We start from the raw sequence: 50,786 nt of genomic DNA, 5'->3' as shown, positions 1-50,786 counted from the left end.
CGACCATCGCGAAGATGGTCCGTGGGCTGTAGGTTGTTCAACCTGTCACCCGACGGTCACTGTGACGGTCGGACAGGTCGCCCGCCGGGTCGGGCAGCACGTGCGGCGTCCGCGTCGACGGCGACGGGTGGATGTCTGCGGTGGTGATTGCCCCGAAGCAGGTGGGTCACGACGTCGCTCCACCCTCAGCCCTCGCCTCGCAAGCGGTGTCACGTCTGCTGGTTTAGGGTCCCTGGGATGGTCATGAGCGCGCAGGACGTTGTGGGCGTGATCGAGTCAGACCCAGGAGCAATGAGAGTCCTTCGGGTTACGGCCGACCTTGGATTACCGGACTGGTGGATCGGTGCCGGCTTCGTACGCAACCGCGTCTGGGACGCGATCAGCGGCCTCCCGGTCTCGCCGGAGCGCGACGTGGATGTCGCCTACTTCGACCCGGAGAAGCTGGACCCACGCGAGGATGCACGCGCCGAAACCCGAGCCATAGTGGCCCTGCCTGGGGTGCCGTGGGAGATTCGTAATCAAGCACGGATGCATCTGCGCAATGGCGATGAGCCCTACACGTGCGCCCTGGACGCGATATCGCGCTGGCCCGAGACGGCGACGTGCGTCGCGGTGACTCTGCGGGGCGACTCTGTTCGCTTGGTGTCCTGCCACGGTCTGGCTGACCTTGTGGGAATGGTTGTCCGTCCCTCTCCAGCCTTTGACAACGCAGCGGGCCGCGCGAAGGTACAGCGCCGCGTGGAGGTCAAGGGATGGCTCCACCGATGGGCCGGACTGCGGCTGGAGACCTAGCGCGCACGCCAAGCGAAGGAAGGGTAGCCCCGACAGGGACGTCCTCTTCGCGGCACGGGCGGACATCCGACTCCACAACCTCCGTAGCGAGCGGCTCGCGTCAGATGTGCGCACGGACCTCTGCGACCGCATCGGCAAGGGCTTCCACTCCGTTTGTGATGGCGCGTTCAGTGAGGGTGGCGTAGCCGAAGATCAGCCCGCCGGGTCCGGCGGGGCTCAGTCGGTACCGGGAGACGCCTTGCACGACCAGTCCGTGCCGGGCTGCGGCAGCCACGACCGCGGCCTCGTCGAGGTCGTGCGGGAGCCAGGTCACGACGTGTTGGCCCGCCGCGACACCGACCGGCTCCAGGTCGGGCAGCCGTGTGCGCAGCGCGGCCAGGAGCGCGTCGCGGCGGCGGCGGTAGACCGGGCGCATTCGCCGCAGGTGCCGGTCGAATTCGCCGCGGGTAAGGAAGTCGGCGAAGGTCAGTTGGTCGATGACGGGAGAGCCGCGGTCGGCCAGAACCTTGGCCGCCGCGATTTCGTCGACCAGGTGTGACGGCGCCAGCAGCCAGCCGAGGCGCAGCCCTGGCGCCAGGGTCTTGCTCGCTGTGCCGCAGTACACGACGGTGTCGGGCGCCAGCCCCTGCATGGCGCCGACGGGCGAGCGGTCGTAACGGTACTCCGCGTCGTAGTCGTCCTCGATCACCACGGCGCGGCGACGCTGCGCCCAGCCGATCACCCGGGCTCGAGCGGTAGCCGACAGGACCCCGCCGGTGGGCCACTGGTGTGAGGCTGTCAGCACGACGGCATCCGCGTCGGTCTGTTCGAGTTCCTCGACGAGAAGGCCGTCCGGCCCGACGGGGACGCCGATCACCTCCAGGCCGGCGGCGGCCGCGACGAGGCGGGCGTCGTCGTCCGCGGATGGGTCCTCGACGGCCAGCCGGCGGGCGCCGCGCGCCGCGAGCACCTGGATCAGCAGCGCGACGCCCTGGCCGTAGCCACTGCAGATCACGACGTTCTCCGGGCGGGCCAACGTGCCGCGGACCCGGTTGAGGTAGTCGGTCAGGGCTGCGTGCAGTTCGGGTACACCACGCCCGTCGAGGTAGGCGAAGCGCTCGTTCGGCGTGGTGGTGAGGACCGTGCGCACCGAACGCAGCCAGGCGGCCCGGGGGAACGACGACACGTCGGTGCGGCCGTACCCGAAGTCGATCCGGGCCGCCGACCGGTCCCCGGCGCGGCGATCCGCTGGCGGCGGAACCGGCTCGACCGCAACCTGGGTGTAGCCGCCAGCCCGACTGGTGAGGTAGCCCTCGGCGACGAGTTGCTGGTAGGCCTCGACCACGACGCCACGCGACACTCCCAGATCGGCCGCGATGGTGCGGGTGGGTGGCAGGGACGCCCCGAGACGCAACCGGCCGGCCCGGATGCTGCCCCGGATCGAGGCGGCGATCTGCCGGTGCAGCGGTTCGGCCGCAGACCGGTCGACATCGATGAGCAGGTCCTGCGGCGTGCTGGAATTGGTCCTGATTCGGCCCATGCAATCGGACCTTACCGGGTGTACCGATTTCCGTCAGGCTCAGACGTATGACCACAGTGACCAGCGCTCGCTTCGACGGCCGCCTCCTCACCCCGGGCGACCCGGGTTACGACGCGGCCCGCACCATCTGGAACGCCATGATTGACCGCCGCCCACGGATGATCGTGCGGGCCGCGAGCGTCACCGACGTGGTGACCGCGGTGCGCCTGGCCCGCGAACTCGACCTGGAGATCGGGGTGCGCTGCGGCGGGCACAACGTGGCCGGCCTCGCCGTCCCCGCGGACGGCCTGATGATCGACCTGACACCGTTGAACGGCGTTCGGGTCGACCCGATCCGGCGGCACGCCCGGGTCCAGGGCGGCGCGCTGCTCGGCGCACTCGACCGGGCGTCGCAGCCATACGGCCTCGCCACGACCGCAGGTAACGTCTCGCACACCGGGGTCGGCGGCCTGACCCTTGGCGGTGGCATGGGCTGGCTCGCCCGCCAACACGGGTTGGCCTGCGACAACGTCGTCTCCTACACAATGGTCACCGCCGACGGGGACGTTGTGACCGCGAGCCGAACCGAGAACCCCGACCTCTACTGGGGCCTGCGCGGCGGGGGCGGCAACTTCGGCATCGTCACCGACTTCGACTTCCAACTGCATCACACCGGAACGCAGACCCTGGTCGCTGAGTTCGACTTCCGCGCCGAGGACGCCGTGCCGGTGCTCGAAGGCTGGCGGGACCTGAACGCCGTCGCACCGCGGCAGGCGACCTTCACCGCCGATGTCCACAGCACGGCCATCGGCCCGATCGCCACCGTCGGCTTCGTGTGGGTCGGCGACCCGGCACAGGGTCGCCGGTTGCTGCCGGCGATGCGCGCGCTCGGGCGCCCGGTCGCCGAGCGGGTCACCACGCCGTCGTACCTCGAACTCCAGCAGCGTGACGACACCACCGGCGGCCACGCCTACCGCCGGTACTCCAGTGCGCACTACCTGCGGCAGTTCCCCACCGCCGCGATCGAGGCGTTCCTGCTGCGCGGCGCGTCGGACCTGCACGCCGGCACCTACCTGCCGGGCGTCGGCCTGCAGGCGCACGGCGGCGCCATCGCCGACGTCGCGGACGCCGACGCGGCGTTCAGCCTCCGCGGCACCACGTTCGAGTTCGGCGCTGGCTCCCGCTGGACCGAGCCATCCGAGGACGATCCCCGGATGGCGGCGGCGCGCACTGCCGGAGCCGCGCTCGACCCGTACGCCGACGGCGTCTACGTCAACTCGCTCGCCGCCGACGAAGGGCAACGCGGGCTACGCCGTGCATACCCGGCCGTCAAGCTCGCCAGGTTGACCGCCCTCAAGACCGTCTGGGATCCGCAGAACATCTTTCACCTCAACCACAACATCCGGCCCAGCCACGCCTGAGCCGGCACCGAGACTGCCGACAGATCGAAAGGATGCTCATGACCTCCACCGGCCCCAACCTTCAGCTCAGCACCCACAGCCAGCAGCGCAGCCGACTGTTCCTGCCGGGCCTGGCCGCAGCGGCTGCCGCCGCCGTCGCCGTGACGGCCGTCGCGGGCACCGCCATGGCCGCCGGTGTCGATTTCGAGCTACCCGAAAGCGGCGCGTCGATTCCGCTGGTCGGCTTCACGCAGCTCACCTTCATCTTCGGCGTTGTGGGCATCCTTATCGCCCTGGCGATCCGCCGTTGGGCGTCCCAGCCGGCACGCACCTGGGTCCGCACCGCGGTGGCACTCACCGCGCTGTCGCTCGTACCACCGTTCCTGGTCGACGCCAATCTCGCCATCGAGTGCACGCTCGTGCTCGCACACCTGGTCGCCGCCGCAATCGTGATCCCTGTCATCGCCCGCCGGCTGGCTATCTGACGATCGTTCGTCACGGCTCGGCGGGCAAGGCTCGTACGATGATCAGCTAGGCTGCGACACCGTGGGACATGCCTTCGCCCGGCTGGCCGGCTACGGAATAGCGCTGACACCGCACTGGCCGTACATGTTCGAGCGACACCAGGCCGGCTCGGACGCCGTTCGGGTCACTCGCTGGACTCCCTCCGGTCCCGTACAGGTGGTAATCAATCCCCATCAACTCACCGACGGTGGAGACGTCGTGGACGTTGCAGTTGGGCCGAGCCATCCCTGCTGGTTCGTCGAGACGTCTGCCTTCCGTCTGCACTGGCCCACTCAGTTCACCGTTGAGTCACCGCAGGACCAAGGCGACGGCACACCGTTCTACCTGCACGGACCGGGCGAGGCGACCATCTTCCCTCAAGGCCCGGTAGCGAAGGAACGACTGGTAGATCCGCACGCCCTTGTGGCGGCTGGGCAGACGGTTCTGGATCGGCGCGTGGCCGACGACGGCTCCAGATTGATCGAGTTGGGCTATCAGCACAACGAAGAGCCGTGGTGGCAGGGGCACTGGACGATCCCGTACGACTCGGACCGGGTCTTGGTCCTGACGGCTCAAGCGCTCTTGGCGCACTCGACACAGACTCGCGAAGCTGCGGAGGTTATCGCAGCCACTTTCGAACGCTGTCAGTAGAGGCCATGGGCATCCGCTCTTCGGCAAGATCGCGCGTCTGCCGCGTCACGTGACGCCCGGTCAGCAGATCCGCTCACCTCACCGACTGGGCTCGCCTCCGGCGTCCATCTCCTGCGTCGCGTTCTGCCGCAGCAGCGCGCCGGCAAGCACCTCAGCATCCGATGAGTGCGTTACCCGAAGACCACGCGCATGATTATGGACCGAGCCAGCGCATGGGTGAGGCGGCGACGCCGAGAGCATGTCCGCCGTCTTCGCGAGGCAGGGCCGCACCAATCCGCGCCGGTGACCTCCCGTTCGGCCGGCCAGGAGAGCCGAAGCTCGACGGCTGCGGCGCGGCCAACCGTCATGGACTCACCTACTAACCGCGTCACATCTGACGGCGCCGCAAGCACCATCGGACAGCACCTGACGGGGGGCCCGCACCAAGAACCCGCCGTGACAAACGCCGGTCGCGGGCGAAGCCGGGGCGGCGTAGGAGTCAATCGCCTCAGCTCGCTGCCGAGAGCGCGCGTTACCGGCGGCAGATGCCATACCTCAATCTCGCGCCGCATCGTGGCTACATCCTGGGTTCAATCAGGCTCGCCCGTGCGATGGCTGATCAGTGGCTAGGCGTTACTGCTCTCAGTAGGGGCAGGGGGCCTTCCGGGGTGGGCTCGCGGCGAGGCGCATGCCGTCCGGAGCGGGTTTCGGTTTTCCACCCGATCGCCGCCAATTTTGCTGTCGGCCTCCAAGCCGGTTCTGCTCAGGAGGATCGGGCCGCCGCGTGCTGGCGCCGGTGAACACCACTATTGGCAGATCTGCATATTCGAGGCGGCGGTCCGGAGTGCCGCCACGCTTGCGGCCACCGCCGGATGGTCGCCCGCGCCCTTCCGGTACGCGATCCGGGTACGTCGCTTGATAGTGAGCGGTACGAGGCGGACCCCGATGGGCGGTTGCCCCACGGCGAGTTGAGGTACCAACCCGACTCCCCGGCCGGAAGCGACCAGGGCAAGCATGGTGGCGAAGTCATCGGCGTGATGACGCACGGTCGGGTGGAAACCGGCCAACTCGCAGGCGTGCAGGGCGAGCGAGTGGCACAGCGTCCCTTGGCTACCCACGATCCAGTCCGCGTCGCGCACCGACTGCATCGGGTCGCCCGCCGGATCGTGCTCCGTTCCGGCGGCGGGAACGGCGATGAACACCGTCTCGTCCATCAGCGGTGTCGAGTCCAGCGCCGGATCCGGTTCGACCGGCACGATGTCGTAGTCGTGTACGAGCGCCACGTCGAGACGGCGGTCGCGCATCGCGGCCGGCACGGCGACCGGGTCCAGTTCGGTGACCATCAGGTCGAGCGCGGGTTGGTCGCGGGCCAGCGCAACCAAGGCAGGCAGTAGCAGGGTACGCACAGCGCTGGGATACGCGCCGATGCGTACCGTGCCGGATAGTCCGCCCCGCGCGGCGGCAAGGGTGGCCTCGGCCGCCTCCAGAGCGGCAAGGACCACCTCCGTGTGCCGAACCAGCGCCTCCGCGGTGGGAGTGAGGGCGACCCGACGACCGACGCGTTCCAGGAGCGCGACACCGGCCTCCCGTTGCAGCACGGCGAGTTGCTGAGAGACCGCCGAGGGCGTGTAGGTGTACGCTTCGGCGACAGCGGCGATGGTGCCGAGCCGAGCCAGATCCCGGAGCAGCCGCAGACGGCGCACATCAAGCATCAGCTCAGCTTACGTGTTCGTTGAGCAATCGGAACTGGATCTTCACGATCTCAAGTAGCAGGCTGAAGGCATGACACCGACCGGCCTGTACGTACCGCTCATCACACCGTTCGACGAACAGGGCGGCATCGCCATTGACGCGCTGACCGCGCTCGCTCACGACATGTTGATAGCCGGCGCGGACGGCCTGGTCGCGCTGGGTACCACCGCGGAGCCGCACGCGCTCAGCAACGCTGAGCAGCTGACGGTGGTTGACGCCGTCGCCGCGGCCTGTCGGGAGCACCGGGCAGGTCTCTTGGTCGGCGCGCACAACACGGAAGACCTGGCGAGGGCCTCCGCCTCGTCCAGGTAGTGCGTGGTCAGCAGGATCGTGGTGCCAGCTCTGACCAGTGTCCGGATCAGCTCCCAGGACGCCCGCCGGGCGGCCGGGTCGAAGCCGGTGGTCGGCTCGTCGAGAAACACCAGGCGTGGGTCGCCGATGAGACCGACGGCGACATCGAGCCGGCGTCGTTGCCCGCCGGAGAGCCTCCGGACCCGGCTCCGGATCTGGTCGGTCAGCCCGACCATCCCGATCACCTCGGCCGGGTCCCGGGGTGCCGGGTAGTAGCGGGCAAAGTGCCGGACCGTCTCGCCCACGGTCAACTCGCCGAGGTCGGTGGCCTCCTGGAGCACAATGCCGATGCCGGACAGCCAGTCCCGAGCGGCCCGGCCGAACCGGCCGACCCGCGCCGGATCCACCCCGAGCACGGTCACCTCGCCGCCGTCCCGGCTCCGGTGTCCCTTCAGGATCTCCACGGTGCTGGTCTTGCCTGCGCCATTGGGACCGAGCAGGGCGACCACCTCGCCGTACGCGATGTCCAGGTCGATCCCGGCGAGCGCGGTGCGCCGGCCGTACCGCTTGTGCAGTCCGTGTACCCGGACCGCGGGGGATTCCGTCATGTCCCGATACTCCGACCGCCGACCCCGCTCGCGGGACGACCGGCCGGTCGAGGACGGGTGTCCACCGGTCGACGGACACCGCGCTCGCCAGCGTCACCGCCGCCGGGATGTTTGCAGCCGCTACGTCCTGGGCCGCTGGTGCCCGCCGGCGACGGCGCCCGGATCGGCGGCATCACCACCGAGGAGTGGCGCGCCCGGAGCCGGTGACAGCCCCCACGGGCGGTGGCCAGGCCCGGCCACCGCTTCGTTGGCGTGTTCGCCCGGAACGTCAGCCGCTCACCCGGACCGCCTCGATGATCGTCTCAGCGACCTCGCTCGGCTGGGACACCGCAATCGAGTGCGAGGCGCCAACGACCTCGCGCTGGCCCCGCGGGTCGGCCCGCTCGGCCATGAACCGATGCGCGGCGACCGGGATGTTCCTGTCGGCGTCCCCGAACACGAACCAGCTGGGCAGCAATCCCCAGGCGGGGTCGCCGGAGAGCCCGTCATCCAGGGCCCGTTCGGTGATCGGCCGCTGGGTCCGGGCCATCAGCGCGGCAAGGTCGGCCGGCACGTCCGCGGCGAACTGCGCGTGGTAGGCGTCCTGGCCGATCGCCACCTCGTTACCACCGCCCGACACCGGGTACTGCACCAGCGTGTCGGCGAGCGTACTGCCGGGGAACTTCCCGGACAGTGACAGCGCCGACTCGCCGGTGTCCGGGCAGAAGGCGTTGACGTACACGAGGGCCCGCACTGATGATTCGTCCGCTGCGGCCTGCGTGATCACCATGCCGCCGTACGAATGGCCGACGAGGATGACCGGGCCGCCGATCCCGCGTATCACGTCCCGCACGTACGCGGCGTCGCCTGCGACGCCCCGCAGCGGGTTGGCGGCGGCCACCATGTCGTACGCGGCGCCCAGCCGCTCGATCACACCGTTCCAGCTCGCCGACTCAGCGAACGCGCCGTGCACGAGGACGATGGTGGGCTGCGGATCGGGCATGACACATTCTCCCTTACTCTTTAACGCTGTTCACCCGCCGGCCGCGCCGGCACGCGTGAATACCCGTTACGCGAGGGTGAAACGTCCGATTCCACTGGCTCCCGGGCGTCGTGCCAGCCTTTGGATTGGCCAAGGCGATGCGGGCAACACCCTGACGCCCCGCATGCCATTCGGCGATGCCGAGCACACAAACCCGATGCACCGGCCGCCCGCCACGATCGCCGCCTCTCGGGTGTGGCGACCGATGGCCGGCCGATGAGGAGACGGTAGAGAACCGTGGCGTGGAGCTTCACTGCGGCGGCGACTGCCGCTGGTCCAACCAAGCAAGGCGACAGCTTTGACGGCTCAACGAAGTTAACGGGGGCTGCCAGTTACTCACAGACGTAGTTGGCCACGGCCGCCGATGAGGTGACTCGTTCGGGTGTTCTGTGAAACTGCCTCGAATCCGGTCGGCGAGGCGGCGGTGAAAGCAGGTCACAAGTCACGGCGGTTGGCCAACTCGCTGGCATCGTGAAGAACCTGGCATTGTGGCAAATGATCTTCATGACGACTTGGCAGTCTCCCTTGAGTGGCCCGTTCGTGCCGACGAGCAGCTCCGAAGCGAGTGTCACCGCGTGATCGCGGCTGTGGTCGAGCAGACCGGGGCAATCGGGTGGTTGGAGGTGCCGTCCCGCGGAAAGGCGGACGCATGGCTGGAAGGCGTCTTCCAGACCGCAGGTTCGGGACGCGGTGGCCTCGTCGTGGCCCGGGCCAAGGCACGCGTCGAGGCACTCGGGGTATGGCTTGCCGGCCCTCCCGGGCCCGTCGGTCACGTCGCCGAACTGACCAAGGTGCTGGCTCATCCCGGCGCACGTGGTCTCGGATTGGGCAAGAGGGTTGTCTCTGCCCTGGTGGGCGCCTGCACGACCGCCGGTATCGAGGTGATCACCCTGGGGGTACGCGGAAACAATCACGGTGCGATCTCGCTCTACGAGGCCTGCGGCTTCCGAACGTGGGGTGTCCTGCCGAACGCCGTCGCAGTAGATGATCTTCGTTTCGACGACGTGCGCATGTTTCTGCCACTGCCCCTACCCACGGGCGTACGCGTCCGCGGGTCAGTAGCGGGTGGGCCGGGAGGCTCCGCTCGACGCAGAGCGACATGAAAGAGAGTTGGCCACCCAGCCCTGGGAGCCCTTTCAGCGGCCAACCAAGTGTCGGCGTCACAGCCAGCTTGAACGTCCAGTGTGGACAGTGCCGTGAGGTTGCCCGTGGCTCCGGGTGATCCTGCTTGTTCTCGACGCAAGCTGGTCACAACAGAAGACCCACGGGCATGTTCAACGATACGACCCGGCTGCTGGGCCTCGCAGGCCTGGCCGTCACCGGGGTCGCCGACGGGCCGGACGGCCCGGTCGTGGACCTGGTCACCGCCGATGAGCAGGCACGGCGGTGTCCGGAGTGCGGAACCTTGGCGCGCAGGTCGAAGGGCTGGCGGGTGACCCGACCGCGTAACCTGCCTGTCGGCGGACGGGCACTACACGGGGACAACCCTGTTTCCGCTGGTCAGGGCTTCACCCTCGTCGGGACGGCCGGATTCGAACCGACGACCCCTTGATGACCCCCGGAACGTTGGGGTACCTGCTGACCCAGCTCACACGCACGTTGCACTCTTGACGGACGCTCGACAGCGAGCCCTGTGTTCGGCATCGCTCGTGCCGTTTGGTCCCCCACCTGGTCCCCGAATCCAACCAGCGTCACCGTGCGCGCTACCCCCGGCCGGCGGCGGAGAAGTACCAACTGACCTGCTCGCCGTGGCCCATGATGAGGTCATGACGACATGTGGGCGCTGCGGTTCGCCGGTCCCGCGTTGGCACCGGCGCGCTGGCGCCGCCGCCACCGACGCGGCTGCCGGGGGTACATCGGCGGTCGGCGTCGTCAGTCTCGGCGCCATGGCCGTCGGCGCACTGGCCCTGGGTTCCGTCGCCGTCGGTGCGATGGCAATCGGACGCCTGGTGGTCCGCCGCGCGGCCGTACGACACCTGCAGCTCCGTTCGGTACACGTCGGTCGGCTGGAGATCGACGCTCTCCTTGTAAAGGACGATGGGGGACACACGCCCCACAGCAATCTCGATGCTCACTGATCCACCCCGGTCTGAGCCGGCTCCTATGGACGCCAACCCGTGAATTCTCGACTCCAGGCCCCAACACAACCGCCCGACCAGCTCCCCCGCCACAAATGCGGGGGTTTCCCCACCGGTGCACCGCCTGGATGCTCGCGTGGGTACTCAGCCCGCACAGGTGTAACCGCGTCGGCGCACCGGCGGGTGTTCAGTGGTTCGACGTCATCTGAAAGCAGGCGACGTCGTACCGCGCAACGGGTTCGGGTTCATCGAGTTCTGCGGCTGTTCCCCCGCGTAGTAGGCACCCGCCGATGCCGCCGTCCGACCTGAACGGCAGACTCATGCGCATTGCCGGCCGCTGGTCGTGTGTCGGGGATCTCCGGGCCGGCCGGTTGTCCGCCCACCGTCCGGTGCGTCAGTCTCAGCGGATGGTCCTCCTGCTCAGCGCGTTCGGCATCGTGCTGCTCGGCGCCTTCGCCCAGGCGGTCAGCGGCTTCGGATACGCGCTGGTGACCGTGCCGTTGCTGACCGCCGCCGTCGACCCGCGCGCCGCCGTGGTGGTGTCGGCGCTGACCGGCGTCGGGCTGACCGTCACCGCGGCCATCCGCGAACACGCTTACGCCCGGTGGCGGGTCGCGGCGGCACTCACCGCCACCGCCCTGCTCGGCCTGCCGGCCGGCCTGCTGGTTCTCGCGCTCGCGCCGGAGCGGCTGCTGAGCGCACTGATCGCGGTCGTGGTGCTCGGCTGCGCCGCGCTGGTCTGGTCCAGGGCACGGATCCGGACCGGACGGATCGGTCTCGGGGCCATCGGCGTCCTCGTCGGGGTGCTGACCGCCGCCACCGGGACGAACGGGCCGCCGCTGGTCGCCGCGTTCCAGTCGCTCGGCTACGACCCGCGCACCTTCCGGGCCACCCTGGCGGCGACCTTCTCGGGCACCAGTCTGATAGGGCTGACGGGGTTCCTGCTGGCCGGTCAGATACACGCCGATGTGGTGCGGATCTCCCTCGTGGCGCTCCCCGCGGTGCCGCTGGGCTGGTGGCTGGGAAACCGACTGTTCCACCGCATCGACCCCGTGGTGTTCCGACGGATCGTGCTGGTCGGCCTGCTCGGCAGCGCCGGTGCCGCGCTCGCGAGCATGGCCCACTGAGCCGGTCGTCCACGGACCCCTTCGACGGGTCAGCGCAAGTCGCGTGCCGGGGCGACCGAGTCGGGCCAGCTCGCCATGACGTGTGGCGTTGGCCGGTGCGGCACCCCAGATATCAGCCTTCCGCCTGCAGACCGACGACAATTCCGGCCATGTCCTGCGACAGAAATGGGGTCACGTCCCGTGGGGCGACCCGCAGGGAACCGGGCCAACCGGTTCCTGGCCGGGGTGGCATACCTCGACGGCGTAGACCCGAGCGCGATCATGGCGCGCGGCTACTACGCGAAGACCACCGTGGCGGCGTACTCGATGCGGGGCAACGAACTGATCCTCGGCGACACCTTCGACTCCGGCCGGTTGCCCGACCCGACGCTCGGCGAGGAGCGCGGGGTGCACAGCCTGATGGCCTCGGACGTGGACGCCGATGGTCGCGACGAGATCGTCTACGGGGCCATGGTGCTGGAGAGCGATCTGAGCATCAAGACGGTGCCGCACACCTGGTTCCCCTACCCGGCGCTGCCGGTCAACGTGGACCTGACGCCGCAGATCAAGAACCCGGACGAGAACGCCCGCTTCGTGTACCTCGCGCACGGCGACGCAATGCACATCGCCCACCTCGATCCGACCCGGCCGGGCACCGAACCTCCTCGTCTACTGGGACGGCGACCTGACCCGCGAACTGCTCGACGGCAACCGGATCTCGACGGCGAACACCGAGTACGACACCAGGCCGTCCACCGTGAACAAGACCGATTTGCTGGTCGCCGCCGGCACCTCGTCCGTCAACGGCAGCAAGTCCACCCCGATCATTTCGGCGGATCTGCTCGGCGACTGGCGCGAGGATGTGGTCCTGCGGCTCGGCGATGACAAGTTGCGCCTGTTCACCACCACCATCCCGACGAGCCACAAGATTCGCACGCTCATGCACGACCCGCAATCAGGTGGCCTGCGAGAACGTGACCTACAACCTGCCCCCACACCCGAGCTTCTTCCGCGACCCGGCGTACCCCCTGCCAGCCCGGCGGACCGACATCGACGTGTCCCGGCGCGGCTGAACCCGGCAGCCCTCGGCGGGTGCCGCGTCTCGCGCGGCACCCGCTTCGCGGTGCCAGGGGCCGGGTATCAGCGCCGTCGATGATCCGGGTGGCGGGGTGGCCGCGCAACGAGGCCACCCCGCCCGAGTCACCGTAGGTTGGGCACCTCGGCGCGGGTCACCATTTAGGCGTGGTTGTAGACCTTGCGCAGGTGGACGGCGGAGTTGCTGATTGTGAGGTGATCCCCGTGCCATGTAGTCATAGGTGTAGCGCCACAGCCGGTTGTACTGGCTGCCGCCTTCCACGCTCCACCAGAACCAGGTACCGCCAGCCTCGTGGTAGGGCCGGAAGATCACTGTGCCTCCGAACAATCCGGCCCAGGACGCCAACGCCCTGGGCCGGAGCAGTGTCGCGGCTGTCGGTCTTTCCGATCAGGTGATGTTGATGTCGCTGCACCACATGTAGGTCTGGTCCAGGTGTGACGCCTTCCAGATCACGAACAGGACGTGGTTTCCGGTGCGTCCAGAGACCGAGACGTTGAACGAGATGTTCTGCGCTGGCGCGTAGCGCCCGGTCGTTGTGATCAGGTCGAGGTTGCCCCACCCGAGCCGCTGGGTGGTCGGGTTGAACCCCTGCTTGGTGACGTAGACCCGGAAGAAGTCAGCACCGTGGCTGGCCTGGTCGTACAGCTGGACCGTGAAGTTGCGGCTGACGGTGGTCGCCTTCCATGCTCCAGGCTGGTTCACTGTGTCGTTCCTGGAGAGGGCGTTGCTGCACAGCTGTCCGTCCGGGGTACGGGCTTCGTACTGGCCGGCGAGGCCGTCCCGCAGCTGGCTCATCCAGTTCCACATGGTGTCGGGGTTGGCCTGGAACGCCCGCCAGCACATGGGGTCTTGTTGCTGCATGGCTGGGTTCGTGTGTTGGTTACCCCAGGTCTTCCAGCACTGGTAGGCGCGACTCGCCGGGTTGATGATCGTGCCGTGGGCCTGGGCTGCGCCGGTCCAGGGCAGCGTACCGACCACCATGGCGAACAGCAGGACGAGCACTCGGAGGGACTGACGGACAGTTGACCGGGGTCGTCCGCCGGATTGATCGGACTTGTGTAAACGCACTGTTCATCCTCCGTTCTTCGGTACTAAAGATCAGGATGGGAACGCTCCCAAGCAACTGTTACACCTATGGGCTTAAATATCAATACCGATCTATTTATGGCCGGATGTAGATCGAGCTGACCGGGATCGCCGTCGAGCGCAGCTCCCAGAACTGTCCACATCCGACCACGCCGACCCACTTTGGGCTGGATCACCACCACCCAGCGGAGGGTGCGGCACGGGTTGCTGACCCGACGCCGGATCAACGACGGGTCTGCGCACCGAGGTCCGCAGCCGCGGCATCGCCGTACGGACCGCCCGCAACGGCATCCACTGCAGTACGCGGACGGTTCACAGCTACCGGAGGGCCCGCTGAAGGCGATGCCCAGCCGCTGGTTTCGCAGGTTCGGATCCGGCGGCCGGGTGGGTGCGGGTACGACCGCCCCGCCCGGCCGCCCGCCATGGTCAAAGCCCGGCTGCGGCGTCGTACCGGCGGCGCTGGTCGGCCATCTCCGAGTCGGCCAGCGCCTCCTTGAGCGCCAACTCCGCGTACTTGTCCGGGAACATCTCCCGCAGCCGGTCGACGAACATGACGTCGGCGGTCGCCTCGACCACCTGGATGCCCGGAGGTTCGGTGGACATGTCCATGATCACAGGGCCGGCCAGCTTGACCGCCACGTCCCAGGGGCGCTTCTGCTCGGCGACCCCGCAGAGGTGAAAGCCGTAGACCGTCTGCACGTCGGCGAGCGCGGTGACCTCGGTCGGCTCGTAGCCGTAGACGCGGACCCCGCAGATCACTGCCGGCTTCTCCTCCTCGGTGGCCACCTGCTGGACACTGTGTCCGGCGTGGTTGTGCTGCCCCGGGTCCGCCTGTTCGAGCGTGGTACGCATCCGGGTCATAATCTGCCCTTGCAGATCCGGCGGCTCCGCCTCCGGACCGGCCCGGTTGACCAGTACGACCGCGCTGGCCGACACCGCCAGCAGGATCATCGCCACCCACATGAAGCGGTTTCGGTACCAACCCGCGAAACTCTCTCGGGAAATCATGATTGCTTCTCACCTCGTCGCCGGTTCTGATGCGCTGGCAGAGCGAATCGGACGCTCCCGGCGTGTCAGACGTCAAGCGCGTCGGCCGTCGGGGACACGTACCGGGGGATACGTACGGCGGGCGAAATGCCTGCCCGGCAAAATGCCCGTCGTCATAGAGATGGCCCGGCGATGCGGCATGCGAGCGTCTGCCAAAGCGGCGCGCTGCCGGCACTGCGATGCTCCCGTGCTGGCCGTTCCCAGCACGGTTGCCCCCGCGCTGCGGCGATGTGAGCCATTCCAACACGCTTGGATCCGCTCTGGCAACATCGACGATCCTCACCTTCTGGGACGACCGCGGCCGTCCCGCACCCTGGCCCGACGACACCGACCAATGGAGACCCACCACCAGCGCATGAAGCGTTCGGGTGACCGCCACCCGCGGGGTCGCATGGATGGGGTGAACGCGGCCGCCGGGTTGGTCTCCAGGGCGCAGGGCGCGTCGCTGGTGCACTACATGCCGCGTCGCGGCAGGACGTCGAGGCGCAGCGGGGACCCCCTTCCATGGCGGCGACAGTGACAACCAAAGCATGGGAGCGCCCTCAGTTTGGAGACGATCATGGTCGTGCCCTTGCCGTCCTGTCGACCGACGCTCCTCCTCCAACCAGAGGCGGCACGACGGCGGGGTTGATTATTGACGAGACTCGATTTATCGTGGGAACGCTCCCAGGTTGCTTCCTCCACTCCACTTGCTCGAGGAGCTGAAACATGTCGCGACGGCGTTGTCGCCCGGCCACCATGCTGGCCGGGCTGCTCGTTCTGACCCTGACTGCGTTCCTGTTGCCACCGGCGCCGGTGGCCGGCACCGCCGCGGCGGGCACATCCCACACCCGCGTGGTGCCACTCGCTGAGCTGACTGTGGTATCCGAACAGGTGGCATTCGGTCTGCAGCGTCCGATCGCGATGACCGGGCTGCCGGACGGCCGGATGCTGATCGCGGAGAAGAACGGCACCGTCCGCGCCTACCACCCCGACACCGGCCTGGCGGCCGAGCCGGTGCTCGACCTGACCGCCCGGATCGACACGTCGGACAACGAGCGCGGCCTCCTCGGCATCACGCCTGCGCCGAACTTCGCGCGGACCGGGATCCTCTACGTGGCCTACACGAGCCTACCGGCCGGCGCGCTGACCCTGGCGCGAGTCCCCATCGGCACTCCTGAGCGGGTGCAGGTGCTGCTCACCCAAGAGCACGCGGAGTACGGCAACCACAACGGCGGACAGGTAGGGTTCGGCCGCGACGGCTACCTCTACTGGTCTCTCGGCGACGGCGGCCACGCGAACGACCCGTTCAAGGCCGGTCAGAACCTCGGCACCCTGCTCGGCAAGATCGTGCGAATCGATATCAACCGCACCTGCGGTGGGAAGCCCTACTGTGTGCCCTTCGACAACCCGTTCGTCCGCGTGCCGGGCGCACGGCCGGAGATCTGGCTCTACGGGCTGCGCAACCCGTGGCGGTTCTCCGTCGACCCGGTCGACGGCTCGCTGTGGATCGGTGATGTCGGCCAGGGCCTGGTCGAGGAGATCAACCACATCCGCCCCTGGCAGCGTGGCGCGAACCTCGGCTGGTCCTGCCGAGAGGGCACTCCGGTCTTCGACCCGGAGCAATGCCAGTCGGGCGTGCGGTACACCGACCCGGTCTTCGAGTACGAACATTTCCTTACGGAGAACTGCTCGGTGACCGGCGGCGTGGTGTACCGAGGGTCCGCCACCCCGGAGGCGTGGGGGACCTACGTCGCGAGCGACTACTGCTCGACCCTCGCGTTCGCCGTGCGTCCCAAACCCACGGGCGGCTACGAGTCCGCCACGATCGGCAACTTCCCCACCCAGCCGACCGCGATCGACACCGACGTGCACGGCGAGCTGTACGTGCTCAGTGACCTCCCGGGATGGCTGAGCCGGGTGCGGTTCGAGCGGGTCCAGCCAGCCTCTAGCGGCGGGGCGGCGAACCGCTGAACCTCGGGGCAATCCCTCCGCATCGGCAATACCCCTGGGGACGGCCGCGTCCGGGCGGCCGTCCCCGGCAAACTCCGATGCAGGCCCCGGGTGCGTTTCTCGTGGTGTTCCGACGGATCGTGCTGGTCGGGCTGCTCGGCAGCGCGGTTGCCGCGCTCGCGAGCATGGCCCGCTGAGCCGGTCGTCCACGGACCCCTTCGACGGGTCAGCGCAAGTCGCGTGCCAGGGCGACCGATTCGGGCCAGCTCGCCATGACGTGTGGCGTCCCGATCCACCGCAACGAGCACTTCACCGCCGCCGCCCTGCGGGGGACAGGCAGCGGATGCAGCAGACCGGGCATTGGCTGGTGCGGCACCCCAGATGTCAGCCTTCCACCTGCAGATCGACGGTGCCGCGTCTGGGGTGGATCTGTGCCTTCACCTCCGCACCGACCATGGGGCGCAGTTCGCCAACCATGCCGCACGCCGATGCGTCGTGGCACCCGGGGTTGCCTCAGCAGGGAGAGCTGGTCCGATCTCTGAGGACCCGAGGATGGTCGTGACCGGACTCAGCGCCTCACGACGCCGGCTGAAAAGTGGTGACCACCGACTTGATGGCCTCGACGTAGTCGTAGAAACGCGCCGTCCGCTGCCCCGAGTCTCTCATTGCTCGGGACAAGTCCTCCGTGGGAAAGAACGACTTGCGCAGAGCGTGAGAGAGTTCTAGCTGTACCCCCGCTCCTCGCCGATCCTTGTTGCAGATGTTGCCGGGGTAGGTGCCGGCCACCTCGCTCGAGGCCGATATGACCCGAAAGCCTTTGTCGATCAGCGCGGCCGAGATGCTTCGCTGCAGGTCGGCGTCCAGCCCTCCAAGGGCCGTTTCCGCCTGGTCGGCGGTGCCGGCGTAGCCATGGAAGGATATGCATCTGTCCGCCGCCCCAACCAGGGCTAGACATTGCGGCTCATCGAAATGCGAAGAGGTGATGTGCAGATCGGAGTTGTGGCTGGCTTTGATGCCGGCGAACACATACGTGTCCATGAGTTCGTCGCCTACGGCGAGCGCCAACTCACCGCTACCGGGTTCTATGCCGCCCCCGTGGATCGCGATGGAAGCCCACGATGTGGTGGGTCGGTAAAGCGCGGTCCGGGTGTAGGTAACGCCCTCTTCCTCGCCGGCGGCCAACTGGGCGTAGTTGTCATAAAGGTTGCCCACAAATGCCTCCGATCAGGACGCCCGCCTCGCCGAAGAAGTCCGAAATGGTGCCAGCGGGATCCGCGCCGGTCGGCCGAGGTTGCCGACCGGCGCGCTCGACTCCGTGCTCACAGCGGCAACGTTACCCGCTGTTCCGGGGGTCATTAGATCGATTCGGTGACGAGCGAGGCCAGCAGCTGGACGATCCGCGACATGGCAGCCAGCGTCACCCGATGACCTTGGGCCTTCGCATTGGCGCACCATCGAACGCATGCGCGGCCGGGGCCGCCTCGAACGCCTGGCGCAGGTGCAGGGCGACCTGCTCTTGGGCGTGCGCGGCCTTGTCCAGCACCGCGGCAAGGCCGAAGAAGTCGTGCATCACTCCCCCGTAACGGACCGACGTGGCCCGCACGCCGGCGGCCTCCAAGCGGGCGCACCACTCATCGCCCTGGCTCTGCAGCACGTCGCGGTCGGTGGTGACGATCAGTGTCGGCGGCAGACCGGCGCGGCCCTGCGCGCAGAGCGGGAGCAGATCGACCCTGGGGTCGTTCAGGCTGTCGGTCACGCCACGGAAGGCGTGCATCATCATCCAGGACAGCAGTGGACGATTCAGCGGCCGGGCGTCTGCGGCGTCCCGCATGGACGCGCCGTACTGGGCGGTGGTGGTCAGCGGGCAGACGAGCACCTGCGCCACGGGCAGTGGCTCACCTGCCTGCTTGAGCTGACCGCAGGTCGCGGCCGCCATGTTCGCCCCGACGCCCTCCCCGCCGATGGCGATGCGTGACGGGTCGCCGCCGAGCCCGGTGGCGTTGGTCCGGAGCCACCGGTAGGTGGCCAGCACGTCCTCGTGGGCGGCCGGGAACACATGCTCGGGAGCCTTGCGATACTCCGGCGACACCACGATCGCGCCGGTCCGGTTGACCAGGGCGCGGCAGGACGCGTCGTAGTCGTCGTTCGTGAACAGGATCCAACCGCCACCGTGCACCCACATCACGACGGGCACCGGATCGGAGGTCTGGCCGAGCGGCTTGTAGACGCGTACGACCAGATCGCCACCCGGGCCGGGCACGGCGACGTCCGCTGCCGATCCGACCTCCTCGGGGTCCGTCGGCCGCCCGTCCTGCTGCAGGATCTCCATCGCCGCGTCAGCGAGGCTCGGCTGCTGGCGGGCCTGCTCGAGTGTGAGGAGCTCGTACGGGGCCAGGACCAGTCGGGACCAGGTGTCGAGGATCCGCTGCGCCTGGGTGTCGAGCAGCCAGGAGGCGTCGGTCGACAGGACGTTGCTGCGGCCGGATACCCGGTCGCGTACCTTGTCCATGAACCCGGCGGCACCGTGCATGAGCCTGCGACGGCGTCCGGTGGGCGGGACGGTGGGATGCGAGCGGGCCGGGGCCGACCCCTTGGCGGCGAGGTACCGCTCGCCGAGCCGACCCATCTCCCCCGCGCCCACCGCCCGACGCAGCGCCGGCAGGAACTCCCGTTCCTCCTTCTCGATGTGGTGCCGGACACCGCCGATCAGCTTGTTCAGCGCCCGCTCGAATTCGCGGCTGCCGGGATCCGCATGGTCAAGCAGGACGAGCAGCCTCTTGAGGGCCTGGTGCTCGTCCCGCCCCTCCTCGGCGTCCGCGGCGGCGCCGATCTCGGCCAGCGCCGGATACAACACCTCCTCCTCGGCGTGGGCGTGCAGGGCGCGGCCGTAACTCACCTGGTCGACCAGCATGCGCCGGTCACCGCGTCCGGCCTCGAGGTGCTCGAAGAGGCGGTTCGCCACCACGTGCTCATCGGCGATCACGTGGTCGAGGTCGCCCGGCAAGGTCGCGTACGGCAGCGTCATCGGACACCTCCTCCTCCACACTTACCGCAACCGGCACCGCCTTCGCGGCATAACCTGGCATGTCGCCAAGAACCCGAACGGGCCGGTCGACGCTGGTCAGCGCACGTCCCAGCCGGGCGTAGGCGCCCGACTCCACCCGCAGTGAACGTGGGTCGGCCGCGTACACTCACGCCTGTCTTCCCGTCAGCAGAGCCCGCGTGATCATCCGGCGCATGCGCCCTCCGAGGGGGTACGGACGGCCCGCGGCGGCGAGCGCGGCCGACCCGGCTGACCGGGGACACCTACCTGGTCGCCGCCGCCTGGAACGCTTCGCCGTACCACCGCCGCAGATCCCGCGACGCCTCGATCAGCCCCACCACGACCCACGCTCGCTCGCCGACCACGGCGAGCAGGATGGCCGTCTCACCACCCTCAGCACGTCGCCCACGACGGCGTTGATCCAGCTCTGGTCCAGGCTCACCTCGACCGTCTCCGGCAGTGTCGGCGCAGCGGCAGCCGGTGGGGCGGCCAGACCGGCGGGAGCCGTCAGGGTCAGCAGCAATCCGGCGAGCACGAACAGGGCTCTCATTCTCCGCTCATCCCTCCGGTCAGGCGGACCATCCGGGAGCCGGCGACGACCGAGCGTCACGTTTGCGGAGGTGTCCCCACTTGTTGGTGGGGCCAGTCTTGGCCGTCCGAGTGGGCCCTTTTGAGACCGTCAGAATCAATCTCACAAGACGGCCCCGGGAGACCAGCTCACAACCCGGCTCTCGGCGGCATACGTGGTGGCCATGGTTGCATCGGTGGCGAGTTCGGCAACCGCCGCTGCGACTCGCAGAGCGGGCGGGGTGTCGATGGCGAGTTCGTAGTGTCCGCGGCGCAGGTTCTGCATGAGCGCGTGGCCGCCGATGATCACTTGTGTTGTCGTGTCCGTTCGTAGCCCGCGCATCGGTCTCAACCGGTGTTTGAGCTGGCTGTGATCGGCTTCGATCGGATTGTTGGCGTACTGCTCGACGTGGTGCCACACGGACGGGATCAGCTCGTCGAGCACGGCAGGGTAGACCGGCGCGGCATCGGTGACGATCTCGCTCGGTGTCACTTTCAACGACAGCGCGCGTCGGAAGAACCGCCGGGCGGCGCCAGCGTCCCGGCGGGCCGTGACGAGCACGTCGATGACCTGCCCGTACTGGTCGACCGCCCGGTACACGTACCGCCAACCCCGTCGACCTTGACGTAGGTCTCGTCGACGTGCCACCTGTCACCAGGCGAGTGGCGGGAGAAGCGGGCAGCGCCGGCCAGCAGCGGCGTGAACCGCTGCACCCACCGGAAACACGGTGACGTGATCGACCTCGACCCCACGTTCGACCAGCAGCTCCTCCACGTCGCGATACGAGAGGTTGAAGCGCAGATACCAGAGGACCGCGACCACGATCACCTCGGTCGGGAACCGGAACCCGGCGAACGTCGACGTCGGAGGCAACCACAGGCGAGAGCGGGTCGATGACCTCACTGCTCAAGCCTGCCTCGATCTTGCCAACGCTCAATGCAACGGTGCCCACAGGAACGTTCCCCGGCGGTGAGGACAGCAAGGGCCGTTATCGCGGCGTTCTTTACCTAACCCAACCGCGCCCACCTCGTTGACTATTACCGTCCTTCAACATGACTACTTTTCGCGTTGCTGCCGCGACCTTGAGTGCCATGGTGGCCGTGCCCGTTGTGGCGACCGTGCCACCGACGCCGGCGACCGCTGCGCCGTCCGTGCCCTGCCCGAAAGCGCAGCCGCCGGTGCCCCCACCCGCCACACCGTCCCCACCACCGGTCGACCCCGCCCATCGCAAAGTCGGGGGCGACGCGCTGGCGACGTCAGAACTGGCGATCCACGAGGGTGCGCCGTCGGCGCCGGCCGTGACCGCCACCGCCTGGGTGGTGGCGGACCTCAACAGTGGTGAGGTCCTCGGCGGCTGCGCCCCGCACGAGCGCCGAACGCCCGCTAGCGTGCAGAAGCTGCTCCTCGCGGCGGCGCTGATGCCCCGCCTCGACCCAAAGCAGGTCGTCGAGGTGAAACGGGAGGACCTCGCCGATCTCGACCCGGCCAGTTCCTTGATGGGCGTGGTCGATGGTGGCCGGTACTCCATCGAGAACCTGTGGCTGGGGCTTCTCATGAAATCGGGCAACGATGCGGCCAACGTGCTGGCCCGCGTCGGCGGCGGCGAGAAAGGCAGGAAGGGCGGAGTTGACGCGATGAACGACGAAGCGCGCCGGCTGCGGGCGAACCAGACCCACGCCGCGACGCCGTCGGGCCTGGATGGCCCAGGTCAGTACACCAGCGCGTACGACTTGGCGCTGATCGCGCGGGTCACGTTCGCGCGGGAGGACTTCCGGCGATACATGCAAACCAGGGCGGCCGAGGTACCAGCACAGCCGGGAAAGCCGGCTATCGAGCTCATCAACGACAACACCCTGCTGGACCGCTACTCGGGGATGCTGGGCGGGAAGACCGGATTCACCTCACTCGCCCGGCAGACGTACGTCGGCGTGGCCGAACGCGACGGCCGACGGCTCACGGTGACCCTGCTGGGAGCGGAAACCGCACCACTGGGGAGCCTGGGCGAGGCGATCGCCCTGCTCGACTGGGGCTTCGCTCTCTCTCCCGATGCGTCCGTTGGCACCCTGGAAACACCCGAGACAGAGAAGAAGTCCTCATCGTTGTGGTTGGTGACCGGCCTCGGCCTCGGCGCGGCCGTCGCACTGGTCGTCCTGGCCGTGTCGACTCCCCAGCGACGGCATATGGGTGCGCGCCGAGAATCCAGCCAACAGTAGGGAGGTCAGCTTCTCGACCCTGAAGGGTCGAGCTTGCGGATCGTGACGGCTCGTGGTGATGAGCACGAGGTCACGCCGCGTTCGGCAGGCTGACGGCTGCCCAGCCCGTAACACCGGGTGCGGCGATGTTGCCGATCTGGCCTTTGCCGGTCTGGAACAGCTCCTCGATGCTCCAGCGGGAACCGCTAATGCTCAAACCAGGGCGGTGGTCAGCCGGGTGACGTCCTGCCAGCCCTGCGCAGCCCGAGCAGGGCGACCACCGCGAGGAGGATGACGGCGACGGAGTACTCGTTGGCGGTCCGGGGCAGGCCGCCGGTGTAGACCACGAGGAAGCCGGCAATGACGGTGGGCAGGCCGAAGCCGACGTAGCAGACGATGTAGAGCAGGGAGAGCACGCTGGCGCGTTCGTGCGCCTCCACGAGCGGCATGACCGTCTTGAGGCTGCCCTGGAAACCGCCACCGAAGCCGACGCCCCCAAGCGCGAGGCCGACGAAGAAGCCAGGGATGGATTCGGCGGTGACCGAGATCAGCGTGATGATCATGCCCAGGATGAGGGCGGCAATTCCGGTGAGCATCACGGTCCGTGCGGCGGCGTTGCGCAGCAGGAGAATGGTGGCGGATTGAAAGACGGCGAAGACGAAGACGACCAAACCGCCGACCACAATCGAGGTGGCCATGAGGGCGCGCACGAGCGCCGGGCCGAGCGCGCCGAAGAATCCGGCCAGCGCCCAGATGGCGAAGAGCACCGGAGCGACGACCAGTAGCGGTCCGCGCACGGCGCGTGGCAGCGCGATCTCCGGCCGCAGACTCTGCAGCGCTCCCTTCATCGGCGTGACCGTTTCCCGCATCAGCACGACCCCGACGCCTTGGACCAGCAGGATGCCGAGCAGAACGGCGTACACCAGTCGGGTCGGCGCGGGCAGGTACTGGATGAGCAGCGCCGAAAGCAGGGCACCGGTACCGTACCCAATACCGGGGGCGATCGAGTTCGTGAGCGTGCCGCGGTAGCGGCTGATGTCGAGCATGGCGGCACCGACGGCGCCGGTGGCGGCGCCGGCCGCGAGCCCCTGTACGACGCGGGCTGCCAACAGCGCCGACACGCCGGTGGCGACGATGAAGATGACCAGCGAGATCATCTGGACCGCGATCGCGACAAGCAGGACCGGTCGCCGCCCGACGTGGTCGGACAGCTTGCCGAACGTGAGCAGGGAGGCCAGCACCGCGAGGGCGTAGACGGCGAACACCACGGTGGTCGTGATCGGCGAGAAGTGCCAGCGCGCCTGGTAGATCTCGTAGAGGGGGGTCGGGGCTGACGACGAGGCCACGAAGGACACGAGGATCGAGGCGAGCAGAAACAGGGCGACATTCGGCGAGATCCGCCGCTGTCCGGCGACACTCATCAGACGTCCTCCTCGTGAACCGCAAGCAGCTCCTGGCACCGTCGCCATGGACGCGCCCCTGCTGACGTGCCGCACGGATTGCCCGGTGCGAGCCCCCTCACACGCGACATGGACTGGCCCCGACACGCCAGGCTCACCGGATTGCCGTCAGTGGGCGCAGCAGAGCCCAGTGTCGCGGATCTGGGTCTGCTCAGAACTTGGGCTCGACCGGTGAGGGCAGCATGTCGGCTCACTGTGCAGTACGTCGACGGCCTGGTCCGGGAGGGCTCCGTAGCAGGCCATGAGGCAGGGCTCGCTGCTGGCGTACATGATGCCGTCTTCGAACAGGTGCCGCCCCACGTTGCTGCCGGCCTGGCGCAGGGCCATGACCTCCGCGTGTGAGGTCGGGTCTCGCAGCTCGACAACGCTGCTGGTGCCCTCGCCGACGATCGCTCCGGATATGACGACGATGGCTCCGAACGGGGTCTTCCCTCGTCCTCCAGCGCGCGTCGTGAAATCTCGATGGCCCGGGCGAGGAACCGCTCATCTTGGGCGTTCGTTGTGAGCTCATGGTTGGGCCTGCCCGGGTTTGGTTGACTCGCGGGGTTGACCCTGGAGCAGCGGTTTCACGCGGTGATGGAGTGCCTGGGCGGCACTGCGAAGACTGAGGTCGCCGCCCGGTATGGGGTGTCGCGGCAGCCGATCCACAACTGGCTGGCTCGGTATGCCGCCGAGGGCGTCAGGCGCGGTCGGCAACGCGGTGGCCGTCGCGCTGGCCGTCGTGCCGTATCTGGCATGGGCGGGCTGGCTGGTCAACTCCCGGTCGTGGCCGGCCCGCTCTGTCCCTGGCAAATCGGCGGTTACCGGATAATGCGTGTCTTTCCTGACTACGGTATCTGCGGAGGCGATGCCGGTGACGATGGAAGCAGAGCGCACACTGCCCGCGGAGGAGCTCACCCAACTGGGTGAGCTCGCCGCCCAGCTCCGAGTGGACGCGATCCGGTGCAGCACCAGGGCGGAATCGGGGCATCCGACCTCCAGTCTGTCCGCCGCGGACCTGCTCGCCGTGCTGATCTCCCGGCACCTGCATTACCAGTGGACGGACCCGCGCGGTCGGACCAACGACCACCTGATCTTCTCCAAGGGCCACGCCTCGCCGCTGTTGTATGCGGTCTTCAAGGCGGTGGGCGCGATCACCGATCAGGAGTTGGTCGAGACCTACCGCCAGTTCGGGTCGCGCCTGCAAGGACACCCCACTCCGGCCCTGCCCTGGGTCGACGTGGCCACCGGGTCGCTCGGTCAGGGACTGCCCGTCGGGGTCGGGATCGCGCTCGCCGGCCGGTACCTCGACCACCTGCCGTTCCACGTGTGGGCGCTGTGCGGCGACAGCGAGATGGCCGAGGGCTCCATCTGGGAGGCGCTTGACAAGGCCGGCCACTACGGGCTGCGCAACCTCACCGTGATCGTCGACATCAACCGGTTCGGGCAGCGGGGCCCGACCGAGTTGGAATGGGACCTGGACACCTACCGCCGCCGGGTCGAGGCGTTCGGCTGCCAGGCCCTCGTCATCGACGGCCACGACCTGGCCGCGATCGACGAGGCGTTCGGCCGGGCGCGGCAGGCGACGGGTCCGACCGTGGTGCTCGCCCGGACGGTCAAGGGCAAGGGGGTGCCGGAGGTCGAGAACCAGCCCGGGTGGCACGGCAAGCCGCTGAAACCCGACATGGCCGAGCGGGCCGTAAAGGCTCTCGGCGGGGTACGCCAGATCCGCGTCACCGGGCCGCAACCTGAGTCCGCCCCGCCGGCCGGCGCCCCCACTGGCGAGCCCCCCACGCTTCCGCGGTACGACAAGGGGGCGAAGGTGGCCACCCGGAACGCGTACGGTGACGCGCTGCGCGCGCTGGGCTCGCGGCCGGACGTGGTCGCCCTAGACGGTGAGGTCAGCGACTCCACCCGCGCCGACAAGTTCGCCGAGGCGTATCCGGACCGGTTCTTCGAGATGTTCATCTCCGAACAGCAACTGGTCGCCGCCGCGGTCGGGTTGCAGGTACGCGGCTATCGGCCCTTCGCCGCGACCTTCGCGGCGTTCTTCTCCCGCGCCTACGACTTTGTGCGGATGGCCGGCATCTCCCGGGCCGACATCGCCCTGTCCGGGTCGCACTCGGGTGTGGAGGTCGGGACGGACGGTCCCTCGCAGATGGGGCTGGAGGACCTAGCGGCCATGCGCGCCGTGCAGGGGTCGACGGTGCTGTATCCCAGCGACGCCGTGTCCTGCGCGGCCCTCGTCGCGCAGATGGTCGACCGCAAGGGCGTCAACTACCTGCGCACCACCCGAGGCAAGTACCCGGTGCTCTACGACAACGAGGACGCCTTCCCGGTCGGCGGCAGCAAACTGCTCCGCGGCGACGACGACGACGATATCGCGCTGATCGGCGCCGGGGTGACGGTGCACAACTGCCTCGCCGCCGCCGACGAGCTGGCGCGCGAGGGGATCAAGGCCAGGGTCATCGACCTGTATTCGGTCAAGCCACTGGACCGGGACCGGTTGCTCGACGCCGTCCGGGCCACCGGCGGTCGGCTGCTGGTGGTCGAGGATCACTACCCGGAGGGTGGCGTGGGGTCGGCGGTCCTCGAGTCCCTGGCCGACCTCGCCGAGCCGGTGCGGGTGAAGCACCTGGCGGTACAGGGCCTTCCCACCTCCGGTACCCCGACCCAGCTGATGGACCAGGCCGGGATCGGGGTGAACGCCATCGTCGCGGCGGCACGCGCCGCGCAGGCCCCCGGCCACTGACGCGGCGGGCGCCGTTTCACCCTCGGACGCGCGGGTAGACGCAGCATTCGCGGCAGGAAGGGGTTCGAGGTGAACTACACGGAGTTCATCCAGTCGGTGGCGACGCGACCGAAGATGTCACCGATCCTGGCCGAGCCGATCACCCGTGCCACGCTCGCGACGTTGGCGGAGCGGCTCAGCGGCGGCCAGGCACGGGATCTCGCCGCGCAGCTCCCCGAGGAGCTGCGGGGAGACCTACGCAAACCCGACGAGCAGGCCGAACCGTTCGAGCTTCCCGAGTTCTTCGAGCGGGTGCAGCAACGCGCCGCGGTGGAGTTCCAGACGGCGACCGACGGGGTGCGCGCCGTGCTGGACACACTGCGGGACGGGGTCAGCGCGAAGGAGTACGAGGATTCCATCGCCCAGTTGCCGAAGGAGTTCTGGCAGCTGACGGGGCCGGCGGCCACCCGGCTCGAACCCCGCCGGATTGGCACGTAAGCCCGGCCGCGTTACGTCCCCAGCCGGACCTCGGCGGATCCGCGGTCGCTGCCCAGCCCCTTCCAGCAGGGGTGGCGCCGCCGGCGGTCGGGTGTCCAGGAAGACGACGTCCCCGACCAGGACCGGGTCGACCCAGACGGCATGGCTGGCGTGTTCGCGCGGCACCGGCGAGACGAACGGCGGATCCGGCCGACTTGGCCGACGTGTCCTCGCCCCGGTGGGTGTGCACGTCACCCCGGGCTTCCACCTGTCCAGCCACCTCGACAGGTGGCTGCGGCTGTCCCCGTTCCACGCGCAGCTTCCGTGGGGGTCATCATCCCCGGACGGCGACCCGGGCCCGCACCGGTGGGAGGTCCACCGTCCGCCGTTCTTCGGGTACAACTTCGGCTTCGTCCCGGTACGCAATGACAACTTCACGGCCGGTGCTCCTGGGCGGCGCAGTCGCGATGGACCCGATCTTCGACGTTGAGGCGTAGTCACTCAGTCAGTCATCTAGGTACGACAAGGGGCCAACTCGATCTTCCGAGATGGCCCCCGCTGCGTCGGGACGGCCGGATTCGAACCGACGACCCCTTTGACCCCCAGGCAACCAACACGGATCGGTGACCAACATTTTCACCGGCCCTGAGCTGCCGGATGGGTCCTCCGGCGTCCATGCTCGTCCGTCGGCGTCCAACCCGATCGTCACCCGGTCAGGGTCTGTGTCGAAGTCGGTCACAGCCACTCGTTGATGACGGCGAGGTGGATGGTGGCTTCGTAGCGGACGGCGAGTTTGTCGATGCGAGTGGCCACGGCTCGGTAGCGGCCACCGCCCCGCCCGGGACCCGAGAGGCGCCACGGTTGTCAAGAAGGCTCAGATCGTGCCGGCCAAACGCTGCGAGACCAGATTCAGGATGCCCCCGCTGCGGTAGATCTGCTGTTCCCGGGTGGTGTCCAGCCGGACGACGACGTGGAACTCACGCTCGTCCGCCTGCACCGTGATGGTCGACGCGAATTCCATCGACGCCAGACCACGGATGGTGATCACCTCGCGCCCGGTCAGTCCGAGTGTCCGAGCGTTCTCGCCTGGGCGGTACTGCAGGGGCAGCACCCCCAGCCCGATCAGGTTCGCGCGGTGGATGCGTTCGAATGATTCGGCCAGGACGGCGCGAACACCCAACAGTGCGGGGCCCTTCGCGGCCCAGTCGCGGGAGGACCCGGTGCCGTACTGCGCGCCGCCGAGCACGACCAGGGGTACGCCCGCGTCGCGATACACCATGGCGGCGTCGTAGACGGTGCGTACCTGACCGTCCTCGGCGAGACTCAGCGTGTAGCCGCCCTCGACGCCCGGCACGAGTTGGTTGCGGAGCTGGACGTTCGCGAACGCGCCCCGGACCATCACCTCGTGGTTTCCGCGCCGGGAGGCGTACGTGTTGAAGGCGAACCGCCCCACGCCGCGGTCGGTGAGGTAGCGGCCGGCCGGCGAGTTCACCGAGATCGCTCCCGCCGGCGAGATGTGGTCGGTGGTGGTCGAGTCACCGAGCATCACCAGGACCCGCGCGCCTTCGATGTCCGGGACCGGGTGCGTGAGAGGTCCGTCCGCGAAGGGCGGGCGCCGGAGGTAGTTGCTTGCCGGATCCCACGCAAACCGGTCGCCGTCGGCCTGATCGAGGTTTTCCCACCGGGCGTCGCCGGTGTAGACGGCTCGGTATGCCTGGGTGAACATCTCCGGAGTGAGCACCGAGTCAATGATCTTGGAGACCTCGTCCGATGTGGGCCAGAGATCACTGAGGAAGACCGGCGTCCCGTCCGGGCTGTGACCGACCGGTTCGCTGGTCAGGTCGGTGCGCATCGTGCCGGCGAGCGCGTACGCGACCACCAGTGGCGGGGAGGCGAGATAGTTCAGGCGGGTGTCGGGATTGATCCTCCCGGCGAAGTTCCGGTTGCCGGACAGCACTGACACCGCGGTGACGCCCTTGTCCCGTACGGCCTCCTGGAGTTCGCCGACGAGCGGGCCGGACGCGCCGATGCACGTCATGCAGCCGTACCCGGTCAGGTGGAAACCCAACTCCTGAAGGAAGGGAGACAGCCCGGCGGCATCGAGGTAGTCGGTCACCACCCGCGAACCGGGTGACAGGGTCGTCTTGACCCACGGCTTGCTCGTCAGGCCGCGTTCGACGGCGTTGCGCGCCACCAGGGCTGCGGTGACCATCAGCCGCGGGTTGGAGGTGTTCGTGCAGGACGTGATGGCCGCGATGCCCACCACACCGTGCTCGTCGCCGAAGCGCCCCTCGGATGCCAACTCGGCGTCCAGCGCCGACGCCGCTGCGGACAGGGCAATCCTGTCCTGTGGCCGGCGAGGCCCGGCTAGCGACGGCAGCACGCTGCCCAGGTCGAGTTCGACTACCTCGGTGTAGTCGGCGACGGAGTCCGGCTGGTGCCACAGCTTCTGCGCCTTTGCGTACGCCTCGACGAGCGCGACCTGCTCGGCGGGCCGGCCGGTGAACCGCAGGTACCGGATTGTCTCCTCGTCGATCGGGAAGTAGGCGCACGTCGACCCGAACTCCGGGCTCATGTTCGCGATGGTCGCGCGGTCTGGCAGCGACAACCGACGCACCCCCTCGCCGTGGAACTCGACGAACGCACCGACGACGCCGTGCGCACGCAGCAGCTCGGTGATCGTGAGCACGAGGTCGGTCGCGGTCGCACCGACCGGCAGCGCGCCGGTCAGGCGTACGCCCACCACAGGCGGCAGCAGCATGGTGACGGCCTCGCCCAACATCGCCGCCTCGGCGTCAATGCCACCGATGCCCCACCCCAGCACGCCGAGCCCGTTCACCATGGTCGTGTGCGAGTCGGTGCCGAGACAGAAGTCGGGGAACGCCCAGTCGCCGTCGGTCATCACCACCTGCGCCAGGTGCTCCAGGTTGACCTGGTGCATGATCCCTTTCCCCGGCGGCACAACATCGAGGTTGCGCATCGATGCCTGCGCCCAGCGCAGGAAGCGGTAGCGCTCGGCGTTGCGCTCGTACTCCACATCGACGTTGCGCTCGAAGGCGGCTGAGGTGCCGAACACCTCCGCGATCACCGAGTGGTCGACCACGAGCGCGGTTGGTATCCGAGGGTTGATCGCATCCGCGCGTTCGGCGACGTCGCGCATCGCCGCGATGTCCGCCAACAGCGGCACTCCATTGGTGTCATGCATGAACACCCGTGCCGGACGCAGGTCGACCGCTGTGGCGAACGACCGCTCCGACCCCCACTCCACCACCGCTTCGAGGTGGCTTCGGGGGATGCGGTCGCTGTGGCGCAGCAGGTTCTCCAGCAGGATGCGGATCGTGTAGGGCATCCGGGACGTCACCAGGTCGGCGATCCCAGCAATCCGGTAGCGGTGCGGCCCGATAACCAGTTCCGACACCCTGACTCCTTCCACCTGAAGCTTATAACCTGAAGCCTATTTGATATCTACCGCCTGCTGGGCTAGGTGAGACAGATGCAACAGGTTATAAGCTCTGCCTGACGGAAGGAGCTCCAGCGTGGTGGCTGACATCTACACAACCAAGAGCGACTTCGCGTACGCCCTGGTGCGGGACAAGATCCTCACCAACGAATACGGCCCCGACACGGTGCTCAACCAGGCCGTCCTGGCGCGGGAGTTGGGCATCAGCACCACTCCCCTGCGGGAGGCGCTGCGCCGGCTCAAGTCGGAAGGCCTCGTCGAACTCGACGCCCACCGTGACGCACGGGTGAGCGGCCTGTCCGCCGAGGAAGCCCGGGACCTGCTGGAGATGCGACGAGCGCTCGACCCTATGGCCGCCGCGCTCGCCTCGGAGCGCCGAGCCACGTCGGACATCGCCGCGATGCGTGCCGCGTTCGACCGGCTCAAACCCCTGCCGGATCGTCCCGACCCGGGCGATCTGGCGGCACACCGCGAGTTTCATCGCGCCATCTACACCGCTGCGCACAACGAGGTGCTCAGCGCGACCCTCGACGGGCTGTGGGACAAGGCTGACCGCTACCGCCTCGTCGGTCTCCGGAACAGACGCGACCAGCCCGAACGCGACGAGACGTCGGCCGAGCATCGCGCCATGCTGGAGGCGGTCATCGCCGGTGACGGCCACCTGGCCGCGACGGTGATGCGTGACCACATCCGTGGCAGCCTCGGCGCCAAGGCGTTGTCCAGCTTGGGCGGCCACGGATGACCCAGGTGATGTTGTTCGGCGACAGCATGTTGGCACGCTTCACCAAGCCGCACATACAGCGACTGGAGCACGAACTCGGGCCGGACATGACCGTGTTCAACTGCGCTGCCGGCGGCTGGGACAGCTTCGATGGGGCCGCCCGCGCCGCCCACCTCGGTCGGCTGAACTGGGCGGTCGTGGTGCTGTCCTTCGGCGCGAACGACTGTGCGCCGTGGAAGCGCGTACCGCTCGACCGTTTCACCGCGAACATCGCGACGATCTTGTCGTTCTTTGGCAGCGCCCGACCGGTGGCGTTCCTGCCGCCGTCGATCCGCGAGGCGGACCGGCCCGGCCGCGGCATGCGGACCAATGACGAGTTGGACGCGTACCGGGACGTGCTACGGGCAGCCGTCGGGCCCGGGGCCAGCCTGGAGACGGGCGCTCACATCGAGGGGAGCGGGCTGGAGGCCGACGGCCTGCATCTCACCTCGGCCAGTTACCGGCAGCTGATACCCGCGCTCGCACGGGTCGTGTTAGCGCGGGACGAGGCGGTCAGGTAAGTCACATCAGCGCCGCGAGCACCGCGTCGGTGGTCGACCTGGTGCCGCTCGCCGCGGTCCCGTCGGGGTTCAATCGATGCCGTCGTCGACCCGCAGAGCCGATCGCACGCCCGGCAGCAGAGTGATCGGCCGGACGTTGGCGTACAGGTCGAGGCCGTTGCGCAAGATCCCACCGAGCAGGCCGCTTCGGTGCCATCGGCCTGTCGGACGTCGGGCAGGCCGACCGGCCCCTTGAGAGTCGCGTCGGCCTCGCGGATGACGGCCAGCCCGGCGTCGGACATGGCGCAGCCGTCGGCACGGTACGCGCTGGCGCCGGCCTGGACGTCGAGGAGCTCGATCGGGAAGCGGCGACGGCATCGAGCACCGTGAGCGCCGAGTCGACCAGTTCGGGACCAATGCCGTCGCCTCTGATCACAGCGACTCGGTACGTCCGCGCTGTCACCGGAGGCCCTGTCTCGCGATCAGGTCGCCGAAGAACTGGCGCACCGTGGGCAGGACGCCCATGCCCCGGTGGCCCAGGCCCTCGACGAGGTCAAACTTCACGGAGATGCCGTTGGCCTCGAAGTTGCGTCGCAGGGTCTGCAGACGCTCGATCCGCGTCAGGCCGGTCTTCTCACACCCATCCATCCAGTTCGAGTCGCCCGGGTTGTTGATCTCGAACGTGTCGGTGTCCTCGCTGCCGACCACCATGTGCACGGGCACGCGTCGTACCGTGGCCAGGTCGATGGGCTTGCCGAACCGCTGCTCGAACTCCTTGGTTCCCAGCCACCATGGCAGTGAGTCGTCGAGCTGGGTGATCCGACCGGGCGCACCGATCGACGCCGCGGCGAGCCGATCCGGGTGCAGGAAGAGGAATCGGTGGGTGAACTGGCCGCCGCCGGAGAATCCGTGCAGGTAGAAGCGGTGGGCGTCCACTGGGTAGCGGGCGGCGATCTCGTCGATGATCGTCAGCAGCATGTGGTCGAAGCGGATGCCGCGGTAGGAGATGAACTTGAAGTTGTGCACGTCGTCCGGGTCGATCAGGCCGGCCGGGAAGATCGGCGCCAGGATCACGGCGCCGTGCTGGTCAGCGAAGTCGCGCATCGCGGTCCGGTACTTCTGCGCCGTACGGCCGGTGCCGTGCTGGATCACCACGAGCGGGGCCAACCTGTCGCTCGGCAGGTCACGCGGGACGTGGAGGCAGTAGTGCAGCCGTGGGTCCACCTGGGACGCGACGACCGGCGTGGAGCCGTGGGTGTAGAGCACGCTGGTCATGTCAGCCTTTCTCATCGATCGTGAACTACTGCGAACGCGGCGCGCAGTTCGGCGACCCGCTCGGGACGCCAGCCGGGCCCGGGCGCGGACGACAGCAGCATCTCGGTGTACGGATGCTGTGGCCGGCGGAGCACGTCGGCCGTCGATCCCTGTTCGACAGCTTGTCCCCGGTACATCACCAGGATGGAGTCGGTGACCTTGCCGACCACGGCGAGGTCGTGCGAGACGAAGATCAGGCTGACCCCGGTCCGCGCGCGGATGTCCGTGAGCAGGGCCAGGATCTGTGCCTGCACCGACACGTCCAACGCCGATGTCACCTCGTCAAGGACGAGCACCGCCGGCTCGACAGCGAGGGCTTTCGCGATCGCGACCCGTTGTCGTTGGCCACCGCTGAGCTGGTGCGGGCGGGACGCCAGCAGCCGCGACTCCAGCCCGACCGAGTCCATCAGCTCGGCGATCCGCGTACCGACCGCGGAGCTATCCACCTGGTGCCGGCGCAGCACGTTGCGCAGCGCGGTCTCGACGGTCAGCCGCCGGTCCAGTGAGCCGTACGGGTCCTGGAAGACCATCTGGACCTCCTTGGCGCGCCGTAGCCGCGCGAGTCGGCCCCGCTCGCGCCACTCCCGGACCCGCCCGTCGAACTCGATCGTGCCCGCGTCCGGACGGGTCAGGCCGACCAGCATGCGGGCCAACGTGCTCTTTCCCGATCCGGACTCGCCGACCACGCCGATCGCGTCCGCCTTCCCGAGGCGAAAGCTCAGGTTCTCGACGGCGACGATCCCCGGGGTACGGCGGGTGACGTCGAACGCCTTGCGCAATCCGGTCACGCGGACGACGTCGGTCATGGCCGTACCTCCACCGGGTCGCGCTCGGGAAGCACCGGCACGGCGTCAGCCAACGCCCTGGTGTACGGCTCGGTGGGATTGGCGAAGATCTCGCTCCCCTTCTGATGGTTCATGATGGAGCCGTCCTTCATCACGTAGACGCGGTCGCAGTACGCGGCGGCGAGGTGCAAATCGTGCGTGATGAACAGGACGCCCATCTCCCGTTTCTGCTGCAGACGCCGCAACAGGGCCAGCACCTCGGCCTGTGTCGTCACATCCAGTGCCGAGGTCGCCTCGTCGGCCAGCAGCAGCCGAGGCGCGCTGATCAGCGCCGCCGCGATCACGACTCGTTGCAGCATGCCGCCCGACAGTTGGTGCGGGTAGCACCGCAGCAACCGCTCGGTGTCCTTGAGGCCGACCTCGACGAGTAGCTCGGCGATCCGCGTACGGGCCTCGGCCCTGGCCATCCCCTGCACGTGGACGAGTCGCTCGGTGGCCGAGTCGCCGATCCGGCGTACCGGGTTGAGCACCGACCGGGGGTCCTGGAAGATCATCGCGGCGGTGGTCCGACGAACCTGCCGCACCACGGCAGGGTCGGTCATGTTGTTGCCGCAGACCGTGATACCACCGGAGATCCGCGCGCCTGGGGGTACGAGTCGCAGCGCAGCGCGCGCCGTCGTCGACTTGCCGGAGCCGGACTCCCCGACCAGGCCGACCGTCTCACCTTCGGCGACCTCGACCGACACGTCGCGCAGGATCCGGTGGTCCCGCACCGACAGGTGCAGATTTTCGATAGATAGCAGCATGCGTCAGGCCTTCACCGCGAGCTTGTCCGACAGCCGGACGCCGATGACGTTCGTGGCCACCACGACGACCGCGATCACCAGACCGGGAATGAGCGCGGGACCGACGATTCCCTGGATCACGCCGCCGCGCCCCTCCTGGACCATGAGGCCCCACTCCGAACTGGGCGGTTGGGCACCGAACCCGAGGAAATTCAGCGCCGCCAGGCTCATCAGCCCTTCACCGAACAGCACCACCAGGTAGCCGATGAGCGTCGGGAACAGGTTCGGCAGGACGTACCGGACACACAGTTCGACGCTGCCGATACCCTGCAACCGGTAGGCGTCCACGTACGGCCGGGCCATCTCCTCCAGCGCGATGGCCCGGGTGAACTTGGCGATGACCGGGGCGAACGCCAGGCCCATTCCGATCACGGCGGTCCCCGGGCCGCGGTCGAACACCGCGATCACGAGTACGACGAACAGCAGGCCTGGGAACGCGAACATCACATCGGTGACCCGAGCCAGCACCGCGTCCACCCACCCGCGTTTCCACGCGGCGACCGTGCCGATGAGCACGCCGACCGCCGTGGCGAACGTCAACAGCGCGATGGCGCCGAGCAGGCTGGGCCGGGCGCCGTGGATCACCCGCGACAGGATGTCCCGGCCAAGCTGGTCGGTGCCGAACCAGTGCGCGGAACTCGGCTGCTGGTACAGCGCCGAGAAGTCCGTGGCCGACGGGTCGTACGGCGCTATCCAGTCGGCCAGTATCGCGGCCACGACCGCCAGGCCGAGGATGCCGAGGCAGAGGTAGAACACCCCCGGTGCCGCCTTGCGGGTCGTCGCCACCGCGACTGGCCCGTGTGCTTCGATGGTCACGATCGGTCACTCCTCGCCATTGTTCGAGGGTCCAACAGCGGATAGGCCAGGTCGACGACGACCGTGACGACCATGTAGCCGATCACCATGTACAGCAGGATCGCCTGCACCACGGGGAAGTCGTGGGTGTTGATGGCGTCGACGAGCAGCTTGCCGACTCCGCTGAGGCCGAACACGCTCTCGATCACCACCGTCCCGGCCAACATGCCCGCCATGACCAGACCGCACATGGTGACGACCGGGCCGAGCGAGTTGCGCAGCACATGTCGTACGACGATCTGACGCATCGTCAGGCCGTAGCTGCGCGCCGCCTCGACGTGGTCGAGCGTCTGCTGCTCCGTCATCGTCTGCCTGGTCACCCGACTGATCAGGGCGATCGAGCCGAGTGCGAGGGCGATGGCGGGCAACGTCAAGTGGTAGAGGCGGTCGGTGAATCCCGCGCCGTCGCCGGCGACGGGGAACCATCGCAGCTGCACCGCGAACACCGCCACCAGCACCAGGCCGATCACGAAGTTCGGCACCGAGTTGACGAACGTGGTGAACCCGGTGATGACCGAATCGAGGGCGCTGCCCCTGCGCAGTGCGGCGAGCACACCGAGCCCGACCCCGATCACGACGAACAGCACCGAGGCCATGGCGACCAGGGTGAGCGTCATCGGTAGCCGGGACGACAACAAGTCGGAGACCGGTTGCTGGTAGTACATCGACTGGCCGAGGTCGCCATGCAGTACGCCCGTGGCCCACCGGGCGTACTGCGTCCACAACGGCTCGTCCAGGTGGTACTCGGCACGCACCGCGGCGATGTTGTCCGGCGTGAGGTTCTCGGGGTTGCCGATCAGGAACGTCACCGGGTCGCCCGGTGCGGCGTACATGCCCGCGAAGATCACGAACGAGCTGATGACCAGGGTCAACACCAGGCCAGCGAACCGCCGCAGGAGCGCCGTTGTCACTTACGCCCCCTTGGCCCCGAGGTCGGCCGCCCACGGGTAGTACCGGTAGCAACCGGAGGCGGGCACGCCCGTGACCTTGTTGCCGAGCACGACGGTGGAAGGGCTCTGCACGACCGGGATCCACGGCATCGCGTCGGCCCAGCGGTTGGACAGGTCGACGGTCAGCTTGGCGCGCTGGCTGTCGTCCAGTGCCGCGCGGGCCTGGCCGACCAGGTCGTCGTACTGTGGGTCCTTGAGCAGCCACTGAACGGTCGATGTGGAGGCGCCGTTCTTGTAGAACCCGACGGGGTCGTTCTTGGAGATGTAGTAGTCGTCGGTGTACAGGTCCGCCTGCTGGCGGGCTTCCTTGCTGCTGTAGAAGTCGCCGTACTGCTGGGTGGGGATCTGCGCGATGCTCGCCTCGAGGCCGATCTTCTTGGCCGCGTCGACCAGCGCGTTGGCGATCACGTTGCGGGCCGGCGTGGTGTCACTGGCCACGATGATCGGCTGCTTGGTCGCCACCTCGGCAACGAGCTTCTTCGCCGCCTCGATGTCCTGGTCAGACGGGCTGGCCGGCGCGCCGTCCAGCTTCTCGTACGCGGCGCGGAAGGTGTCAGCCTCGTAGCCCCAGGCGCCCGGGCCTACCGGTTCCTTCGCGGGCGCGCCGAAGCCGGCGAGTGCGGCGCGGGCGACGCCGTCGCGGTCGAGCGCAAGCGACAACGCCTTGCGCAGCCGAACGTCGCTCAACGCGCCGCGTTCGGTCACCATCAGGCTCCAGACGCGGGTGTCGCGGCCCTGGCTGACCGTTGTGGTCCCGCCGGTGGCCAGGCGGGTCGCCGATGAGATGTCTTCCAGGTACGCCCCGTCACCCGCGCCGGTGACCAGGGAGTTGACCAGGGCGTCGTCGTCTGCCCAGCGGAAGGTGACCTTTCCTGCCTTGGCCGTACGGCTGGCGTTCCAGTACTTGTCGAACTTCGACAGCACCACTTCCTGGCCGGATTTCCACGACTGCAGGGTGAACGGGCCGGAGCACGCGTCGGTGCCACTCGGCGTGCCGTAGGCCTTGCCCTGCGACTCCACGGCCTTGCGCTCCAGGACAACGCCCGCGTCACCCGCCATCGCCTGCAGGAAGACCGCGTCGGCTGCCTTGAGCGTGATGGTGACCTGGTTGTCACCGGTCTTGGCGATCGACGTGACGCCCGCGAACTCGTCGGACTCGTTGGCGCCGTCGGCCGCGTGCCGTTGCAGGCTCCAGACCACGTCGTCGGCGGTCAGCGCGGCGCCGCTGTGGAACGTCACGCCGCCACGTAGGGTGAACACCAGGGTGTTCGGGCCCGCCCACTCGTACTTCTCGGCCAGTCCGGGCTTGATGGTCAGGTCCGGCTGCAGCTGCACGAGGCGCTCGCAGACATTCGACATGATCAGGTCGGTGTTCGCACCCGCGGCGTCGTTGTCCGTGTCGAGCGTCGCCGGCTCCTTGGCCATGAACCAGGTTGCTTGTTCGATGGCGCCGGCCGCAGCCGGCGTGCTGTCGACCAGCTTGACGTTCTGCTTGGCCTCGGTGGGCGTGCCTGCCGGGTTACCGCAGGCGGCGAGCAACATCAGGCAGGGCGCGGCGACAAGCCACCGCGGTGAACCACGTCTGGGCATGACTTCTCCTACTCGTAAAGGTTGAAAGGCAGAAGCTCGTAGGGGTTCTCACATGGGTTGCCGGGCGCGACGTAGTACTCGCCCGTGGTCAGGTCGACGCAGCTGGACAGCAACGTCGACCAGCGCCTGAGTTCGGGCAGACGTTCGTTGGGGTGTGCGCAGAGCGAGTCGGGATAGCCGAGGTGGTCAGACATGGCGGTGTGCACGGCGGACCGCACGTCGGCGGGTTTCTCTGCGGCGGCCGCGGCGGCGAGGCCCTGCCGCGCCCTGGGCACCCGCAGCAACGAGTCCGGTGCCGTCGGCCGATGGGTCGCCGCGAGCTGTGCGGGAACGAAAGCCTGGTAGTGGTTTCCGTGCACGAGCAGACCGTTGGACGGGTATTCCCAGCCGACCGGGCCGGGGGTCGTCTCCAGGTCAATGGAGTAGCCCGATCGGTGGGTGATCAGCGCGTTGCTCGCGATGTGGGCCTTCGTGTCGACCAGGATCCGCAACGCGTCGGAGACGCTCGGAGAGTCGAGCACCAGCCTGCGGATCACGGTCTGCGGAACGCCGACGGAGGTGTCGAACCGACCGCCGAGGCCGTTGGCGTTGAAGGCCAGCCCTTCGGAGTTGGCGCCGTGCCGGCCGATCTGGCCGGCCTCGACCTGCATGATCAGCGTCGGCTTCGGTGGCTGCACGATCCGTAGGATCATCAGCGTCGGCGCGGTCTGGTGTCGCCAGTCCCAGTTCTGGCCGCAGTAGACGTGTCCGTCGCCGGCCGCCGCTCCAGTGAGTGAGAACGACGTGCAGCCCTCGGTCTCGTCGGCTGGGCGAGCCGGGCCGAAGTCGCGGTCGTAGATGATTTCGCCACGGCAGTTGAGAGTGACGATCTCGGTCAGTGAAACGCCCGCCCCGTCGGCAATCCCGGCCATCTCCTCGTGGAGCTCGGGGAACCCGTCGGCGATCAGCCGCTGCCACGGGCGGGCCCGGTCGAGCACCTCCGGCCAGGTGAGGCCGCACTGGTGCTCGAACGCACGGGCGTAGTACGCGATCGCGTCGGCGATCAGGTCGGCCGCGGCGTGCCCGTACTGCGTGCCGCGGTCCAGCGCTGACGTGCCGGAGATCTCGATCGTCCTGAGACTCGCCATCGGCGGAGATGCCCCTTCGGTCGCGGGAACCGGCTTGTAGTTGCAACTACAAGGCTGCCGGCCGGTGCAGTGTGGGCTACACAGTAGCAACGACTACGCGTTAGTCAATGGATGAAGTTTTTGCTACGGACACTCACCCGCCAGCCGGCATGAACAGGAGCCCCCTTGACTGCGACAGCCGACGAGATCCAGCGCGCTGAGACCAGCACCGCGAACAACTACCGTCCGCTCCCGGTCGTCCTTCGCGAGGGCCACGGCGCCTGGGTCACCGACATCGAAGGAGGGCGCTACCTGGACATGCTGTCCGGGTACAGCGCACTGAACTTCGGGCACACGACCCCGAGCTGCTCGCCGTCGCACACGAACAGCTCGACCGGCTGACCCTCACGAGCAGGGCGTTCCACAACGACCAGCTCGCCACCTTCTGGGCGGAGTTGGCCGAACTCGCCGGGATGGAGATGGCGCCGCCGATGAACACCGGCGCCGAAGCCGTCGAGACCGCGATCAAGACCGCGCGGAAGTGGGGCTACCAGGTCAAGGGCGTGCCGCCGGGCCAGGCGAAGATCATCGTGGTGGACGGCAACTTCCACGGCCGGACCGTCACCATCGTCAGCTTCTCCGACGATCCCAAGGCCACGGCCGAGTTCGGCCCGTTCACGCCCGGCTTCGTCCGGGTTCCGTTCGGCGACGGGGACGCCCTGCGGTCGGCCATCGACGACAACACCGTCGCCGTCCTGCTCGAACCGATCCAGGGCGAACGCGGTGCCCAGGTGTCGTCCCCCCGCCGCCGGGCTATCTGCGGACGGTCCGCCAGCTGTTTACCACTCACGGCATGCTCTTGACGTCCTCCACCGCCCTGAAGGGCGGGGATTCCCTCGGTCACCCGAGGGGTTCCTGTTTCATCGGGCCGCGCCCTCACCGCTTGCGCGGGTCGGGTCTTACCGTCCCTCCACAGGCGTTTTACCTCTCCGCCAGCCCGGCGGCGAGAATGTTCCTGGCGGCGTTGACGTCCCGGTCGTGCACGGCATCACAGCCGGGACACGTCCAGGCGCGGACGCCGAGGGTCATAGCGGTGTTGGGCCGCCCGCACGCCGAGCAGGTCTTCGTGCTCGGATACCAGCGGTCAACGGCGATAACCTGCCGCCCGTACCAGGCGGCCTTGTACTCGATCATGCTGCGCAGGTGCGTCCACGCCGCGTCGGAGATGGCGCGGGCCAGACTGTGATTGCGCAGCAAGTTACGCACGCTGAGGTCTTCGATCACGACCATTTGGTTCTCACGGACGAGTCGAGTCGACACCTTGTGCAGGTGATCCCGCCACCGATCGGCGATGCGGCAGTGAATGCGGGCCACCGAGAGCCGGGCTTTGGCCCGGTTCTTGGTGTCCTTGCCCTTACGGGACAGGTCGCGTTGCGCCTTAGCCACATAGCTCACATTCTATCTACCCGTCACGCAAGACGAGCATCGAGGGGAGGGAGCGGCGTTACCTCCCGGCCCTGAACGGCCGGGTTTCCACGCCGCGATCCTGATGACCGTGAGTAGCGGCTCCTGCTACCTTGTGGCGGTGACTACAGGCGAGCCGCAGGACGAGGCCGCATTCGCGGGCAAGCTGGCAAGCCTTTCCCTCGCGGAACGGATCACCGCCCGGGTGGCTACGATGAGCCGGGCCGAGCGTCGGGTCGCCGAGTTTCTGCGTACACACAGCTCTGAGGCCATTTTCGCCACCGCGCAACAGATCGGCGCGGCCACTCAGACCAGTGACGCGACCGTGGTGCGCACGGCCAAGACTCTCGGCTATTCGGGCTTGCAGGAATTGCGGCACAGTCTCGGCAAACAGGTGGTCGCCGCGACCAGCCCGCTGGACCAACTGCGTAAACGCCTGGAACAGCCCGGCTCACAGTCGACATCTCTGCTGTCGCAGGTGTTCGCCGAGGCGACCGAGCGACTCGCCGAGACCGCCCGACGAATGATCGACGCCGACTTCGGTCTCGCCGTCGAGGCCATCGCCGGTGCCAGGGAGGTCATCGGCATCGGTGTCGGGCCGTCCGAGCTGACCGCGCGTTATCTCGCCTTGAAGCTCAACCGGATGGGCAGGCACGCGCGCTCCACCGGCGAGACCGGGTTCCGCCTGGCCGATGACCTGCTCACCGTCACCGGCGACGACACGCTGGTGCTGTACTGGCCCAGCCGGCTACGCGGCGAGATGGAAGTCGTGCTCGACCACGCCGAGGCCGTGGGCGCACGCACGGTTCTGGTCTCCGACTCGCTCGGTCCACTGATCGGCGACCGGGTGAACGTCGCACTGCCGGCCGCCCACTCGCCCGGAGACATCGTGAGCGAAGGAATGACCACTCAGGTGCTCACCGATGCTCTCGTGGCAGGGGTACGCGCACACGACGAGGCACGCGCGACGAGCGCCCACGAACTGCTGACCGAGCTACGCTCCTCGCTCAGCCAGGTCAACGGCCCGAGCCAGCGGAATCGCGGCTGAGGTCGAGCGGGCCAACCGAACTGTCGAACTCTTGGTTCTCGGCGACCAACGCCACCCGAGCCGTTCGTCCGATGCATTGAAGCACGTGTCCCGCTCGGTCACGACGTGCGGACCCCAAGATGCGGCTGCTCGGAGCTGCGTCCATCTGAGGCACATCGACGGACTCGTGCCGCAGGACCCGTCTCGCGCGCGGGCTCAACTTCGGCGTGCCCACGCTCGTACCGATGGGCCTCACCCTGCACTCGGCGAGGCCCCCGGGGGCGCGGTAGCCGTAGCGGTCGGTGAGGTACGCGCAGTGGTGGTGGAGGCCGGCAGGGGCAGGCGGGCGCTCGGTGAGGGCGCGGTTCGAAAACAGGGCTGGCCGGAGAAGGGCGAGAGGGCTTGGAGTGGGTGGTGCAGGCAGCGGCTACGCTGCCCGTGGCCGAGATGGAGCGACTACTCACCCTCGCCGGCGTTTGACCGCTTAGACAACCAGCACGAGGGATTTGATCCCACGACAGCCTCTTGTCGAGCATCCCTCAGCGCTTGTCATTGCTTGTCAAAACCCCTTGTTACCAAACGTTGTCTACGCCGGCTCAACCTTGACCCCTCTGTTCCGGGCGGGTTCCAGTACTTGTCGCAACACAGCTGATCATGTGAGGCGTGTTGATGGGACGACGAGGACGCAAACGCCGGCTCGAGGTCGAGACGGAGTACTGGCGGCTGCTGCAGGCAGGGGTTTTCGGGGGGTAAACGGGGGCAGGCCGACAGACCGGCGCCAGATTCTCGCGCTTCCAACAGCCGCCATGGGACCTGCCGTCACCCAAGAGAACGACATGCGCCTACCCGTCACGACCCGCCTACCGTAGGGATGGGGTCGTGTCGGTCAGGGACACGACCCATTGCCCCACCGCCGATGATGCTCCGCGCGACTCTGAAGCTCGCGCAAGTCTGGCTGCGCCGGTGAGCTCCTCGGGATCGCCAAAGAGGTCACCACGGCGGATGCGCTAGTCATGGCGTCCCGCAGTGTGGTCGAGCTCCCAGCTGACAAGACAAGCTATCGCGCCGAGAGTCCCCGGTTCGTCGTGACTGGTCAAGGCTCTGCTGCTCGCTGCAGGACATCCCCCGAGCTACCCGGTTGACTCACCGCCCCTCACCCGACGGCCTGGGTTACAGCATGCGGGTCAGCTCGTGCATCGTGCGGCCGTAAGAACGACCCGCTCTACCGTGCCCGGCGAACCCTGCACACCCGTGCCGACCTGCTCACCGACAAGCAGGCCGCCCGACTCACGGCCCTGTTCGCCATCGATGAGCACGTCGAGGTCGAGGCCGCCTGGGCGTCTACCAGCGGATGATCGTCGCCTACCGGCACCCCGACCCAGCCGCGCGCCGCGAGCTGATGGTCAAGTTGATCGAGTCGCTCAGCGCCGGCGTCCCCAGGCCGCTGGTCGAGATCGCCAAGCTCGGCCGCACCCTGAGCAAGCGAGCCGCTGATGTACTGGCCTACTTCGACTGGCCCGGCACGAGCAACGGTCCAACCGAAGCGATCAACGGCCGCCTGGAGCACAGGCGCGGCTCCGCCCTCGGCTTCCGCAACCTCACCAGCTACATCGCCCGATCCCTACTCGAGACAGGCGGATTCAGACCCCGACTACGCCCTGCATTTGGTGAAAAGCCGCTCTTCCTGGGGGTCGGCCAAGGATACGACGGAAACCGGCAACCAGTGATCTTGAGTTGAACTTGCCGCAGGTGAGGTGCTGGGGCGGATCGGCGTCGGCTGCCCGACCAGGGACAGCGATGCGCAAACGCAGCCGGAGGCCCGATCTTGTGTCACCGTTCGCAGTGGACTTCTTCGCGTACCCGCTCAGATCGGTCAACGGCGCACCCGATAGCGCAGGTGAAGCACCCGGTTGCTCTGAATCACCACGTCAGGATCCTCCAACAGGTGCTGCGCGTTGACCGACCCGAAGTAGCGCTTGCCGGACCCGAACACCACGGGTACGACGTCCATGCGCACCTCGTCGACCAGGCCCGCGGCAAGCACCTGGCCACCGACCTCACCAGCGGCGACCTCGACCATGCGGTCACCCGCAAGCTCCTGCGCCTTGGCCACGGCTGCCTCGACGCCGTCGACGAAGTGAAACGGCGCCTCGGGGTCCCAGCCCTCGGGCTCCGGCCGGTGCGTCACGACGACCACGTGGTCGATCCCGCCCGGAGGCTTCCCGTCCCAGCCGTCCGTCATGTCGAAGACGTGGCGGCCGACGATTGTCGCCCCGATCTGGTCCCAGTACGGCCGGGTGTAGTCGTAGGACGTCTGCGACACCTTTACCTCGCCGCTCTCGTCCAACGGCACGTCACCGCTGAGCAACCAGTCGAACAGCGGTCCGGGCTGGTCGTTCTCGTCCGCGATGAAGCCGTCTACTGACACCGAGCTGTACATGACTACTTTGCCCATGGGCGTTCCTCTGCTTGGGGGATGTCCTCAGATTAGAGTTTCGTGGGCTGTCGCTCTTGTAAGGAATCAATCGGTCGGCAGCGGCCAGCCGTCCATTACGTGGCCGGGATGTTCGCGCAGGAACCGCCGCCTGACTTCGACATATCGCGTCGGTGTGAGCCCGGTGAAGGCCCGGAACTCGTGGCCGAAGTGGGCCTGATCGAAGTAGCCTGCGCTACTGGCGAGCTCGGCCCAGTCGATCGGTTCGGCGGGGTTGATCGCGAACACGGTGGCGGCGAAGCGGTAGGTGCGGGCCAACCGCTTCGGCGTGACGCCGATGAGCTCCTTGAACCGCTGTGCCAGGTGAGTGCTGCTGACAGCGGCTGAAACCCTCAGGTCGTCGATAGCCACCGCCCCGCTGGTCGCAGCGATGATGCGGCTCGTATGGCGGACCAGCCCCAGGCCGGCCGCGTCGCCCAGCCGTTGCATTAGCTCCTCCTCGAGCAGCGTCAGCATCTCGTGCGGTCCCTCGGCCGTAGCCAGCCGGTCCCGCAGCTCAGCAATGGCGGGCCGGCCCCAAACCTGCTCTACCGTCACCGGCCGGTCACACAGCTCGGCCGCGGGCATCGGCAGGAACGGCGCCAGTCCCCACGGCTTGAAGTGCACGCCGACGGACCGGGTCCGGAGTTGGTAGCCGAACTCCAACGCGCGGGTGGGCGTGGTGACCACGCAGCCGTCGGCGTACTCGGCCGTCTCGACGTCGGTGCCGGCACGAATGAGGAACGGCGAACCGAGGTTGACGATGAGCAGCGCCGCCGGCATCGGCGGCAGCGTCAACCGGGCGTACGGTGGCACACCCTCCAGGTAGTAGAGGTCGTCGATCAGCCCGTCCAACGGCGGTCGCGGCACTCTGGACACGTACTCCACGCCCACAGTATCGTCGGCGTCTTGCGCCGGGATGGTCCAGCCACGCTGCCGTCAGCGTCGAGCCGGGGCCGATCCCGGACGAGCGCCCGGCCGCGGACATTTGCGGGCTCCGTTGCGTTGAGCGTCGCCAAGATCAAGGCAAGCTTGAGCAGTGAAATCGTCGACCGGACCTGGCTCGTGGCTGCCTCCGAGGTCGGCGTTCGCCGGGTTCCGGTTCCCGCCGGAGGTGATCGTGGTCGCGGTCCGCTGGTACCTGCGCTTGAACCTCTAGTATCGGGACGTCGAGGAACTGCTGGTCGAACGTGGCGTCGAGGTCGATCACGATCACGGCGCCGTTGGACGTACAGCCCTTCCGCTAGCTCTGTCATCGGCAAAACCACTCGACCAGCGGCCGATCAGGATGAGTGACCTTGGCGCGCCCTGTTGCTCCTAATCTGCTCCCCCGAACCGGGCCTGGGGACCGACCGTCGACCGCCGGTGGAGTGTGAGCTGCCAGCCCTGGCCTATGTCTGGTGCCAACGCCAGCTTTCATCCGGATCGATCGATTGGAGAGCACCCCCAACGAACACCGTGCGTTGTCAGCGGCATGAGCGTGCATCGACTCAGTTACTGCATGATGGTGACCGGTGGGTGCTCCTGCGAGGCGGTGCACCGGTAGACCTGGAGTGTGTAGCCACGACCAATTTCCACCTGGGTCGGGGTGTGGTCGACCGACTCGTCCTCCTCAGTGATGGGACGCCAGCTGCGGCTGTCGCCGTCCCATTCGTCGCTGGGGATGGTGAGAAGGGGTTCCAGCGGAGCGCCGCAGCACCGGAGCTCGTTAGGATCCGCCGGGTCCCGGAAGGTAAAGAAGGCGGACCAGCCACCGACCTTCCAGCCGGGAGCGATGGACAGGTCACTGTGGTAGCTCGGTTGCTTCTTTTCCGGTGACTGGAGGAGCTCCCTTTCTCGGGAAATGATGCGTTCCGCCAGCTTGTCATCCAGCTCGTGGAAAGCCGGGTACTCGATGACCTGCTCTGGGTGCAGAACGCAAGGTTCCGGCACGTAATAGCCCTGGCCGACGAAGGCCGGCTCGGGCGGGTGCATCAGCAGGTTCCGCACGCTTGTGGACCGCCGCCACCGTAGGTGCACCGCCGACCGCGCATCCATGATTTCGTCGAACGGGCACCACAGCACCTGAAGCATGTCCGTGCCATCGGGACAGGGCAGATCAGGGACGTCCCGGGCGTAGAGCTGCGCCAGCGGGATGAGCGGCAGCGGCTCCACCGGCAGCAGCGCCGGGTCGTAACCGGCATCTACGCGGTCTACGACCACCTTCTCATCGGGAGTGAGCAGATTCGTTCCCGGCGGCCGGGGCCGTTGCCACGCCGCAGCGAGGATGCGTCGACGCGTGCGGACGTCCTCCAGCGTCGTCAACTCATACGGCTCGTGCTCCTCGCTGCATGTCGGCCAGGCCTCGCCTACCGGCCACAGCAAAGGTCCACCCACCGAGCTGTCATGCACGGTCGGGTCTCCTGGGCGGGGATGAAGGCGGGTGGCGGTCCTGGCCCTCGCTGCCAGTTCCGGAAACAACGAGACCACATCCAACGGACGCGGTGGGGTGGTGCGCGTCATGAGGAAGTCCCCCGGTCGGGTCGGCTCTGATTGCTGATCAAGTGCTGACTCGGCCCGGAGGGACCTATGACCGAGCCTGATGTGGAGATCATGGAAATCTTGGAGGCGTTCAATGTGTGGGATGGGGGACCTCGATGATGGCGCGGCTGGCGGCGTCGTGGAACAGGTCGGTTAGCGGGCGGGTGACCAGAACCCACCGGTAGAGCGGCTCCTCACCCGGGCCGACCCCGTACAGAGCAGACTTCGACGCCTCGAAGGGCGGTACGAACCTCGGGCTGAGCCACGGTCCGGGGACGGCGAGGCGGCGTCCGGGTGTGTCGGATTCGACGAGCAACCGTTTCGCCAGCAGCGTCGAGCCGAGGTCGGCCAGTTGACGGTCGTCCCAGCCGTTCCAGCGCAACAGGTTCTGCTCGGTCGGGTCTGGCAGGGCCAGGACCTGGAGATACAGCGACGCTTCCGGTCGGTTCAGACCGAACCGGACGGCGATCCGTTCGACGGTATCCGGCGCGGACAGCAAAGCGTTCTGGCTGTACGCGCCAGCGGGCAAACCACTCGTCTCCAGCGTTCTGATCATCCCCTCGAACGCGGGGTCGAGCATCAGCCGGACCGCGATGGGGCTGTGATCTGGCACGACGTTGAGCGCGGGATCATCCGGGTCCGCGATCGCAGCCGGACGCAGGTGATACGACGTCAGGCCAGACTGGTAGGACGCACCGACCATGACCCCCGGCGGGAGCGGCGTCGGTACTGCGTCGTTGCGCAGCAGGACTGTGCCGATCAGCAGATCCGGGTTGCGCAGCCGGTCCCGGATCAACTGGTAGACACGGTCAAGATTCGCCCGGATCGGATCGCCGGCCGGCAGGTGATAGGCCAGCCAAGCAAGTCCGGTAGCGGCACTCGGCAGGTGCCGATCGCTGAACGGCTCGCCACCGTCCGCCGCCTCGGTGAGCACGGCACCGGCCTCGATACGGCACCGGCCGTCGGTGTGCAGCCAATCTCCGGGTCTCGGTGCGCCGAAAACCCGCAGAATGCCGGTGGGAAACCCCATCACCGTACCGAGGTCGGCGAGCAGTTGCTCAGGCACGGGTGTGCGGTGGCCTTGTAAAGCAATCCAGGTGGCGCAGAGCCGTCCGACATCTGGACCGTCCTCCCACAGCACGGCCGGCTCGTTCGGCATGGCCGCGTCGAGGACCCGGACGCGATGCTCGACCGGCACGGTCATCAGTTCCATGCGCGCGATTGTCGCCTCGCGGGCAGTCAGGCCGAGGACGGCGAGTTGCGCCTCAGAGAGGAAGTCGTCGTCGTCCCAGTCGCGCAGTGGCAGCCCGGCCAGCAGCAACGCGCTCTCCGCCCGCGTGAGCCCGGTGGCCGCGCAAACCTGCGCAACATCTTGAGGCCGCCACGCAACCGGCCCGCGCTGCCGCAGAAGGTCCGCGACAGACCCACCCAGCACTCGTGCCAGCACGTCGCGGTGTTCCGGTGCGGTCACCGGCGATGCCGCAACGATCGCCATGACACCGGGCCGAACCGGCACCTCATCCTCGATCAGCGCCTTCAGCGCATCCCGAAGCAACCCCGCATCACGCTCCACCAGACGATCATCCATCAGGCCGCACCCAAGCGTCACTTCCGTGGCAGCCACGCTGCATGCGCGGGAGCTGGCGACGTGCGCCGACTACGTCGCGCAGCCGGACGTACCCACGCCCGAGCCGCTCCGTTACACAGCCTGACGAACGATCAGCGGCAGATCCGTGCGCCGGTGGGAGCCGCTTCGCTGATACTGCGGCGACGTTGAATAATCCGCGAGTGGGTGTTGTCGATCTGCTCGCTCGGGCGGCGGCCATGGTCCCGGTTGATGTCGTCAATGAGGCCGGCGTGACGGTGGCCGACGTACGCGAGTACCTCGATCACGACGAGTGGGAGGTCGCGCTCGACCTCCTTATGGACCTCGACACGGGTTGGCGACCGACGACCGTTTGGTGGGATCTGCTGATCGATAGCGCCGAGTTGATGTGGCTCGCCGGTGTCGCGGCGTGGTGCCGCTGGGGCCGGTGGGAGAGCCTCCACGGCATCGTCCGTGCCGAGTTGCGGCTCCTGTCGCCCGCCGAAGGTGGCCGGCGAACGCCGATCCCGGGCAAAGGCATCCTCCGACCGCTGTGGGACCTCGGCCGGCACACGGCCGCGGGCGACCCCGGTCTGCTCGTGGCACGCATCTGGGTGGAGTCCGCTCCAGTGTTGTCACCAGGCGCCACGGGGTCGGTCCGCCTGGGCCCGCTGTCCCCGGCCCTCTGGCAGCACCTACAGCCGGGCATGACGATCACCATGCACGAGGGCCAGCCTGCGGTAGGAACCGCCACCATCATCGAGGCGTCGAAGGTCCGCTGATATCGGCTAGAAGTGCGCGAGCGTGCGGCTCCGTCATGCGTTCGGGTCGGGGCCGTTCGTCGACCCGAGGGCTGTCTCGCTGACGGTATCTCTGGGTGTCAAGTCGGCGTCAGCAGGCAGGACTCCGCTGAATCGACACTCCAGTCGACTGCGTCCGCACGGGGTCGCGCCGTTCGGGTGCCGCCTTCCGACTCCGCATGCCGAACCAGGCTCAGCGCAAGGCGATATGTGCGTCGGTGAGGAAGCGGTCACGGTCGTCACCGTGGGCGATTGCCGCGTTGTAGACGGCGTCGATCGCAGCGGCCAGCGGATCGTCATTCGCCAGGGCCATCAGTGCGGGGAACGCGGCGGCCTGCTGGAGCACCTCGGTGACGCGGCGTGTGCCGAATGCTGTCGAACCCAAGTGCAGCGTGACGGTGGTGTGGGGCACCTCGGGATCGGACAGGAGCCGGTTGAACGCGGCGGCGCCGCTCTGCTCGGTGAAGGATCGGGGCAGTGGGCGGTCGGCCTCGGCGTCGGCGAGCGCGTCGGCGATCCACCCGATCTGCTCCAGTCCTGCCACCCGTATCGCGCGGCGGGCCGCCCAGCAGGCTGCCTCCCGCTGGCGGGCGGCGGGCAGCGCGTCGATGCGGTCGAGCAGCCCGCGGTCGATGCGGGCCAGGGACTGCGCCTGGCCGAAGAGTCCGCGGACACGGTCCGACGGTGGAGCACCTCCCCACCGCTCGGCGTCGCGCGTGGCCTGCAGGCGGCGGTACTTCTCGGCCAACGCGGTCGCCTCGGCCGCCTGCCCTCGCAACGTCGTCATCCACGGATGCGACCCGGCGGTGTCGAGCAGGTGGTCCCAGATCAGGCCGAGGGCGAAGGCGTGCCGGCCCAGCACTCCCTCGTGCCGCACAGTGAAGCCGTCGGGGCCGGACGTCAGCCGTACGGTACTCGGCTCGTTGTCCGGCAGCGTTGCCAGCGGGCGAGGGAAGATCGGTTCGCCGGCGGTGGACCATGACCACAGCAGAGTCTCGTCGTCGACCCGCTTGCGCCGGACCTCAAGGTCGCCGGCGGGCAGCACTCCCGCCGGGACCTCGACCGGCGCGGGCCGGTGGCGGACCACCGCCACCCGGGACAGGCCCGCGTCGTCCTCGTACGGGTCAGGTGGCAGCGGCGGCAGGATCGCCGGACGGCCGGACGGGCGCGGAACCAGTGACAGCATCGCCCACTCGGCGGCCTTCGTCGGCTTCTGCTCCCAGTCGCGGCCCCCCGGGTCGGCCAGCACGGTGCGCCATGGCGTCTCCTCGGTGACCGCCCAGATGTGCAGCTCGTGCCGCTCGGGTAGGTCGTCGTCGGTGCGTACGGTCTCGTGCAGGCGGTTGCGCGCGTGCGCCCGCACCCGGATCAACCCGCGCGGGACAGCGACGTCGGTGAGGGCTTCCGCGGTGCCGCCCATCAGGCCGACGACCGACAGCCTGCCGCTGGGACTGAAGAGGG

The 50,786-nt window shown here is 68.2% G+C and carries 43 protein-coding genes and 9 pseudogenes (1 of these 52 only partly in view); 22 read left to right on the top strand and 30 right to left on the bottom strand.

Annotated features, from left to right (window positions below; all coding sequences use genetic code 11):
• Positions 1-243 precede the first annotated feature (243 nt).
• The gene (locus KBX63_RS25580; RefSeq protein WP_247663059.1) at positions 244-792 is read left to right on the top strand and encodes a nucleotidyltransferase family protein; all 549 of its coding nucleotides are present in this window, start codon (positions 244-246) and stop codon (positions 790-792) included.
• Between the two features lie 100 nt (positions 793-892).
• Here the strand turns inward: KBX63_RS25580 and KBX63_RS25575 are convergent, their stop codons facing one another.
• Positions 893-2,311, bottom strand: a complete 1,419-nt coding sequence (locus KBX63_RS25575) for a PLP-dependent aminotransferase family protein (protein WP_210915460.1) — start codon at positions 2,309-2,311, stop codon at positions 893-895.
• A 47-nt stretch (positions 2,312-2,358) separates the two neighbouring features.
• On the opposite strand from KBX63_RS25575, the gene KBX63_RS25570 reads away from it, so the two are divergent.
• The 3 genes from KBX63_RS25570 (at position 2,359) to KBX63_RS25560 (ending at position 4,845) form a co-directional block, all read left to right on the top strand.
• Entirely contained in the window at positions 2,359-3,711 is a 1,353-nt protein-coding gene (locus tag KBX63_RS25570; protein WP_210915459.1) for an FAD-binding oxidoreductase, read from the top strand.
• A gap of 38 nt (positions 3,712-3,749) precedes the next feature.
• Positions 3,750-4,175, top strand: a complete 426-nt coding sequence (locus tag KBX63_RS25565) for a DUF6069 family protein (protein ID WP_247663058.1) — start codon at positions 3,750-3,752, stop codon at positions 4,173-4,175.
• Positions 4,176-4,236: 61 nt separating this feature from the next.
• Positions 4,237-4,845, top strand: a complete 609-nt coding sequence (locus KBX63_RS25560; RefSeq protein ID WP_210915455.1) for a hypothetical protein — start codon at positions 4,237-4,239, stop codon at positions 4,843-4,845.
• 785 nt (positions 4,846-5,630) lie between these two features.
• Here KBX63_RS25560 and KBX63_RS25555 read toward each other — a convergent pair.
• Positions 5,631-6,536 carry a LysR family transcriptional regulator gene (locus tag KBX63_RS25555; RefSeq protein ID WP_210915454.1) on the bottom strand — a complete coding sequence of 302 codons (906 nt, stop codon included), beginning with the start codon at positions 6,534-6,536 and terminating at the stop codon, positions 5,631-5,633.
• Positions 6,537-6,540: 4 nt separating this feature from the next.
• Entirely contained in the window at positions 6,541-6,696 is a 156-nt protein-coding gene (locus KBX63_RS36525; protein WP_210915453.1) for a hypothetical protein, read from the bottom strand.
• On the opposite strand from KBX63_RS36525, the gene KBX63_RS35490 reads away from it, so the two are divergent.
• Positions 6,622-6,888 carry a dihydrodipicolinate synthase family protein gene (locus KBX63_RS35490; protein WP_307871841.1) on the top strand — a complete coding sequence of 89 codons (267 nt, stop codon included), beginning with the start codon at positions 6,622-6,624 and terminating at the stop codon, positions 6,886-6,888. The two genes, KBX63_RS36525 and KBX63_RS35490, sit on opposite strands and share 75 nt — an antisense overlap.
• On the opposite strand, the pseudogene KBX63_RS25545 reads toward KBX63_RS35490, so the two are convergent.
• Together KBX63_RS25545 and KBX63_RS25540 are read right to left on the bottom strand one after the other, a co-directional pair.
• Positions 6,831-7,475, bottom strand: a pseudogene (locus KBX63_RS25545) (ABC transporter ATP-binding protein); the annotation flags it as partial. The gene KBX63_RS35490 and the pseudogene KBX63_RS25545 sit on opposite strands and share 58 nt — an antisense overlap.
• Positions 7,476-7,743: 268 nt before the next feature.
• On the bottom strand, positions 7,744-8,457 hold the full coding sequence (locus KBX63_RS25540; RefSeq protein WP_210915450.1) for an alpha/beta fold hydrolase: 714 nt from the start codon (positions 8,455-8,457) through the stop codon (positions 7,744-7,746).
• Positions 8,458-9,071: 614 nt separating this feature from the next.
• On the opposite strand from KBX63_RS25540, the gene KBX63_RS25535 reads away from it, so the two are divergent.
• Together KBX63_RS25535 and KBX63_RS25530 are read left to right on the top strand one after the other, a co-directional pair.
• Positions 9,072-9,599, top strand: coding sequence for a GNAT family N-acetyltransferase (locus KBX63_RS25535; RefSeq protein WP_210915449.1), 528 nt, complete (start codon positions 9,072-9,074; stop codon positions 9,597-9,599).
• A 167-nt stretch (positions 9,600-9,766) separates the two neighbouring features.
• Positions 9,767-10,048 (top strand): transposase family protein, encoded by a 282-nt coding sequence (locus tag KBX63_RS25530; RefSeq protein ID WP_210915448.1) that lies wholly within the window; start codon positions 9,767-9,769, stop codon positions 10,046-10,048.
• 151 nt (positions 10,049-10,199) lie between these two features.
• Here KBX63_RS25530 and KBX63_RS25525 read toward each other — a convergent pair whose 3' ends face one another.
• Entirely contained in the window at positions 10,200-10,571 is a 372-nt protein-coding gene (locus KBX63_RS25525) for a hypothetical protein (RefSeq protein WP_210915446.1), read from the bottom strand.
• 410 nt (positions 10,572-10,981) lie between these two features.
• Here KBX63_RS25525 and KBX63_RS25520 point away from each other — a divergent pair, with 410 nt between their 5' ends.
• From KBX63_RS25520 to KBX63_RS36855, 3 genes and pseudogenes are all read left to right on the top strand, one after another.
• Positions 10,982-11,701 (top strand): sulfite exporter TauE/SafE family protein, encoded by a 720-nt coding sequence (locus KBX63_RS25520; RefSeq protein WP_210915445.1) that lies wholly within the window; start codon positions 10,982-10,984, stop codon positions 11,699-11,701.
• A 75-nt stretch (positions 11,702-11,776) separates the two neighbouring features.
• Positions 11,777-12,157, top strand: a pseudogene (locus KBX63_RS36860) (hypothetical protein); the annotation flags it as partial.
• Between the two features lie 160 nt (positions 12,158-12,317).
• A pseudogene (locus KBX63_RS36855) lies at positions 12,318-12,575 on the top strand (hypothetical protein); the annotation flags it as partial.
• Positions 12,576-12,992: 417 nt separating this feature from the next.
• On the opposite strand, the pseudogene KBX63_RS36850 reads toward KBX63_RS36855, so the two are convergent.
• The 3 genes and pseudogenes from KBX63_RS36850 to KBX63_RS25500 all read right to left on the bottom strand — a co-directional run.
• Positions 12,993-13,088: pseudogene (locus KBX63_RS36850) on the bottom strand (glycosyl hydrolase); the annotation flags it as partial.
• A 75-nt stretch (positions 13,089-13,163) separates the two neighbouring features.
• Complete coding sequence (locus KBX63_RS25505) at positions 13,164-13,778, bottom strand: lytic polysaccharide monooxygenase (protein WP_307871838.1); 615 nt, start codon at positions 13,776-13,778, stop codon at positions 13,164-13,166.
• 510 nt (positions 13,779-14,288) lie between these two features.
• Entirely contained in the window at positions 14,289-14,870 is a 582-nt protein-coding gene (locus KBX63_RS25500) for a hypothetical protein (protein WP_210915435.1), read from the bottom strand.
• A gap of 747 nt (positions 14,871-15,617) precedes the next feature.
• On the opposite strand from KBX63_RS25500, the gene KBX63_RS25495 reads away from it, so the two are divergent.
• Entirely contained in the window at positions 15,618-16,862 is a 1,245-nt protein-coding gene (locus tag KBX63_RS25495) for a sorbosone dehydrogenase family protein (protein WP_210915433.1), read from the top strand.
• Between the two features lie 555 nt (positions 16,863-17,417).
• On the opposite strand, the gene KBX63_RS25490 is transcribed toward KBX63_RS25495, so the two are convergent.
• From KBX63_RS25490 to KBX63_RS25475, 4 genes and pseudogenes are all read right to left on the bottom strand, one after another.
• Positions 17,418-18,053: a poly-gamma-glutamate hydrolase family protein gene (locus tag KBX63_RS25490; protein WP_210915427.1), complete on the bottom strand. Its 636-nt coding sequence runs from the start codon at positions 18,051-18,053 to the stop codon at positions 17,418-17,420.
• A gap of 205 nt (positions 18,054-18,258) precedes the next feature.
• On the bottom strand, positions 18,259-19,866 hold the full coding sequence (locus tag KBX63_RS25485; RefSeq protein WP_210915425.1) for an alpha/beta hydrolase fold domain-containing protein: 1,608 nt from the start codon (positions 19,864-19,866) through the stop codon (positions 18,259-18,261).
• A 346-nt stretch (positions 19,867-20,212) separates the two neighbouring features.
• Entirely contained in the window at positions 20,213-20,434 is a 222-nt protein-coding gene (locus KBX63_RS25480; RefSeq protein ID WP_210915421.1) for a hypothetical protein, read from the bottom strand.
• Positions 20,435-20,650: 216 nt separating this feature from the next.
• Positions 20,651-21,325, bottom strand: a pseudogene (locus KBX63_RS25475) (IS6 family transposase); the annotation flags it as partial.
• 179 nt (positions 21,326-21,504) lie between these two features.
• Here KBX63_RS25475 and KBX63_RS25470 point away from each other — a divergent pair.
• Positions 21,505-22,665 carry a D-alanyl-D-alanine carboxypeptidase family protein gene (locus KBX63_RS25470; RefSeq protein WP_210915420.1) on the top strand — a complete coding sequence of 387 codons (1,161 nt, stop codon included), beginning with the start codon at positions 21,505-21,507 and terminating at the stop codon, positions 22,663-22,665.
• A 70-nt stretch (positions 22,666-22,735) separates the two neighbouring features.
• Here KBX63_RS25470 and KBX63_RS36075 read toward each other — a convergent pair whose 3' ends face one another.
• The 3 genes and pseudogenes from KBX63_RS36075 to KBX63_RS36845 form a co-directional block, all read right to left on the bottom strand.
• Positions 22,736-22,861 carry a hypothetical protein gene (locus KBX63_RS36075; RefSeq protein ID WP_256443166.1) on the bottom strand — a complete coding sequence of 42 codons (126 nt, stop codon included), beginning with the start codon at positions 22,859-22,861 and terminating at the stop codon, positions 22,736-22,738.
• 13 nt (positions 22,862-22,874) lie between these two features.
• Positions 22,875-24,140: an MFS transporter gene (locus KBX63_RS25465; RefSeq protein ID WP_307871837.1), complete on the bottom strand. Its 1,266-nt coding sequence runs from the start codon at positions 24,138-24,140 to the stop codon at positions 22,875-22,877.
• Positions 24,141-24,212: 72 nt separating this feature from the next.
• Positions 24,213-24,530 (bottom strand): annotated as a pseudogene (locus tag KBX63_RS36845) (deaminase); the annotation flags it as partial.
• Positions 24,531-24,680: 150 nt separating this feature from the next.
• Between KBX63_RS36845 and KBX63_RS36070 the strand changes: the two are divergent.
• From KBX63_RS36070 to KBX63_RS25445, 3 genes are all read left to right on the top strand, one after another.
• Entirely contained in the window at positions 24,681-25,013 is a 333-nt protein-coding gene (locus KBX63_RS36070) for a hypothetical protein (protein ID WP_374102264.1), read from the top strand.
• The gene (locus tag KBX63_RS25450; RefSeq protein ID WP_247663081.1) at positions 24,964-26,835 is read left to right on the top strand and encodes a transketolase; all 1,872 of its coding nucleotides are present in this window, start codon (positions 24,964-24,966) and stop codon (positions 26,833-26,835) included. The genes KBX63_RS36070 and KBX63_RS25450 overlap by 50 nt, the downstream gene beginning before the upstream one ends.
• A gap of 69 nt (positions 26,836-26,904) precedes the next feature.
• Positions 26,905-27,312, top strand: coding sequence for a DUF2267 domain-containing protein (locus KBX63_RS25445; RefSeq protein WP_307871836.1), 408 nt, complete (start codon positions 26,905-26,907; stop codon positions 27,310-27,312).
• 853 nt (positions 27,313-28,165) lie between these two features.
• On the opposite strand, the gene acnA is transcribed toward KBX63_RS25445, so the two are convergent.
• Complete coding sequence (gene acnA, locus KBX63_RS25440; RefSeq protein WP_307871835.1) at positions 28,166-30,709, bottom strand: aconitate hydratase AcnA; 2,544 nt, start codon at positions 30,707-30,709, stop codon at positions 28,166-28,168.
• Between the two features lie 121 nt (positions 30,710-30,830).
• Here acnA and KBX63_RS25435 point away from each other — a divergent pair, with 121 nt between their 5' ends.
• Positions 30,831-31,493, top strand: coding sequence for a GntR family transcriptional regulator (locus tag KBX63_RS25435; protein WP_210915418.1), 663 nt, complete (start codon positions 30,831-30,833; stop codon positions 31,491-31,493).
• Positions 31,490-32,032: a GDSL-type esterase/lipase family protein gene (locus KBX63_RS25430; protein WP_210915417.1), complete on the top strand. Its 543-nt coding sequence runs from the start codon at positions 31,490-31,492 to the stop codon at positions 32,030-32,032. Before KBX63_RS25435 ends, KBX63_RS25430 begins: the two co-directional genes overlap by 4 nt.
• A gap of 438 nt (positions 32,033-32,470) precedes the next feature.
• Here KBX63_RS25430 and KBX63_RS25425 read toward each other — a convergent pair whose 3' ends face one another.
• The 7 genes from KBX63_RS25425 to KBX63_RS25395 are packed head-to-tail and all read right to left on the bottom strand — an operon-like array spanning position 32,471 to position 39,477.
• Positions 32,471-33,301 (bottom strand): PHB depolymerase family esterase, encoded by an 831-nt coding sequence (locus KBX63_RS25425; RefSeq protein WP_210915415.1) that lies wholly within the window; start codon positions 33,299-33,301, stop codon positions 32,471-32,473.
• A complete protein-coding gene (locus tag KBX63_RS25420; RefSeq protein ID WP_210915413.1) occupies positions 33,298-34,131 on the bottom strand; it encodes an ABC transporter ATP-binding protein in 834 nt (277 codons plus the stop codon). The genes KBX63_RS25425 and KBX63_RS25420 overlap by 4 nt, the downstream gene beginning before the upstream one ends.
• Positions 34,128-34,916 (bottom strand): ABC transporter ATP-binding protein, encoded by a 789-nt coding sequence (locus KBX63_RS25415; protein WP_210915410.1) that lies wholly within the window; start codon positions 34,914-34,916, stop codon positions 34,128-34,130. The genes KBX63_RS25420 and KBX63_RS25415 overlap by 4 nt, the downstream gene beginning before the upstream one ends.
• A 3-nt stretch (positions 34,917-34,919) precedes the next feature.
• Positions 34,920-35,771 carry an ABC transporter permease gene (locus tag KBX63_RS25410; protein WP_210915409.1) on the bottom strand — a complete coding sequence of 284 codons (852 nt, stop codon included), beginning with the start codon at positions 35,769-35,771 and terminating at the stop codon, positions 34,920-34,922.
• Entirely contained in the window at positions 35,768-36,721 is a 954-nt protein-coding gene (locus tag KBX63_RS25405) for an ABC transporter permease (RefSeq protein ID WP_210915407.1), read from the bottom strand. The genes KBX63_RS25410 and KBX63_RS25405 overlap by 4 nt, the downstream gene beginning before the upstream one ends.
• Positions 36,722-38,350, bottom strand: a complete 1,629-nt coding sequence (locus KBX63_RS25400; RefSeq protein WP_210915404.1) for an ABC transporter substrate-binding protein — start codon at positions 38,348-38,350, stop codon at positions 36,722-36,724.
• Between the two features lie 8 nt (positions 38,351-38,358).
• Complete coding sequence (locus KBX63_RS25395; RefSeq protein WP_210915401.1) at positions 38,359-39,477, bottom strand: C45 family peptidase; 1,119 nt, start codon at positions 39,475-39,477, stop codon at positions 38,359-38,361.
• Between the two features lie 165 nt (positions 39,478-39,642).
• On the opposite strand from KBX63_RS25395, the pseudogene KBX63_RS25390 reads away from it, so the two are divergent.
• Positions 39,643-40,342: pseudogene (locus tag KBX63_RS25390) on the top strand (aminotransferase class III-fold pyridoxal phosphate-dependent enzyme); the annotation flags it as partial.
• A 95-nt stretch (positions 40,343-40,437) separates the two neighbouring features.
• Here KBX63_RS25390 and KBX63_RS25385 read toward each other — a convergent pair.
• Positions 40,438-40,902, bottom strand: coding sequence for an RNA-guided endonuclease TnpB family protein (locus KBX63_RS25385; RefSeq protein WP_210915399.1), 465 nt, complete (start codon positions 40,900-40,902; stop codon positions 40,438-40,440).
• Positions 40,903-41,041: 139 nt separating this feature from the next.
• Between KBX63_RS25385 and KBX63_RS25380 the strand changes: the two genes are divergently transcribed.
• A complete protein-coding gene (locus tag KBX63_RS25380) occupies positions 41,042-41,968 on the top strand; it encodes a MurR/RpiR family transcriptional regulator (protein ID WP_210915398.1) in 927 nt (308 codons plus the stop codon).
• Positions 41,969-43,149: 1,181 nt separating this feature from the next.
• A pseudogene (locus KBX63_RS25375) lies at positions 43,150-43,607 on the top strand (transposase); the annotation flags it as partial.
• 213 nt (positions 43,608-43,820) lie between these two features.
• Here KBX63_RS25375 and KBX63_RS25370 read toward each other — a convergent pair.
• Entirely contained in the window at positions 43,821-44,402 is a 582-nt protein-coding gene (locus KBX63_RS25370; protein ID WP_210915395.1) for a dihydrofolate reductase family protein, read from the bottom strand.
• A gap of 66 nt (positions 44,403-44,468) precedes the next feature.
• On the bottom strand, positions 44,469-45,290 hold the full coding sequence (locus KBX63_RS25365; RefSeq protein WP_307871840.1) for a helix-turn-helix domain-containing protein: 822 nt from the start codon (positions 45,288-45,290) through the stop codon (positions 44,469-44,471).
• A gap of 199 nt (positions 45,291-45,489) precedes the next feature.
• On the opposite strand from KBX63_RS25365, the pseudogene KBX63_RS36840 reads away from it, so the two are divergent.
• Positions 45,490-45,702: pseudogene (locus KBX63_RS36840) on the top strand (IS6 family transposase); the annotation flags it as partial.
• A 212-nt stretch (positions 45,703-45,914) separates the two neighbouring features.
• Here the strand turns inward: KBX63_RS36840 and KBX63_RS25360 are convergent.
• Both KBX63_RS25360 and KBX63_RS25355 read right to left on the bottom strand, forming a co-directional pair.
• Positions 45,915-46,922 (bottom strand): hypothetical protein, encoded by a 1,008-nt coding sequence (locus KBX63_RS25360; RefSeq protein ID WP_210915393.1) that lies wholly within the window; start codon positions 46,920-46,922, stop codon positions 45,915-45,917.
• 109 nt (positions 46,923-47,031) lie between these two features.
• Positions 47,032-48,528, bottom strand: coding sequence for a hypothetical protein (locus tag KBX63_RS25355; protein ID WP_210915390.1), 1,497 nt, complete (start codon positions 48,526-48,528; stop codon positions 47,032-47,034).
• A gap of 269 nt (positions 48,529-48,797) precedes the next feature.
• Between KBX63_RS25355 and KBX63_RS25350 the strand changes: the two genes are divergently transcribed.
• Complete coding sequence (locus KBX63_RS25350; RefSeq protein WP_307871834.1) at positions 48,798-49,307, top strand: hypothetical protein; 510 nt, start codon at positions 48,798-48,800, stop codon at positions 49,305-49,307.
• 211 nt (positions 49,308-49,518) lie between these two features.
• Here KBX63_RS25350 and KBX63_RS25345 read toward each other — a convergent pair whose 3' ends face one another.
• Positions 49,519-50,786 carry the 3' portion of a hypothetical protein gene (locus tag KBX63_RS25345; protein WP_210915385.1) on the bottom strand. It continues 181 nt past the right edge of the window, so the window shows 1,268 of its 1,449 coding nt (coding positions 182-1,449); its start codon lies beyond the right edge, outside the window; the stop codon is at positions 49,519-49,521.

Origin of the sequence: Micromonospora sp. U21 (assembly GCF_018070045.1) — a bacterium.
GTDB lineage: Bacteria > Actinomycetota > Actinomycetes > Mycobacteriales > Micromonosporaceae > Micromonospora.
This window is presented reverse-complemented; position numbering and strand designations above follow the sequence as displayed.

Bases quoted from the DNA above. Each gene is read 5' to 3' on its own strand.
- KBX63_RS25530 (WP_210915448.1), top strand. From the start codon at position 9,767: ATGTTCAACGATACGACCCGGCTGCTGGGCCTCGCAGGCCTGGCCGTC.
- KBX63_RS25570 (WP_210915459.1), top strand. From the start codon at position 2,359: ATGACCACAGTGACCAGCGCTCGCTTCGACGGCCGCCTCCTCACCCCG.
- KBX63_RS25395 (WP_210915401.1), bottom strand. From the start codon at position 39,477: ATGGCGAGTCTCAGGACGATCGAGATCTCCGGCACGTCAGCGCTGGAC.
- KBX63_RS25425 (WP_210915415.1), bottom strand. From the start codon at position 33,301: ATGAGAAAGGCTGACATGACCAGCGTGCTCTACACCCACGGCTCCACG.
- KBX63_RS25565 (WP_247663058.1), top strand. From the start codon at position 3,750: ATGACCTCCACCGGCCCCAACCTTCAGCTCAGCACCCACAGCCAGCAG.
- KBX63_RS25485 (WP_210915425.1), bottom strand. From the start codon at position 19,866: ATGACGCTGCCGTACGCGACCTTGCCGGGCGACCTCGACCACGTGATC.
- KBX63_RS25355 (WP_210915390.1), bottom strand. From the start codon at position 48,528: ATGGATGATCGTCTGGTGGAGCGTGATGCGGGGTTGCTTCGGGATGCG.
- KBX63_RS25415 (WP_210915410.1), bottom strand. From the start codon at position 34,916: ATGCTGCTATCTATCGAAAATCTGCACCTGTCGGTGCGGGACCACCGG.
- KBX63_RS25370 (WP_210915395.1), bottom strand. From the start codon at position 44,402: ATGGGCAAAGTAGTCATGTACAGCTCGGTGTCAGTAGACGGCTTCATC.
- KBX63_RS25520 (WP_210915445.1), top strand. From the start codon at position 10,982: ATGGTCCTCCTGCTCAGCGCGTTCGGCATCGTGCTGCTCGGCGCCTTC.
- KBX63_RS25470 (WP_210915420.1), top strand. From the start codon at position 21,505: ATGACTACTTTTCGCGTTGCTGCCGCGACCTTGAGTGCCATGGTGGCC.
- KBX63_RS25500 (WP_210915435.1), bottom strand. From the start codon at position 14,870: ATGATTTCCCGAGAGAGTTTCGCGGGTTGGTACCGAAACCGCTTCATG.
- KBX63_RS25400 (WP_210915404.1), bottom strand. From the start codon at position 38,350: ATGCCCAGACGTGGTTCACCGCGGTGGCTTGTCGCCGCGCCCTGCCTG.
- KBX63_RS25540 (WP_210915450.1), bottom strand. From the start codon at position 8,457: ATGCCCGATCCGCAGCCCACCATCGTCCTCGTGCACGGCGCGTTCGCT.
- KBX63_RS25360 (WP_210915393.1), bottom strand. From the start codon at position 46,922: ATGACGCGCACCACCCCACCGCGTCCGTTGGATGTGGTCTCGTTGTTT.
- KBX63_RS25575 (WP_210915460.1), bottom strand. From the start codon at position 2,311: ATGGGCCGAATCAGGACCAATTCCAGCACGCCGCAGGACCTGCTCATC.
- KBX63_RS25450 (WP_247663081.1), top strand. From the start codon at position 24,964: ATGGAAGCAGAGCGCACACTGCCCGCGGAGGAGCTCACCCAACTGGGT.
- KBX63_RS25555 (WP_210915454.1), bottom strand. From the start codon at position 6,536: ATGCTTGATGTGCGCCGTCTGCGGCTGCTCCGGGATCTGGCTCGGCTC.
- KBX63_RS36070 (WP_374102264.1), top strand. From the start codon at position 24,681: ATGGAGTGCCTGGGCGGCACTGCGAAGACTGAGGTCGCCGCCCGGTAT.
- KBX63_RS25480 (WP_210915421.1), bottom strand. From the start codon at position 20,434: ATGAGAGCCCTGTTCGTGCTCGCCGGATTGCTGCTGACCCTGACGGCT.
- KBX63_RS25420 (WP_210915413.1), bottom strand. From the start codon at position 34,131: ATGACCGACGTCGTCCGCGTGACCGGATTGCGCAAGGCGTTCGACGTC.
- KBX63_RS25430 (WP_210915417.1), top strand. From the start codon at position 31,490: ATGACCCAGGTGATGTTGTTCGGCGACAGCATGTTGGCACGCTTCACC.
- KBX63_RS25580 (WP_247663059.1), top strand. From the start codon at position 244: ATGAGCGCGCAGGACGTTGTGGGCGTGATCGAGTCAGACCCAGGAGCA.
- KBX63_RS25495 (WP_210915433.1), top strand. From the start codon at position 15,618: ATGTCGCGACGGCGTTGTCGCCCGGCCACCATGCTGGCCGGGCTGCTC.